Annotated in this window: 66 protein-coding genes, 4 tRNA genes and 2 pseudogenes (1 of these 72 cut by a window edge); 18 read left to right on the forward strand and 54 right to left on the reverse strand. The window is 63.8% G+C overall.

Translation table 11 applies throughout. The features are described 5' to 3' along the window. Both DW178_RS00005 and argS read left to right on the forward strand, forming a co-directional pair. The coding region (locus DW178_RS00005) for an amino acid kinase family protein (RefSeq protein ID WP_502695365.1) at positions 1-387 on the forward strand (387 nt) is incomplete at its 5' end. 416 nt (positions 388-803) lie between these two features. Continuing rightward, positions 804-2,516: an arginine--tRNA ligase gene (gene argS, locus DW178_RS00010; RefSeq protein ID WP_118349149.1), complete on the forward strand. Its 1,713-nt coding sequence runs from the start codon at positions 804-806 to the stop codon at positions 2,514-2,516. A 174-nt stretch (positions 2,517-2,690) separates the two neighbouring features. On the opposite strand, the gene DW178_RS00015 is transcribed toward argS, so the two are convergent. Continuing rightward, complete coding sequence (locus tag DW178_RS00015; protein ID WP_118349150.1) at positions 2,691-4,748, reverse strand: cation:proton antiporter; 2,058 nt, start codon at positions 4,746-4,748, stop codon at positions 2,691-2,693. A 762-nt stretch (positions 4,749-5,510) separates the two neighbouring features. Between DW178_RS00015 and DW178_RS00020 the strand changes: the two genes are divergently transcribed. The 3 genes from DW178_RS00020 (at position 5,511) to DW178_RS00030 (ending at position 5,815) form a co-directional block, all read left to right on the forward strand. After that, positions 5,511-5,587 (forward strand) — tRNA-His (locus tag DW178_RS00020). 32 nt (positions 5,588-5,619) lie between these two features. Beyond that, positions 5,620-5,695: transfer RNA gene (locus DW178_RS00025), tRNA-Lys, on the forward strand. Positions 5,696-5,739: 44 nt separating this feature from the next. Continuing rightward, positions 5,740-5,815 (forward strand) — tRNA-Lys (locus DW178_RS00030). Between the two features lie 105 nt (positions 5,816-5,920). Here DW178_RS00030 and DW178_RS00035 read toward each other — a convergent pair. From DW178_RS00035 to DW178_RS00260, 52 genes and pseudogenes are all read right to left on the reverse strand, one after another. Beyond that, positions 5,921-6,232: a hypothetical protein gene (locus DW178_RS00035; RefSeq protein ID WP_117637894.1), complete on the reverse strand. Its 312-nt coding sequence runs from the start codon at positions 6,230-6,232 to the stop codon at positions 5,921-5,923. 3 nt (positions 6,233-6,235) lie between these two features. Then, on the reverse strand, positions 6,236-7,048 hold the full coding sequence (locus DW178_RS00040) for an N-acetylmuramoyl-L-alanine amidase (RefSeq protein WP_118349151.1): 813 nt from the start codon (positions 7,046-7,048) through the stop codon (positions 6,236-6,238). A 3-nt stretch (positions 7,049-7,051) separates the two neighbouring features. Continuing rightward, entirely contained in the window at positions 7,052-7,357 is a 306-nt protein-coding gene (locus DW178_RS00045) for a hypothetical protein (protein ID WP_117637892.1), read from the reverse strand. Between the two features lie 13 nt (positions 7,358-7,370). Continuing rightward, entirely contained in the window at positions 7,371-7,784 is a 414-nt protein-coding gene (locus DW178_RS00050) for a hypothetical protein (RefSeq protein ID WP_117765361.1), read from the reverse strand. Between the two features lie 86 nt (positions 7,785-7,870). Then, positions 7,871-8,116, reverse strand: a complete 246-nt coding sequence (locus DW178_RS00055; protein WP_117637890.1) for a hypothetical protein — start codon at positions 8,114-8,116, stop codon at positions 7,871-7,873. A gap of 18 nt (positions 8,117-8,134) precedes the next feature. Next, on the reverse strand, positions 8,135-9,316 hold the full coding sequence (locus DW178_RS00060; protein ID WP_118349305.1) for an RNA-directed DNA polymerase: 1,182 nt from the start codon (positions 9,314-9,316) through the stop codon (positions 8,135-8,137). Positions 9,317-9,508: 192 nt separating this feature from the next. After that, positions 9,509-9,649: pseudogene (locus tag DW178_RS11625) on the reverse strand (DUF6273 domain-containing protein); the annotation flags it as partial. Positions 9,650-9,680: 31 nt separating this feature from the next. Continuing rightward, a complete protein-coding gene (locus DW178_RS00065; protein ID WP_199669199.1) occupies positions 9,681-10,151 on the reverse strand; it encodes a hypothetical protein in 471 nt (156 codons plus the stop codon). 104 nt (positions 10,152-10,255) lie between these two features. Next, positions 10,256-11,164, reverse strand: coding sequence for a DUF6273 domain-containing protein (locus tag DW178_RS00070; protein WP_118349152.1), 909 nt, complete (start codon positions 11,162-11,164; stop codon positions 10,256-10,258). 12 nt (positions 11,165-11,176) lie between these two features. After that, entirely contained in the window at positions 11,177-12,079 is a 903-nt protein-coding gene (locus DW178_RS00075; protein WP_118349153.1) for a BppU family phage baseplate upper protein, read from the reverse strand. Between the two features lie 3 nt (positions 12,080-12,082). Next, a complete protein-coding gene (locus DW178_RS00080; protein WP_117637887.1) occupies positions 12,083-12,403 on the reverse strand; it encodes a hypothetical protein in 321 nt (106 codons plus the stop codon). 21 nt (positions 12,404-12,424) lie between these two features. After that, positions 12,425-14,977, reverse strand: coding sequence for a phage tail spike protein (locus tag DW178_RS00085; RefSeq protein ID WP_118349154.1), 2,553 nt, complete (start codon positions 14,975-14,977; stop codon positions 12,425-12,427). Beyond that, positions 14,977-15,690 (reverse strand): distal tail protein Dit, encoded by a 714-nt coding sequence (locus DW178_RS00090; protein WP_118349155.1) that lies wholly within the window; start codon positions 15,688-15,690, stop codon positions 14,977-14,979. Before DW178_RS00090 ends, DW178_RS00085 begins: the two co-directional genes overlap by 1 nt. Continuing rightward, the gene (locus DW178_RS00095; RefSeq protein ID WP_118349156.1) at positions 15,687-18,158 is read right to left on the reverse strand and encodes a phage tail tape measure protein; all 2,472 of its coding nucleotides are present in this window, start codon (positions 18,156-18,158) and stop codon (positions 15,687-15,689) included. The genes DW178_RS00090 and DW178_RS00095 overlap by 4 nt, the downstream gene beginning before the upstream one ends. Before the next feature lie 2 nt (positions 18,159-18,160). Further along, positions 18,161-18,787 (reverse strand): Gp15 family bacteriophage protein, encoded by a 627-nt coding sequence (locus DW178_RS11200; protein ID WP_158573935.1) that lies wholly within the window; start codon positions 18,785-18,787, stop codon positions 18,161-18,163. Between the two features lie 29 nt (positions 18,788-18,816). Then, positions 18,817-19,320 carry a hypothetical protein gene (locus DW178_RS11205; protein WP_158573936.1) on the reverse strand — a complete coding sequence of 168 codons (504 nt, stop codon included), beginning with the start codon at positions 19,318-19,320 and terminating at the stop codon, positions 18,817-18,819. A 108-nt stretch (positions 19,321-19,428) separates the two neighbouring features. Beyond that, positions 19,429-20,145, reverse strand: a complete 717-nt coding sequence (locus DW178_RS00105; protein ID WP_117637882.1) for a phage tail tube protein — start codon at positions 20,143-20,145, stop codon at positions 19,429-19,431. Between the two features lie 2 nt (positions 20,146-20,147). Then, the gene (locus DW178_RS00110) at positions 20,148-20,546 is read right to left on the reverse strand and encodes a phage tail terminator protein (protein ID WP_117637881.1); all 399 of its coding nucleotides are present in this window, start codon (positions 20,544-20,546) and stop codon (positions 20,148-20,150) included. A 1-nt stretch (position 20,547) separates the two neighbouring features. Continuing rightward, positions 20,548-20,898: a minor capsid protein gene (locus tag DW178_RS00115; protein WP_118349157.1), complete on the reverse strand. Its 351-nt coding sequence runs from the start codon at positions 20,896-20,898 to the stop codon at positions 20,548-20,550. Positions 20,899-20,900: 2 nt separating this feature from the next. After that, a complete protein-coding gene (locus tag DW178_RS00120) occupies positions 20,901-21,194 on the reverse strand; it encodes a putative minor capsid protein (protein ID WP_147336073.1) in 294 nt (97 codons plus the stop codon). Positions 21,195-21,226: 32 nt separating this feature from the next. Beyond that, positions 21,227-21,586: a hypothetical protein gene (locus DW178_RS00125; protein ID WP_117637878.1), complete on the reverse strand. Its 360-nt coding sequence runs from the start codon at positions 21,584-21,586 to the stop codon at positions 21,227-21,229. Then, positions 21,576-21,731 (reverse strand): hypothetical protein, encoded by a 156-nt coding sequence (locus DW178_RS11210; RefSeq protein WP_158573937.1) that lies wholly within the window; start codon positions 21,729-21,731, stop codon positions 21,576-21,578. The genes DW178_RS00125 and DW178_RS11210 overlap by 11 nt, the downstream gene beginning before the upstream one ends. Before the next feature lie 14 nt (positions 21,732-21,745). Beyond that, on the reverse strand, positions 21,746-22,627 hold the full coding sequence (locus DW178_RS00130) for a hypothetical protein (protein ID WP_117637877.1): 882 nt from the start codon (positions 22,625-22,627) through the stop codon (positions 21,746-21,748). Positions 22,628-22,630: 3 nt separating this feature from the next. Continuing rightward, positions 22,631-23,188, reverse strand: a complete 558-nt coding sequence (locus DW178_RS00135) for a phage scaffolding protein (RefSeq protein WP_158573938.1) — start codon at positions 23,186-23,188, stop codon at positions 22,631-22,633. Between the two features lie 201 nt (positions 23,189-23,389). Next, positions 23,390-23,554, reverse strand: a complete 165-nt coding sequence (locus DW178_RS11215; RefSeq protein WP_158573939.1) for a hypothetical protein — start codon at positions 23,552-23,554, stop codon at positions 23,390-23,392. Continuing rightward, entirely contained in the window at positions 23,527-25,248 is a 1,722-nt protein-coding gene (locus tag DW178_RS00140) for a phage minor capsid protein (protein WP_118349159.1), read from the reverse strand. The genes DW178_RS11215 and DW178_RS00140 overlap by 28 nt, the downstream gene beginning before the upstream one ends. Next, positions 25,248-26,762 carry a phage portal protein gene (locus DW178_RS00145; RefSeq protein WP_117765329.1) on the reverse strand — a complete coding sequence of 505 codons (1,515 nt, stop codon included), beginning with the start codon at positions 26,760-26,762 and terminating at the stop codon, positions 25,248-25,250. Before DW178_RS00145 ends, DW178_RS00140 begins: the two co-directional genes overlap by 1 nt. Next, positions 26,762-28,045, reverse strand: coding sequence for a PBSX family phage terminase large subunit (locus DW178_RS00150; RefSeq protein ID WP_118349160.1), 1,284 nt, complete (start codon positions 28,043-28,045; stop codon positions 26,762-26,764). The genes DW178_RS00145 and DW178_RS00150 overlap by 1 nt, the downstream gene beginning before the upstream one ends. Next, positions 28,029-28,460, reverse strand: a complete 432-nt coding sequence (locus DW178_RS00155; protein ID WP_117765325.1) for a hypothetical protein — start codon at positions 28,458-28,460, stop codon at positions 28,029-28,031. The genes DW178_RS00150 and DW178_RS00155 overlap by 17 nt, the downstream gene beginning before the upstream one ends. A gap of 112 nt (positions 28,461-28,572) precedes the next feature. Continuing rightward, positions 28,573-28,707, reverse strand: coding sequence for a hypothetical protein (locus tag DW178_RS11475; RefSeq protein ID WP_264297873.1), 135 nt, complete (start codon positions 28,705-28,707; stop codon positions 28,573-28,575). Next, a complete protein-coding gene (locus DW178_RS00160; protein WP_118349161.1) occupies positions 28,704-28,925 on the reverse strand; it encodes a hypothetical protein in 222 nt (73 codons plus the stop codon). The genes DW178_RS11475 and DW178_RS00160 overlap by 4 nt, the downstream gene beginning before the upstream one ends. Beyond that, positions 28,922-29,107 (reverse strand): hypothetical protein, encoded by a 186-nt coding sequence (locus tag DW178_RS00165; RefSeq protein ID WP_117637868.1) that lies wholly within the window; start codon positions 29,105-29,107, stop codon positions 28,922-28,924. Before DW178_RS00165 ends, DW178_RS00160 begins: the two co-directional genes overlap by 4 nt. 2 nt (positions 29,108-29,109) lie before the next feature. Then, positions 29,110-29,616: a hypothetical protein gene (locus tag DW178_RS00170; protein ID WP_118349162.1), complete on the reverse strand. Its 507-nt coding sequence runs from the start codon at positions 29,614-29,616 to the stop codon at positions 29,110-29,112. Between the two features lie 2 nt (positions 29,617-29,618). Further along, a complete protein-coding gene (locus tag DW178_RS00175; RefSeq protein WP_117637866.1) occupies positions 29,619-29,810 on the reverse strand; it encodes a hypothetical protein in 192 nt (63 codons plus the stop codon). Continuing rightward, on the reverse strand, positions 29,807-30,016 hold the full coding sequence (locus tag DW178_RS00180; protein ID WP_118349163.1) for a DUF3110 domain-containing protein: 210 nt from the start codon (positions 30,014-30,016) through the stop codon (positions 29,807-29,809). Before DW178_RS00180 ends, DW178_RS00175 begins: the two co-directional genes overlap by 4 nt. An 11-nt stretch (positions 30,017-30,027) precedes the next feature. After that, positions 30,028-30,276, reverse strand: coding sequence for a hypothetical protein (locus tag DW178_RS00185; protein WP_147363780.1), 249 nt, complete (start codon positions 30,274-30,276; stop codon positions 30,028-30,030). After that, a complete protein-coding gene (locus DW178_RS00190) occupies positions 30,273-30,668 on the reverse strand; it encodes a hypothetical protein (protein WP_118349165.1) in 396 nt (131 codons plus the stop codon). Before DW178_RS00190 ends, DW178_RS00185 begins: the two co-directional genes overlap by 4 nt. Further along, entirely contained in the window at positions 30,655-31,383 is a 729-nt protein-coding gene (locus DW178_RS00195) for an ATP-binding protein (protein WP_118349166.1), read from the reverse strand. Before DW178_RS00195 ends, DW178_RS00190 begins: the two co-directional genes overlap by 14 nt. Next, positions 31,367-32,068, reverse strand: a complete 702-nt coding sequence (locus DW178_RS00200) for a conserved phage C-terminal domain-containing protein (protein WP_117637862.1) — start codon at positions 32,066-32,068, stop codon at positions 31,367-31,369. Before DW178_RS00200 ends, DW178_RS00195 begins: the two co-directional genes overlap by 17 nt. 19 nt (positions 32,069-32,087) lie before the next feature. Continuing rightward, positions 32,088-32,660: a single-stranded DNA-binding protein gene (locus DW178_RS00205; RefSeq protein WP_118349167.1), complete on the reverse strand. Its 573-nt coding sequence runs from the start codon at positions 32,658-32,660 to the stop codon at positions 32,088-32,090. Then, the gene (locus tag DW178_RS00210) at positions 32,657-33,010 is read right to left on the reverse strand and encodes a hypothetical protein (RefSeq protein ID WP_117637860.1); all 354 of its coding nucleotides are present in this window, start codon (positions 33,008-33,010) and stop codon (positions 32,657-32,659) included. Before DW178_RS00210 ends, DW178_RS00205 begins: the two co-directional genes overlap by 4 nt. Continuing rightward, positions 33,011-33,583: an ERF family protein gene (locus DW178_RS00215; RefSeq protein WP_199410671.1), complete on the reverse strand. Its 573-nt coding sequence runs from the start codon at positions 33,581-33,583 to the stop codon at positions 33,011-33,013. Between the two features lies 1 nt (position 33,584). Continuing rightward, complete coding sequence (locus tag DW178_RS00220) at positions 33,585-34,595, reverse strand: DUF1351 domain-containing protein (protein WP_117637859.1); 1,011 nt, start codon at positions 34,593-34,595, stop codon at positions 33,585-33,587. Next, entirely contained in the window at positions 34,596-35,879 is a 1,284-nt protein-coding gene (locus DW178_RS00225; RefSeq protein ID WP_118349168.1) for a ParB/RepB/Spo0J family partition protein, read from the reverse strand. It abuts the gene before it with no gap. Further along, complete coding sequence (locus DW178_RS00230) at positions 35,867-36,163, reverse strand: hypothetical protein (protein WP_117765307.1); 297 nt, start codon at positions 36,161-36,163, stop codon at positions 35,867-35,869. The genes DW178_RS00225 and DW178_RS00230 overlap by 13 nt, the downstream gene beginning before the upstream one ends. Positions 36,164-36,205: 42 nt before the next feature. Next, positions 36,206-36,763, reverse strand: a complete 558-nt coding sequence (locus tag DW178_RS00235; RefSeq protein ID WP_117765305.1) for a hypothetical protein — start codon at positions 36,761-36,763, stop codon at positions 36,206-36,208. Further along, positions 36,760-37,125 carry a RusA family crossover junction endodeoxyribonuclease gene (locus tag DW178_RS11220; RefSeq protein WP_158551309.1) on the reverse strand — a complete coding sequence of 122 codons (366 nt, stop codon included), beginning with the start codon at positions 37,123-37,125 and terminating at the stop codon, positions 36,760-36,762. The genes DW178_RS00235 and DW178_RS11220 overlap by 4 nt, the downstream gene beginning before the upstream one ends. Beyond that, complete coding sequence (locus DW178_RS11225) at positions 37,122-37,520, reverse strand: hypothetical protein (RefSeq protein WP_158551308.1); 399 nt, start codon at positions 37,518-37,520, stop codon at positions 37,122-37,124. The genes DW178_RS11220 and DW178_RS11225 overlap by 4 nt, the downstream gene beginning before the upstream one ends. Next, a complete protein-coding gene (locus DW178_RS00245) occupies positions 37,508-37,708 on the reverse strand; it encodes a hypothetical protein (protein ID WP_117637854.1) in 201 nt (66 codons plus the stop codon). The genes DW178_RS11225 and DW178_RS00245 overlap by 13 nt, the downstream gene beginning before the upstream one ends. 88 nt (positions 37,709-37,796) lie before the next feature. Continuing rightward, positions 37,797-38,042, reverse strand: a complete 246-nt coding sequence (locus DW178_RS00250; protein ID WP_118349169.1) for a hypothetical protein — start codon at positions 38,040-38,042, stop codon at positions 37,797-37,799. Positions 38,043-38,045: 3 nt separating this feature from the next. After that, positions 38,046-38,384, reverse strand: coding sequence for a hypothetical protein (locus DW178_RS00255; protein ID WP_118349170.1), 339 nt, complete (start codon positions 38,382-38,384; stop codon positions 38,046-38,048). Positions 38,385-38,412: 28 nt separating this feature from the next. Continuing rightward, positions 38,413-38,610, reverse strand: a complete 198-nt coding sequence (locus tag DW178_RS00260; RefSeq protein ID WP_117637851.1) for a helix-turn-helix domain-containing protein — start codon at positions 38,608-38,610, stop codon at positions 38,413-38,415. 101 nt (positions 38,611-38,711) lie between these two features. Between DW178_RS00260 and DW178_RS11630 the strand changes: the two are divergent. The 6 genes and pseudogenes from DW178_RS11630 to sstT all read left to right on the forward strand — a co-directional run. Next, a pseudogene (locus DW178_RS11630) lies at positions 38,712-38,873 on the forward strand (helix-turn-helix domain-containing protein); the annotation flags it as partial. 36 nt (positions 38,874-38,909) lie between these two features. Beyond that, a complete protein-coding gene (locus DW178_RS00265; protein WP_286168397.1) occupies positions 38,910-39,392 on the forward strand; it encodes a LexA family protein in 483 nt (160 codons plus the stop codon). Positions 39,393-39,394: 2 nt separating this feature from the next. Continuing rightward, a complete protein-coding gene (locus tag DW178_RS00270) occupies positions 39,395-40,861 on the forward strand; it encodes a recombinase family protein (protein ID WP_118349172.1) in 1,467 nt (488 codons plus the stop codon). A 144-nt stretch (positions 40,862-41,005) separates the two neighbouring features. Then, positions 41,006-42,535 carry an NYN domain-containing protein gene (locus tag DW178_RS00275; RefSeq protein WP_199669200.1) on the forward strand — a complete coding sequence of 510 codons (1,530 nt, stop codon included), beginning with the start codon at positions 41,006-41,008 and terminating at the stop codon, positions 42,533-42,535. A gap of 154 nt (positions 42,536-42,689) precedes the next feature. Next, positions 42,690-42,775, forward strand: a tRNA-Leu gene (locus DW178_RS00280). 101 nt (positions 42,776-42,876) lie between these two features. Continuing rightward, entirely contained in the window at positions 42,877-44,115 is a 1,239-nt protein-coding gene (gene sstT / locus DW178_RS00285) for a serine/threonine transporter SstT (protein ID WP_042433947.1), read from the forward strand. 311 nt (positions 44,116-44,426) lie between these two features. Here sstT and DW178_RS00290 read toward each other — a convergent pair whose 3' ends face one another. Continuing rightward, entirely contained in the window at positions 44,427-44,789 is a 363-nt protein-coding gene (locus tag DW178_RS00290) for a hypothetical protein (RefSeq protein ID WP_114620725.1), read from the reverse strand. Positions 44,790-45,042: 253 nt separating this feature from the next. Here DW178_RS00290 and tig point away from each other — a divergent pair, with 253 nt between their 5' ends. From tig to DW178_RS00325, 7 genes are all read left to right on the forward strand, one after another. Beyond that, positions 45,043-46,425: a trigger factor gene (gene tig, locus DW178_RS00295; RefSeq protein ID WP_052297823.1), complete on the forward strand. Its 1,383-nt coding sequence runs from the start codon at positions 45,043-45,045 to the stop codon at positions 46,423-46,425. 182 nt (positions 46,426-46,607) lie between these two features. Beyond that, the gene (locus DW178_RS00300) at positions 46,608-47,228 is read left to right on the forward strand and encodes an ATP-dependent Clp protease proteolytic subunit (RefSeq protein WP_042433952.1); all 621 of its coding nucleotides are present in this window, start codon (positions 46,608-46,610) and stop codon (positions 47,226-47,228) included. A 14-nt stretch (positions 47,229-47,242) separates the two neighbouring features. Then, on the forward strand, positions 47,243-48,595 hold the full coding sequence (gene clpX / locus DW178_RS00305) for an ATP-dependent Clp protease ATP-binding subunit ClpX (protein WP_118349174.1): 1,353 nt from the start codon (positions 47,243-47,245) through the stop codon (positions 48,593-48,595). 1 nt (position 48,596) lies between these two features. Continuing rightward, the gene (locus DW178_RS00310; protein WP_118349175.1) at positions 48,597-51,272 is read left to right on the forward strand and encodes a valine--tRNA ligase; all 2,676 of its coding nucleotides are present in this window, start codon (positions 48,597-48,599) and stop codon (positions 51,270-51,272) included. Between the two features lie 123 nt (positions 51,273-51,395). After that, positions 51,396-51,743 carry a 50S ribosomal protein L19 gene (rplS, locus tag DW178_RS00315; protein ID WP_042433961.1) on the forward strand — a complete coding sequence of 116 codons (348 nt, stop codon included), beginning with the start codon at positions 51,396-51,398 and terminating at the stop codon, positions 51,741-51,743. Positions 51,744-52,142: 399 nt separating this feature from the next. Beyond that, positions 52,143-52,922, forward strand: a complete 780-nt coding sequence (rnhB, locus tag DW178_RS00320; RefSeq protein WP_118349176.1) for a ribonuclease HII — start codon at positions 52,143-52,145, stop codon at positions 52,920-52,922. Between the two features lie 160 nt (positions 52,923-53,082). Then, a protein-coding gene (locus DW178_RS00325) for a YraN family protein (RefSeq protein WP_286168402.1) crosses the window boundary here: on the forward strand, positions 53,083-53,329 show its 5' portion. The gene runs 311 nt beyond the window's last position; the window shows 247 of its 558 coding nt (coding positions 1-247); it begins with the start codon at positions 53,083-53,085; its stop codon lies beyond the right edge, outside the window.

Consider the following 53,329-nt stretch of genomic DNA (forward strand, 5'->3'; position numbering starts at 1 on the left):
ATCGTCGTGTCCACCGGTGGCGGCGGCGTGCCGGTCTTCGAGACCGACAAGGGTTACGAGGGTGTCCCCGCCGTCATCGACAAGGACCGTTCCTCCGCTAAGCTGGCCGCCGACTTCGGCGCCGACATGCTGGTCATCCTGACCGCCGTCGAGAAGGTCTGCATCAACTTCAACAAGCCCGACCAGGAAGAGCTGTCCACGATGACCGTGGCCGAGGCCCGCGAGTACATCGCCCAGGGCCAGTTCGCCCCCGGCTCCATGCTGCCCAAGGTCGAGGCCTGCATCGAGTACGTCGAGGCCTTCCCGAAGGGCAAGGCTCTCATCACCTCCCTCGAGTGCGCCGCTGCTGGCCTCGAGGGCAAGACAGGCACCGTCATCACTGCTTAATTTGATGACTGGCATTGTTTGCTGATCCTTCCCGTAGTCATGTCTAATTGAGCACGGTGCAGCAAACACGGGGAATGAACGATGGTGATTCTGAATAGCGTACAACTTGTGTTCTGAGCTCATCCTCGATTGTTCTCGGTCCTATGGTTTCGTTCGTTTGCTCATCGCGAATGGAAACTCAGACAATCGCTTACTCGCGACAGTGCGTGCGCATGCCCTGTCGCATCTCCTAAAGCCTTTGCCTTTGTTCAAGATTTGATCTTTGGGCAAGGCCTGAAAGCTCCCTCGCATATGCGGGGGAGCTTTTGGTTTTCGGTTTACCGTGTTGCCTGGCGACTGCATATCGGATTGTTGGGACAAGCATGGTAAGATGCAGAACTATGTATTCGGTGCTAGCTTAAGGAAGTTTTATCAACATGCAAATTCGCGAAGAACTGGAAAACCTCATTGCGGCTTCCATTGCCGCTGCTTGTGACGACGCAACGCTGGAGCTGGCCGAGCGTCCTGCTCCGGCACTTGAGCGTCCTCGCGACCTATCCAATGGCGATTGGGCTTCGACCGTTGCCATGCGTACGGCAAAGCTGGCCCACAAAAATCCGCGCGAGATTGCGCAGATCATCGTCGATCATCTGCCCGAAAACAACATGATTGCTTCTGTCGAGATCGCAGGTCCTGGTTTTATCAACATTAAGTTGACGCCTTCCGCGTTCCAGTCTGTTGCTGCTCGTGTGCGTGCGGAGCGTTTCGACTTCGGCAAGGGTACGTTGCCTGAAGGCACTCCTCATAACGTTAACCTTGAGTATGTGTCTGCCAATCCTACGGGTCCGATGCATGTCGGTCATGGCCGCTGGGCAACGCTTGGCGATGCCATTGCGCGCGTGATGCGTCATGCCGGTTATCAGGTATCCGAGGAGTATTACATCAACGACCACGGCGTTCAGATGGATGTCTTCGGTAATTCGGTTTCCGTTCGCTATATGCAGTTGCTTGGTCATGATGTCGAGATGCCTGAGAAGTGCTATGGCGGCGGCTATGTGAAGGATATCGCCCAGGACATCATCGACCGTGATGGAAACAAGTGGGAGAGCGTTAGCGACCAGGAACGCATGGAGGCGTTCCGTGAAATCGCCTATCAGGAGATGCTCGATCTTGCTCGCGAAACCCTCACCGGTTTTGGTACCACGTTCGATACTTGGTTTAGCGAGCGCAGCCTCTACGAGACCGACGAAAACGGCACGTCGCCCGTTTCCCGCTCTCTTGAGATTATGAACGAGAAGGGTTACCTGTACGACAAGGATGGCGCCACTTGGTTCCGTTCCACTGATTTCGGCGATGACAAGGACCGTGTTCTGCTCAAGGAAAACGGCGAATACACGTACTTCATGTCTGATGTGGCCTACCACTACAACAAGATGCAGCGTGGGTTCGATCACCTGATCGACCTGTGGGGCGCCGATCACCACGGTTATATCCGCCGCTGCGAGGCAATGCTTGCCGCTTGGGGTTATCCGGGTGCGCTTGAGGTTGTGCTGGGACAGCTGGTCAACCTGTTCCGCGATGGCGAAGCTGTGCGTATGTCCAAGCGTACGGGCGAGATGGTCACTTTCGCCGAGCTTATCGATGAAGTTGGCGTGGATGCTACGCGCTTCCTGATGCTCTCGCGTTCCTCCGATCAGCCTATCGACTTTGATATCGAGGTTGCCAAGAAGAAGGACAACTCCAACCCGGTGTACTACGTGCAGTATGCTCATGCGCGTATTTGCTCTGTCTTGCGCAAAGCAGCTGGCGAAGGTGCCGAGTCGCTGTCCGCTGATGAGCTGGCTGCAAAGGTCATCCCCGCAGATGTCGACCTCAGCGTGCTCACGCACGAGTCCGAGATCGCCCTTATGCGCAAGATGGATGACTTTGGCGAGCTTGTGGCCCTGGCAGCACGCGACCGTGCCCCGTTCCGCTTGACGCATTATGCGCAGGAGCTTGCTGGCTTGTTCCATCAGTTCTATACCAATTGTCATATCGTCGGCGAAGATCCCGCCATTCAAAGCGCCCGTTTGGCTCTTGCCGATGCAACGCGTACAGTATTGGCTTTGACGCTCGATCTTATCGGTGTATCCGCTCCCGAGCGCATGTAGGCTTTCATTGAGTTCAACTGCTCAGTAAAATGGCCGCCCTTTTGGGCGGTCATTTTGTTATAGTTTCAGTCTACCCTCTGCACCCTTAGCGCAAGAGGCGGTAAACCACGACTTATAGGACAAATTGTGTGTCCAGTTTTGGTAGTTGACGCAGGTCAACTACCAAATTTCATTCTAGACGTTGTCTTCCAGATCCATTTGCATAAGATTGACGTTCTCTCGCAAACGCTTTGCCGCCACGCGGGAAAGCTCTCCATCGTCGTAGCGGGTTTGGATCTGTTCGAGCTCGATTTCCAAGCCAAGTCGCTCGACATCAGCGCTTTTGTCTTGCGTTGTCGTGAATGTGGTAATGGAGGGGGCGGCAGCGCGCAGCGTTCTCAACAGGCGCTGATATTCGATGAGCAGCTTCGAGATGTCCTCAGCATTGGCGGGGGAGTTTCCAGCCAGTTCTTCATGAAGCTTGTCTACCACATGCTCGTAGCATTTGATTTGCAGAGCTCGCGTTGCTTGCGTGGTCTCGCTCAGCTCGGCTCCAGGGACCTTATGGACGATTTCCTGCAAGCTGCGTCGGCCGAACGTTCTCCATCGTATGAAATGTTGTCGAAGGTTGGCTCGTACGGAGTGTTGATGCATGATCAGCTCCTCCATGCGCGCAAGGCGCATAAGGTACTGATATCCAGCGAAACGATCTACCTCGTCGGCATCTATAAGGTTTCGTGCGAATTCGCGTTCCCACGCCAGCGTGCGCAGGCGCAGCTTCATGTTGGGCTCATCTTCTATGCCGTTAAGCTCTTTGATCCTTTTGATGCGGTCGTTGTACTGGCGAACGACGATTTGAGTTGCTGCGCGGTTTTCAGGCGTTTGACGTGCGGAAAGCTCCTCGATCACGACGCGGAGGATATCAAGGTTCGCTTGAACATCGCGTTCGAGTTGTTCGGTGTTGTCGCGTTTCTTTTGGGGGGCCAAGACCGGAACCACGAAAGTAGCGAGCAGAAGCGTGACCACGATAACGCCGCAGGCCAGGAACAGGATAAGCTGACGTTGCGCGATTGCTTGCGGAAGGGTCAGGATCACCGCTAGCGTTACGGTACCCTTCGGACCGCCAAGCGTCATGATGGCGGCAGAATGCACGTCATGAGCCAGCGACTTGCGCGGCTCGGGTGCGATGTTCTTTTCTTTCGCGGCTTTCTCGTTGCGCTTTGCGACATGTCGATGGTGCACGCGCTCCATCAGCAGCACCCATACGAAGCGAACGGCGATGAGGATGAAGCTGATGGTCAGCACATATATGAGCAGCGTCCAGTTCGAGATGGCCACGTTGCTCCAGGTGGTTTGCATGGCGCGCGGTAGCTGCGTTCCCAGCAACACGAACACGATGCCGTTTAGCGTGAAGGAGATGACGCGCCATACGCTGGTGGAGACGATGTTCAGACGAGAGACCGAGGGTCCGGCGGTGCGGGGTGAGATGACGTTGACCAGGCCGGCGGCTACTACTGCCAGGATGCCGCTACCGCCGAGCTGATCGGCGGTCAGAAACACGATGAACGGAGTGAACACCTCGAACAGAACATGGAACGTGGTGTTCTCAAGGCCCCAGGATCGCACGAGACGAACGATACCGTTGCCGATGACGCCGAGTATCAAGCCGAACGCGATGCCACCCACAAACTCCAGCAGAAACTCGCCAATGGCGTGAGCAGGGGAGAAGGCACCGGTCATAGCCGCGGCTATGGCGAATTGGAAGGCTACGATACCCGAGGCATCGTTGATAAGCGATTCGCCCTTAAGGAGCGCCTTGCATCGTGGGCTGATGTCGGCGTCTTTCGATGCAGCGGACACGGCGATGGGGTCTGTCGGGCCAAGCGCCGCGCCCAGCGCAAACGCCGCGGCAAGCGAAATGGAGGGGATCATGGCGTTCACGAAAAAGCCCACGGCAACGATGATCGCCAGGACCAAGCCGATTGCCAGCGACAAGATAGAGCGTCTGTTGCGCCACAATTCCGTTTTCTTGGCTTCTTTCGCCTCATGGAACAGCAGCGGGGCGATGAACAAGACTAAGAATAGCTCCGATTCGTCGAACAGCAGATCGATTTGCCGTCCTGCGACCACGGCGATGGCAAGGCCTAGGCCGATTTGGATAAGTGGTGATGACACTTTAGGTACAAGCTGGTCAATCACCGACGATGCCAGAACAGCGGCGAGCATAAGCAATATAAGCAGGAATGTCTCCATATGGGTATCTCCAAGTATTCAACGGGAATGACCACATTCTAACCCGAGTGGTAGCTTCTATTTGGTTAACGGCATGTGACCGTAGTGCATTTGCACAAAAATTTGCGTGTCGTCATATCGCCTTTGCCGCTATGTTCTATAAGCCCCTGCCGTTGAAGGCGAACGCGAGATGGTGGTTTCGCCATGTGCGCTCGCCGTGTTATGCGGTGTTTTAGATGAGTTGATGCAAAGCCCGGGTAAATGGCTCGATGGTTAATCGGGAAAGGTGGCTGAGGCTCCTAACATCATTGCCTTATATGGAGGATATAACGTGCCGCATATAGCGGATGCGAAGCATGCATTGCGAGGCGTCGCGGCGATGTATGCCTGGCGCGGCTTTCGTTCATGGCAACGCTGCGATCTGATTTGATGCAAGATAACCGGCCCCTTTACGCGAACGCCTCCTATCGCGTCGGAGGGCATTCGGCATTTGCCCTTGGAAGGGAACTCCTGAAACTTGGTCGCGGATGCCGATTCTGGGCAATGGCGGAAGCGAAGCGCCCGGACGAGCTCGCGCGAATCCAGTGGGCTTCAGCCTTCGTCTCCAGAATAGGCTGCCCCCGCTCAGCTGATGCATAATCGGTTGAGTTCGATAGCGGAAGCGAAGCTCTCGGATGAACTTACAAATTAAGCCTAGGCGGTTTCAAAAACCTTTTCGAAAAAAGTTTCGAAAAGGGGGTTGCGCAGATTTTTGAAGTGCGTATAATACTTACTCGCGCCTTGGTGGGTGTGGCCTAGTTGGTTAGGGCGCCAGATTGTGGCTCTGGAGGTCGAGGGTTCGAATCCCTTCACCCACCCCATCGCGCAGCTGTTTGACATAGTGTGTTTACTTGGACCGTTAGCTTAGTTGGTAGAGCAGGGGACTCTTAATCCCAAGGTCCGGGGTTCGAGTCCCCGACGGTCCACCATTGTAAACATGCTTGTTAAACGAACTTTCACATATCATTTTCTTGGACTGTTAGCTTAGTTGGTAGAGCAGGGGACTCTTAATCCCAAGGTCCGGGGTTCGAGTCCCCGACAGTCCACCAACTGTTCAGTAGGCGAACACATACGCGTGTTCGTCGTTAGGCGGGCGTTCGTATTGCTCGTCAGATAGAAAGAAGCCGCTCCATACGGGGCGGCTTCTTTGCGTTCTAGGCCTGCGGCATGATCTCCTGCTCGCCGTCCTCGTCCATGTACGGCATGAGGAACACGCCGCCCTGCTCGGTGGTAAGCAGCAGGTACTCGCGGTTGTGCTCGTCGCACACGATTTCCTGGCCGATGCCCTCGGGCAGGTCGTATATGGGGCCGTCCGTGCGGGCTTGCCTCACGGTCACGTCTTGCGCCCCCATGGCCTGCGACGCGCAGCTGGCGGCGGCCAGGACGATGAACAGCAGGACGACCGCCGCGAGGATGGGGCCGCACCCGCCGTTGCGCTCCTCGTCTGCGGGGCTCGGGTACGGCATGGCCTATCCCACCTTCACCAGATAGTCGTCGGCCTCTGGCTTGCCCGTGGCCTTGCCCACGGCGATGTAGCGCGTTGCGCCGCTGTAGCCCGTGTATCGGCCCCACACGTAGCCGTCGGCGATCTTGTACCAGTTATCCAGCGTCACGGTCTCGCCGCTGGAATAGTGCGCCACCTCGGTGCCGCCCAGGCCGGGGGCGTCGCGCACGCGCAGGTAGTCCACAGTGCAGCGGTAGGTGCCGCCGAAGTTCTCGGCCGTTTCCTGCTGCGCAGGCTGCGGCTGCGGGACGGCTGCGGGGGCGCTTCCAGCAGTGATGCCGAAGCATTCCAGGTAGATGCGCGCCAGCTCGTCCAGGTTGCCGTTGAACTTCTCGCGGTCGCCGTCGTTGTCGATGAAGCCGTTCTCGCACAGGCGGTAGTTGATGCCGCGCGCGGCGGCTCGGTTCGGGTTCGCGAGGTCGGAACGGCGTACCAGCTTCTCGGAGCGCCCGGGCATGAACGCCGACAGCTTGTCGGCGAGGGCCTTGTCGTAATCGTCGGGCTCGAAGCCGGACTTGATGATGACGTGGGCACCGTGCGCTGTCGCGATTCCGCTGGCGTCCATGTGCAGCTCCACCACTGGCGCGTCGGTGCTCAGGCGGCTAAGCCCGCCGTCGGCGTACCAGTTGCGGGACGTATCGCCCAGCTCGACCTCGGAACCGCCCAGTTCCTTGATTCGCTGGCCCAGGGCGCGAACGCGCTCGGCCTCGGTGCAGCCGCCTGCGCAGCAGCCGGGGTCGCCAGCGCCGTGGCCGCAGATGATGAACAGTTTAGCCATTGCCTACTCCTTCCCGCCTACGGTCACGCCCAGCAGGGCGTCGAGCCACTTGGATGTGATGCCTACCGACTTGAACAGCGTGTAGGCCGCCTGCACGCCGCCTACCACGGCGAAGGCGCACGTGACCCATGCGCCCGGGTCTGCGGGCACGCCGCCCACGAAGCCGGTCACGACGCCCGCCAGGAGCGAGCAGCCCAGCGCCAGGATGCGCGCGGCCTTGCCGGTCATGGCCTCGGTCTTGATCAGCTGCACCGCGAACGGCACGGCGAAAGACAGCACGATGGCTGCGATTGCTTGCATTTCTGTCATTTCGGATTCCTTTCTATCGAGCCGATTCCTTGTAGAGCAGGTCAACGCGGTCGGCGATGTGGTCGACCTTCGCCGCCATGCCCTGGCTGCGCGCCTGGCTGTTCGCCAGGTCGGCGTGCAGCACCTCATTGGAGGTCACGACGGACTCCATGAGCGCCTTCATAGCCTCCATCAGCGCGTTGCTGCGCTCCATCTGCGCGGCGATGCGGCCCTCCATCTGGCTGCGCTCGCGGTCGCGCTGCGCCCGCTCGTTCACCTCGTCTTGCTTTCTCTCTTCGCGCTTGAGGTCGATGTTCGCCTTGCGCTCGTTCTGGGCCTTGAACTCTTCGAGGAACTGCTTGCCGAAGTACAGGACCACTAGAACGAGCAGTGCGCCGAAAAGCGACCCGGGGCCGTACGGCGCGAAGATTTCCAGCACGTCGGTCATTCGTTTTCTCACCTCCTCGAATCGCTGCCGCGATTGTCCGCGAGGTGTCGCCGGGCAAAAGAAAAGCGCCCCCGAAGGGGCGCTCGCTACTCCTGCGGCGCTTCCGGCTGGTCGGGCTCCATGGCTTCCAGCTCGTTGATGCGGTCGCGCCACGTCTGGCGCTGCGAGATGATCTCGGCCACCTCCTTGGCAGCTGCGGCGATGGCCGAGAGCAGGTCGGTGATGGACGATGCGGAGAAGATGCGCTCCACCGCCTTCATGACCTTGTAGTCGCTCTGCTCAAGCTGCTGTTTGTAGCCGTTGATCTCCCCGGCGATTTCCTGTTCCGTCATGGGTCGCTCCTTCCGTTGCTAGGGTAGGGGCATGTTCCCATCCGTGTCGCCTCCAGGTTTGGATTGCATTGAGCAACCCCCCCCCGCGGGATTTCCGAACAGGCTGCGGTACAGCGCGTCCATGGCCCGCACGCTGCGGTGCGCGTCCAGCCGCTTCATGCCTCCGCGCCAGCTCTGGTAGCTCTGCTCCACCTGCTCGGGGGTCATGATGCCATCGGCGACCATGCGGGCCATCTTCTTGAGCTTGCGGCGCTCCCGCGTTATGGAGTCTCGGCACGGCTTCACGACTATGTGGCCCGTCTCCGTGTAGAAGATGCGCTTCTTCAGCCACGTGAACCCGCGCGTGAGCTTCACCACGCGCGTCTTGCGCGGGTTCAGCTCGATGCCCAGCTCGGCGCATTTGCCCTCTATCAGCAGCAGGCACGCCTGCAAGTAGTCCTTGGACTCGTGTATCAGGTAGAAGTCGTCCATGTAGCGCCCGTAAGACTCGGGGCGCAGCATCTCGGTCACATAGTGGTCGATGCAGTTGGGGTGGGCCACGGCGCATATCTGGTTCGGCTCGCTGCCCAGCCCCAGGCCCACATCGCCCTGCGCGTCTATCAGGCGGTGCTCCAAGGCGACCACGCGCGGATCTAGCAGCGCGGAGGCCACCTGGTCTTTGACGGGTTGGTGCGCTATGCGCGCGAAGTAGTCGGAGAAGTCGCCCAGGAGGATGTAGCCCTCGCGGCCGTGCCGCCTCCAGTGGTCGGCCAGGTGGCGCTTGAGCAGCTTCAGGGCGTAGTCGGTGCCGCGCCCCTTGATGTTCGCGGAGTTCGCGGCTATGAGGGTGGGCACGATCGCGGGCACGAGCGCGTTCTGCGACAGCGACTTCTGCACAACGCGCTCGGGGAAGTGTACGGCGCTGATATGGCGCAGCTTTCCTCGCTCCCATAGGTCGAACCGTATGAAGCCCCGGCATATGTCGCGGCCCTCCAAAAGGTCGCGGCGGGACAGGACGGCGTTGCGCAGGTAGCTTTTCATGTATCGCTGCGTGGATGCCTTCCACATGACGCCCCGCGCGGCCTGCTTTGAAGCCTTGCACAGGCTGTTGAGGTCGGCCACGGTATCAAGCGTGCACTCCTTGACGCGCTCGGCCTTGGCCTGCGCGCGCTTCTCCTCGCGGCGCTTGCGGCGCGCCGCCCGCCTTTGCTCGGAGTTCACAGGAGGCACCCCGCGCGGCTTGCAATGTGGCTCTGGCAGCCGCTTGAGGTATGGCCATGAAACGCGGCGAAGCCACGGAGCGCCGCGCCATGCAAGCAGCGTCCGGCCACCCTCGCGGGGTGCGTATTTACGGGCGCATGCCCGACGGTCGCGCCTTCCTTCCTCTTCGCGCTCTGCTTTCGGCTCTGGGGCCTACTCGGTCTGGCAATAAGGGAATCCGGGGCGGGGGCGAACCCAGACGTTCGTCGCCGAGTTGTAGTTGGCATTGCCGTTGTTGTTGACATAGCACACGTTGGACGCGGAGCCCGACGCAACGGAACGCAGCCACCAATTGTACCGATAAACAAGGCGCGACCGCCGTCCATTATAGCGAACGCAGGCGCTCTAGCTCGGCCTCGGCCTCGGCTATGCGCTCCTCGGTGGACTTCTTGCCGGTGACGCGCACGTTCTTGCGCGCGCCCTTTAGCAGCTTGATCTCCTCCTCGACCATGGCCGCCAGCTCCTCGAAGCGGTTGGCGTTCACGGGCAGGCCGATATCCATGAGGCACTGCATGTCCAGCATAAGCTGCTCGCAGTCCGCTATGGCCAGCGTCAGGTAGCGTTTCCTCTCCAGCGCGTTGAACGAGCTGTTGGGATAGAAGCAGTCGGCGCGGTTGACGTTGTACACGATGCTGCGCGCCGTCTCCACGGTCGGCACCGCGTTCAGCAGCCTGTAGGCCTTGGGCACTACTGAGGAGGACGCCATCAGCTTATTAACCTCCACGCGGATGGCGATGGCCTGTGTGAAGAACTTGTACTCGGACACCTCGCGGTTGCGCTGGTAGACGCCGCTCACGTGCACCTCCTGGGGAAACTGGCGAAAAAAACGGCCCGCTTCGCGGGCAGGAGGCGACCGCGCAAGGCGGTCGCCTAAAAGCAGAGTATAGAGCACTCGGCTGGCTAGCCGACGAGGAAGCCGGGGCGGGGGCGAACCCAGACGCCCGTCGCCGAGTAGCAGGCGGCAGCGGCGTTGCCGTTGACACAGCACACGCCGGACGCGGAGCCCGACGCAACGGAACGCAGCCACCAACTGCACCGATTTCCGTTGACTCGGTGCGCCGTGTCTCGGAACAGGTCAAACTGGCAGTCGAAGCCCACGCTGTAGCCATTCGTCCCCCACACGGGGCAGCCGTACACCTCCATCTCCGACAGCGAGAACACCTTGCCGATATCCTGCCAGCTCCACGAGTTGGAGTCGTTGAGCGCGCCGCTGGCGCTGTACCGCTCCTCAAGCAGCACGCGCTGGGTAAGCAGGTACTTGGTCAGCCCCTCGGGCAGGCACGCCTCGAAGGCCGTCTCCCACGCCTTGAGGTTGCTGTTGAGGTAGGGGCATTTCCGGTCGGCGGTGCCCTGGTTCGTGTTGGTGGTGTTCCACATCAGGAAGCTGTCGTTGGCAACGCCGGTCACGGTCTTGGCCACGGCGATGGGCGCGGAGGCCACGAAGGCGATGTGGTGGCCTTTGGAGCTGTCGCCGCAGCAGTAGTACGGGTCGAAGTGCGCCAGGAGGAAGCGCACGGACTGCTGGGCCGCCACGCCCGACGCGCTTACCAGCGGCACGTCGATGTAGTCTCCCACGCGCAGGCCCGCGAAGTTGCCGTTGGCGGCTCGCTTGTGCAGCGCGTCGTACACGCTGCCGCTGCCGATCTCTCCCGCCAGGATGGTGGCGATGTTCTGCCCGCCGTACTTGCCGATTTGGCCCTGGCGGTTGTACTCGGCGTTGTTGAGCGCCGTCTGCGCGTTGCTGCGCGCGGTATCGTCGATGACCTCGTAGCCGATGCCGCCCACCGACAGGGTTTTCGCTTGTGCCATTTCGTTGCCTTTCTACTTGAGGTTGAGGGTTGTGCCGGACGCCGTGCAGGTGCTCCCGAACGTGATGGTGCTGCCAGATGCACTGGCCTTGGAGGCGGGGCAGTACACGGTGCCGTCGTCGTAGATGAACGCGTCCGTGGCGTCGGCCAGCTTGCCGTACAGGTCGGCTATCTGCTGCTTCTGCTTGGCCATGTCCGAGCTGCCCGCGCTGCCCTGCGCCACGCTGTTGGCTATCTGCAGGGCGATGTTTGCCGCCGCGTCGGCGTTCGAGGCCGCGCCGTTTGCCGCAGCCGTGGCGGCTTGCGAGGCCGTCTTCAGCTGCGACGCCTCGGTCACGCGGTCGCTTTCCGCCGTGGCTCGCTTCTTCTCGGCCTCTGCGCGCTTGGTTTCGGCGGTCTGGCGTGCCTTCTCGTTCGTGGCGCGCTGGTTTTCCGCGCTCGCGCGGGAGGCCTCGGCCTTCTGCATCTGCGCGTTCAGCGCGCTCACGTCGGCTAGCTGCCCTTCGAGGTTCGCGATGATCGCCTCCACCGCATCGACGTACGGGCCGGATATCTCGCCCGACGCGCTCGCCGAGGGCAGCACGTTCACCAGGACGTTCTCGGTGGTGGCGTCCAGCCCTGCCGCGTTCCGCACGCGCACGTAGCACACCTTGAGCAGCCCGGCCACGCCGAAGACGGCGGGGTCGACCGTCACGGTGGCCACGTTGTCGCTGATGCCAGTGAACTGCTGCTCCACGTAGGTGTGGTCGGGCTTCGCAGCCATGAGGTGCACCTTGCAGCCCGTCAGGGCCGCCTTCTTGTCGCCGTCGTAGATGGCGGCCTTCAGGACCTCGGCGCTGTCGCCCTGGTGCACGGTGATGACGGGCGGCGCTATGTTGGTCTTCTTGAGGTTGAGCGTAAGCTCGTGCGTTGCCATGCCTCATTCCTTTCCTTCGGCCGCAAGTGTCCGCGATATGTCGCCGGGCTGCGCTCTGTGGACCCCGCATATCTCCTCGTCGGTGAGCGCCGAGAAGTCCACGGCGTTAGCCTCGCCGCCTTCCGCGTCCATGACGGCCACGGGGCTGGACACAAGCGTGAAGCCGCCCTTGCCGTCGAACTCGAACACGTCTTCCGATTCCACGATGGCCCGCGCCGTGGCCGGGTCGCTGATGCACTCGAACACCGGAAGCGCCTCGGGCGGCTTCGGCGCGCCGTCGAGCGCCTGCGGCGCTTCGGGCTGCTGCACAAGGTGGTAGAACATTCCGTTTCCTCTCTCGCTGGTCTAGTTTCCCGTGATGCTGCTCATGCCGGTGATGATTCCGTTCACCACGTTGATGGTGCCCCACGTCCAGTTGTTGCCGTTGTTGGTGATGCACCCGATGAACTGCGTGGAGCCCGTGTACCCGTAGGTGCCGCCGCTGCTCGGACTGGTTCCTATGGCGAACTTCGGGGCGAGTATCCTGGCGGTGCCCGACGACCCAATGTCTGCGCGGCTGCTATCCAGGTACACGTAGTTGTTGGAGTTCTCCTGCAGCTTCACGTACGCCGAGCCGCCCGCGTTGCTGTTGCCGCTCCTCATGTACAGCTGCTCGTCGGGGTGGCTCATGTAGCCCGCGTAGTAGGGGGTCGTCAGCCACGTCTGGCGGTAGTAGCGGTTGACTGCCAGGAAGCCGTAGCCGCAGGTGGATATGCCCACGCCGTCGGTCGAGCTCGCCGTGGGGCTGTCCTTCGCGTGGACGGCCTCGATGGTGCAGTACTCGGTCGAGCCGTTCACGAACGACGCTCCCGGGTGGTTGTTCGTCGTCGTGCCGGTGGTGATGTAGTTGGTTGACGACGTGCCGACCATGTTGCAGCGGAACATGGAGGTGCTGCCCACCAGCACGGTGCCCGCGATGATGGAGCCGTTCTTGTCGTATATCTGGAAGCCGTTGGTGGCGTTGATATAGACCCTGTTGCCGTTGCTGTCGGTCATGAAGATGGAGCCGTCGCGCAGGTAGAAGGCCCCGCTGTCGAGGTCCCAGTACGAGTTCCCGCCTTTGATGCGGCCCGTGGTCAGCTCGTCGGCGGTCACGCCGTCGCCGGTTATGGCCGTGCGCCACTTCCACGCGCCGCTGGAGTACTTGGAGTTGGCCACGCCGATGATTCCGCCGCCTATCTTGACGCACTTGGTGGCGCTCTCGGGCTTTTTGTCGTACACCAGGATGCCTTGGCCGGGCTCCTCGTACACCCAGCCACCCGTGGTGTTCACCTCGCTGTTGAGCATGTCAACGATCTTCTTGCGGATATCCGTCGGCAGCTGGTCGAGCTGTTTCTGCAGCCCATCCACCTCGCCCTCGGCGCTCGTCAGCCGTTCGTCCAACTTGCCCGTGACGCCTTCCAGGTACTCCTTGTTGGCCTCGTCTATCTGCTTGAGCACGCTCTCGCTTTGCTCTATCGACGTGTCGGTGTACAGGCGCAGCACCTCGTCCAGGGTCAGGTTGCCGTCGTCGGAGTACTTCTTCAGCGCCTCCTCCAGCGTGGTGTCCCCGTTGTCGGCGTACTCCTTGAGGGCCTTGTCCAGCTCGTCCCTTATCTGGTCGGTGTAGTCCTGGGCGGCGCCGCCGACCTCCTTGGCGTACGCCTTCTGGCGCTCCTCGGCGGCCGCCAGGCTCTCGCCCCATTTGCCGGTCGATGCCTTGTTCGAGGCGTTCACGGCCTCGGTCACGGTCGCCCGGATGGTCGAGGCGGTGGACTTGGCGGCCGACTTCTGCGCGGCCATCAGCTCGGCGACCGTCTGGTAGTTGCCGAACGTGTAGGTGACCTCGCCGGGGCGCAGCTGGTCCTCCACCACCTTGGTGATGCGCGTGCGCACGCGCAGCGGCGGGTCGTACACCTTGTCCACCACGGTCACCAGGTCGCCCTCGTCCGCGCCCTCGAAGCCCTCGCCGGCGCGCGCAAGCGCCACGGCGTCCACAGTGTAGGACACGGTGGGCACGCACGACTTCGCCAGCTGCGCCTCGGTGAGCTTCTTCAGCTCGGCGGCGTCCTCGCAGTCGGAGAACTCCACGTCGCCGAACACGTGCGCCTTGCCGCCCTTGCCATCGGGCCGTCCCCAGCGCGCCAGCGCGTCGGCCGACCCCACCCAGTTCTGCCCGCCGTTCACGCCGCCGAAGGTCAGCTTGCGATCGTAGCCGCCCGTCAGGTTGCCGTCCTCGTCGGCGGTCTGCAGGGACTTGCCGTAGCCGTACAGGGCGGTACACACGTTGCCCTCGTCCACGCTGCGCTTGACGCTCACGAGGTCCTTGGCGTAGGTGAAACGCTTGCCGTTGTCCTCGCCGACCTGCTTGGCCATGCACACGCGGCGTGCGGTCACCTTGGTGCCGCTCACCTGGATTTCGAACGACAGCTCGCCGCCCCAGGTGTCCGCCACGTCGTGGATGGCCGCCCATGCGTTGGTGTGGTAGAAGTTCGTGCCGGCCTGCCCGAGGTCGGCCACGGTTCCGACCTGCCAGCGCGAGGAGGACAGCGCCGAGGCCAGCGCGGCGTAGGCGCTCACGTCGTAGGGGCGCTTGTCCTCCAGGTAGTCGCCCAGGAGCTCGATTTGCGCCGAGGTCGGGCAGTAGTACGTGTAGAGGATGCCCGCGCTTGCGCGCTCCTCCTCCACGCCGTCCACGATGTTCTCGTGCCAGCGGCCCTTGAGGTCGCGCCACACCAGGCGGTCGCCCTTGTCCAGGCGCGCCAGCGTTGTGATGCTCAGGGCGTTCTCGCCGTTGACCTCGCGCGTGTCCTCGCACTCGAACAGCGTCTTGATGGGTCCCTTGTACGCCTCCCAGCGGTCGCATGCCCACAGAATCATCAGCCCACGTACCTTTCCGTCCACTGTACCGTCGCGGTGCCGCTGGACAGCTTGAGGCTGTTGGCCCCCGGCTCCAGCGGGAAGAAGTCACTCTCGAAGGTCACGGGCGCGGGGCTGCCGTCCACCGTGGCCTGCGGGGCGGCCATGTCGATGACCACCGCGCTCGATGCCGTCACCGCCTTGTCGATCTGCACGAACTCGCCCGTGCCCATGTTCGTCAGCCGCAGCGCCGACGTGCTGCCGCCGGGCCTGACGGTCACGGTGGGGTAGGTGCGGAACGTCCCGCCCACCTGCACGCCCGAGATGCCCGACACGGTTGCGCGCCCCTCGGCCCCGTAGGCCACGGGGTCGTATGCCGTGAACGTCAGCGTGGCCTCGCCGGTGTGCCACAACGTGTCGAGCGCGCCCGGCGAGGTCAGCACGGCCATGTAGCGCAGGCCCAGGTGCCTCTCGTCGTCCAGCCACAGCTCGGCCTCCTTGAGACACAGCAGGCGCGAGGCCATGAGGCGGCGAAGGGCTGCCATATCGTCGGCGGGGCGTGCCCTCCAGGCCGCCGCCACGTCTATCGTCAGGGGTTTCAGCTCTGCGCGCATGAAGCGCGAGCCGGGCTGCCCGGGCACGTCGCGCGTGGCGATTTCGTACTCGGGCAGCAGCGAGCGGGTCACGAGCCGGGTGTCGAACCACGGCGCGAAGTCGAAGCCGTTGTATATCATGCGAAGCACTCCTGCCGTTTGATTTCCTTGGCTATCTGGCGGGAGATTTTCTCGATGTCGGCCTCCTCCCGCACGGTCGCGTACAGGTTGATTGTCACGTTCGTGTCGCCATGGGCCGCGCCGCCCTTGCCGTCGAGCAGCTTGGCGATGCCCTCGGCCAGCGGGCGCGCGCCGCGCTCGTTGAACGGCACCACGCCCTCGGGGCCCGCCTCGCCGACGCCGATGACGCTGGGGCCGTTGAACACGCCGCCCTTCGCGTACCAGTTGATTCCGAAGTGCGGAACGCTCGGCGGGTCGATGCTGAACCCGCCCGAGATGGACAGGTGCGGCAGCTTCAGGTGGGGCAGAGACCACGAGAAGTTGAAGAACCCCTTGATGGAGTCGATTACGTTTCGCACGGTGTCGCGGGCGCTGTTTATCGGCGTCTCGATGGCGCTCTTTATGGAGTTCCATATGCCGGCCACGGTGTCGCGGGCGGCGTTGAACACGCTGGAGATGGTGTCGCGGATGCTGTTGACGATGCCGGATATGGTCGAGCTGATGCCGTTCCACACGTTCGACGCCGTGGTGCTCACGGCACCCCAAACGGAGTCCCACACGGCCTGTATCGCCGACAGCACCGCCGATATGGTGGAGCTGATGGCGTCGATGGCCGCGCCTATCGCCGAGGTGATGGCATCCCACACGCTGGAAGCGGTTGAGCTGACGGCACCCCACACCGTGTCCCACACGCCCTGGATTACCTCAAGGGCCGCGCTTATCACGTCGCTCACGTATTGGATGTACGTGCCGACCGCGCCGCATATGAGATCCCACGCCGCCGTGATCACGCCGCCGAAGTTCTCCCAGACGAAGTTCCAGGGTATGAGCAGCGTCTCGATGGCTAGGTTGAGTATTTCCGCGAGCAGCATCACGGCCACCTGCACAACGTTGCAGATGCCGTCCCACACGCCCGCGAGCGTCGCGCCCAGCCCGGAGAAGAACGCGCCTATCGACTCGGCGACCCCGCCGGCAACGCCGACGGCCACCTGGAACGCGGCGCACACGGCATCCCACACGGCGGTCACGGCGTCGCGGAACTCCTCGCAGTTGTTCCACAGCAGCACCACTGCGGCGATGATGGCCGCTATTGCCGCTATCACGGGGTGCGCGGCTATAAGCCCCAGCGCGGCAGTGCCCGCCTTGCCTACGGCGGAGAAGGCGGCACCGATTTGCGGCACCACGCTGATGATGGTGCCGACGGTGGACAGCACCGGCCCGATGGCCGCCACTATGGCCGCTATGGCCAGCACGGCCGTCTGGCCGCCCTCGCCGATGCCGGCGAACCACTCGGAGAACGACTTGACGACGCCCGCCACGTTGGTGGCGATGTTGAGCAGCGGCTCGCCAAGCGGCTCGATGGAGCCCTGCAGCTCGCGCATGGCCTCCTGCGATTTCACGGCGAAGCTGTCGGAGGCGGCCTCCTGGGCCTGCTGCGCAGCGCCCGCCACGTCGCCGAAGCTGTCCTGCACGCCCGCCAGGGACTCGATCATGCCCATGGCATTGTCCTCGCCCAGCGAGGACCACAGGGTGGAGGCCAGCGCGGCCTTGTCGTACTCGTTTGGCATCTGCGTGAGGTCGCCCAGCACCGCCTGCAGCATGTCCTCGGCGGTGGCGCTGCCGTTCTTGAAGTTCTCGAAGACCTCCTGCGTGCCCTCGCTGAACGAGCCGATGGATTCCTCCATGCGGCCGTCGGACAGCGCCGTCAGGAACTCGTTGAGGTAGTCGCCCACCTTGTCCAGGTTGTACGCGCCGTTGGACGTGCCCGCTTCTAGCAGCGAGAAGTACTCGCTGGCGCTCATTCCCGCCTCGCCCCATCGCACGGAGTATTCGCTCAGGTTGTCGCCCAGTTCGTCGGTGTAGTTCAGGCCGCGCTGCATGCCCGCCGTCAGCAGGTCGCTGGCCTCGGTGGCGGACAGCCCGAAGCCCTCCATGAGGGCGTTGGTGCCGCGTATGGACTCGTTCACGTCTGCGCCGAAGGTGTCCGACAGCATGAGTGCGTTGGTGGTGACGGTCTGCAGGTCCTCGTCGGACACGTCGCGAAGGGTGGACTTGCATTGGATCAGCGCATCGTTGACCTCGTCCAGGGACTGGCCCCAGCCACCCTCGTATATGCGCTTGCCTATGCCGCTGAAACGCTCGGCCTCCTCGCCGGACACGCCGAACGCGGCGGCTATGCGGGCGTTGGCCTGCTCGTAGTCGCTGGCCACGCCGAATACGGCCTTGCCGGCGGCCACCACGGGCGCGGTCAGCGTCACCGTGGCGGCCGTGCCGGCCTTCTTGAACGAGGACGACAGCTTCGCGGCCTTCTCGTCGCCCTCGGTTATGTTCTTCCAGGAGATGCCCTGGAGGTCGCGCTCCAGGGTCTTGATGTTCTTGGATACGTCAACGGTGTCGAGCACCGCTTTGATGATGACGTTGCCGTCCATGCTCACCTCGTCGCTCTCTTGAGCGCGGCGAACACATCGCGCATCGCCGCGTCGCTTCCTTCCTCAGAGCCGTGTGAGCTGCGGCCTTTGCCGAGTTCGAACGCCTTGTGGGCGGCGTTCCAGGCCTCGACCTCCTGCCTGTTGTATTTGGTTGGCTTCGGCTTGGTCGCCGGGTTGCGGTAGTGGATGGCCGCGCCGAGCGGCGTGTCCTGCGGGCAGCCGCCCACGAGTGCCACGAACTCGGCGAAGCTGATGCGACCGCGCACCTCGTCCCACTCGATGCCGTAGGCCTGGCGGAAGCTGGTGCGTATGCGCGCCGCGTCCTCCTCCAAGTCCCACAGCGGGGTCTCGTGCGGGCGGTCGCCGCTCAGGTCGAGTCCGCACATGTCCCATACCGCCGCGTCGCGCATCCGCACGAACTCGGCGGCGTCGTAGTCGCATGCGCACCACGCATCCGTCCAGTCCACGAAGAACAGCGCCAGGAACTCGTCCCGGCGCTGGTCGTCGGACTTGCCCTCGTCGGTCAGCACCTCGATGACGCGGATGATCGTGAGCGCGTCGTCGCGCACCAGCACCTCCTCGCCGTTCCACGGGTAGCGCGTGGCGCTCGTGCCATCGGGCAGCCGCACCCGCTCGGCCGTGAGCGCGGCTGGCAGCATTACTTGCCGCCCTTCTTCTTGCGCTTGGCCTTGGCGCGGCGCTGGGCGCGGTTGAGCGCCTGGACCTGATCGGCGCGCTCGCTGTATGCAAGGCCGCACGCCATCAGCTGCTCGCTGGTCGCGTGGCGCGCCAACATGTTGAGGAACGTGGCGAAGACCTCGCCCAGGATGCGGATGTTCTCCTCGGGCGCGATGGGGCCCTCGTCGCCGCCCATCCACGCGAGCAGCTGCTCCCAGCCCTCGGTGCCGATGAACGCCGAGATGGTGCGCTTCATGAGGCGGGCCTGCGCGGCGTTGGCCTCGGCCGCCTTCTCGGGGGTGTCGGCCTCGCGGGCCATCTGCTCGTTGGCCTGCGCGCGGTCGATGGCGTTGCCGACCTTGGCCAGGTACTCCTCGATGTGCTTGTCGTCGAACCACACGCGGAAGCGCGGCGTGTCTGGGTTCTCCTCGGGGTCCTCGAAGAACACGTCCTCGTACGCGCGGATGTTTTTCAGAAGTTCCATTTGTTGCCCCTTTCGTGAGCGGTGAGCGTCGGGCATAGAAAAGGGGCGCGGGCCGCTCACTAGCCCGCGCCCCCATGTCCAGGAGGTTATGTCTGGTGTCGCCTGCGGCTACTTCGCCGCCACGGTGACCTTCACCTGCGTGCAGATGCTCGGCTTGGACGCGCAGCGCACGGTGATGACCGCCTCGCCTGCGGCCACGCCCGTCACGTTGCCGTCGCTGTCGACGGTGGCCACGTCGGTGTTGCCCGATGCGAAGAAGCACTTGGCGTTCGCCTCGGCGGGCGTGACGGTCGGCGCGAGCTTCATGGACTTGCCCACGGCCGGGCCGGTCGGCGCGGTGCAGGTGACGCCCGTGGGCTGCTTGAGCTTGTTGGCGGGGATGTAGCGCATAGCGCCAGCGCCCGAGATTGTGCAGGAGAACGCGCCGGGGTCGGACGCCGCGCCCTGCTGCGAGCCGACGGTCAGGCCCAGGTAGGTGCAGTCGCCCTCCACCACGTCGCCGTTGGGGTCGGTGTGGCGGAAGTGGCCCGTGCGGCCCTCGCCGGTCTCAAGCGCCAGGCTGGCAACGAAGTCCTGCGCGGGGTCGCCGTAGCAGCGGTCGCCTGTGACCTCGTACTGCGGCTGCACGCTCTTCACCTTGTCGGTGGGAGTGCCGTAGCCGTCGTAGTAGTCCTTGGTCTCGGTGGTCTCGTTGGTGGTCGGCTTCACCTCGGTGATGCCGCGCGAGAAGATGGCCCACGTGGGGCTGGCCGCGTCTGGCGTGGTGTCGATCTCCAGCGCGCTCATGTAGTTGGGCGCGAAGCCCAGGTCTTGGTTCTTTGCCATCGTTATCCCTTCTCTATGGTTATGGTCGCTTTGATTCGGAACTCCCACAGGTACGGCCCGCCCTCGGGCGGCGTTATCTCCTGCGGCTCGGTGTACAGCGACGCGCTCGTGAAGCCGTAGGAGCCTGTGGGCGAGGACAGGTCGGCCCCGTCCAGCGCGTCGGCCAGGTCGTAGGCGTCGCCCATGGCCTTGGCCTCGGAGGTGTCCTTCACGATGACCTGCAGCACGTATCCCACGCGGCGGGTGCCGTCCATGTGGCGCACCACGTCGGTGGTGGGCATGGGCCGCAGCACCACCGCGTCGTCGTGGCCGCGCGAGGCGGCCAGGCGGGTGAGGAGCACCGGGCCGTAGCCCAGGGCCTCTATGGCGGCCTTCGCCGCCTCCATCACGTCCGGGGCCATGTCACGCCCCCTCGGTCAGGAGGTCGACGGCCAGGCGCTCCCAGTCCTCGCCGTGCGCTTCCTTCGCGGCCTTCGGCCAGTCGGCCTTGGCCCTCGGGTTCTTGCCGTGCTTGATGGAGCTGTCGGGCAGGTCGCGCACGTAGGCGGCGTAGTCGGCGTCCCATATGACGAGACCCTGCCTGAAGTCGGAGGCGGCCTGCATGGAGTTGTGCATGCGCTTGGTGTCCTCTGGCGTGAACGCGTTCATGTCCTCGGCCACGCTCATGGCGAACTTCACCTGCTTGGCCTCCAGCTCCTTCGCGCTGAAACGCTTCATGAGCTTGGTCAGGTCGACCGTAACTGCTGCGGGCATGGCTACCTCACCTCCAGTTCCCAGTGGTGGGGACGGGTGCCGAACGCGCGGCGGGGCGTGCACCTCGCCACGTTCATCCACTCGCCCCCGTCGATGCTCACGCGGCTGCCCACTGGTACGTCGAACATGCCGGGGCTGTCCGCGCCGTCCGCTATCACGAGGCCCTGCGCGCCGTCGCCCAGGGCGTACTCGCGCACGAGCCACGCCGAGACGGGCTCGAAGCGCACGCGGCGCACCTCGACGGGCTGCTCGAACTCGCCGCCGTAGCCGCCCTCCCTGGGCACCTTGACGGACATGGTGGAGGGCCGCGCCGAGCGCGGCACCCGCATCATCTGGTACCCCCGATGCCCGCGTAGAGCAGCGGCGTTCCAAGCAGCTCGCGGCGGACGGCGGCCTCCATGTCGCTGCGGTAGGTGCTGGCCCCTTCGGTACCGGGGTTCCACGAGAACGAGCCGACGGTGAAGCCGCCGCCCTCCATGATGCCGCCCGAGCATCCGTACGCGGCGTCGACCTCGCAGGCCGCCATGACCGCGCGCGCCCACTCCTCGGAGCCGTCCGGCTCGTTGGGGAAGATCAGGTCGCGCACGGCTGCCGTGGCGTGGGGGAGCGCCGCCTTGAACTCCTCGGCGGACAGCTCCCCGCGCCCGGCTGCCAGGTAGTCCTCGTGGGTCGGGGCTCTAGTTTCCATCGTCCTCGGCCGCCTCGGGCTTTTTCGCCTTGCCCTTGGCGGGCTGCTCGTCTGCGGCCTTCGCCTCGGGCTTTTCCGTCTTGCCCTTGGCGGGCTTGGCCTTCTTCGGGGCCTCCTTCTCGAAGGACAGTCCAACGGTGCGCATGTCGCGCCTCCTTCCTACGCTGCCTTCATGCCTGCGGTGATGTAGTGCGCCAGGTTCTCGCGCACGCCGCACACGCCGTACTTGCGGTACTTGAACAGGTGGCCGAAGCCCTGCTGGTTGTCTTCGGCGTCGATGACCTTGCCGTGCGCGAAGTTCCAGCGCAGCACCACGGCGTCCTTGTGGACGATAAGGAAGTTCATGTCCACCGCGCCGGTGCCCTTCTTGTAGTGGCCGATCTCCTCGTCCTTGGTGGTGCCGTCCAGGAGGTCGATGGCGCTGTAGAAGCGGGACTGCGGCACCTTCACGATGGAGGAGAAGCCGTCCAGCGCCTCGCGGGACTTGGTGGTGTCCAGGTCCTTCACCATACCCAGCAGGGTGGGGGTGATGAACAGCACGCGGCCCTCTTCCGGCACCTCTTTCTCGTCCATGTCGCACATGGCGGCGTTCAGGCCCTTGAGCATGTCCGCGCCGTCGGCGTAGGTCTTCTGCTCCTTGGTGATGCCGGTGCCTGCGCACAGCGTGGAGAACACGAACGCGTCTCCCTCGGGCACCACCTTGGTGCGGTTGAAGTGCGCGGCGGCGTTGCCGAACGCCAGATTGAAGGACTGGGCGTCCACTTTCTGGTCGATTTCCAGGATGGTGCCGCGGTCGTAGTTGGCGCTGATGGGCTTCCAAGTCAGGGACGCGCCACTGTTCTGCGGCAGTCGCCCGTTGGCCTGCACGTCGCCCAGGCCGCCCATGGAGTAGACGGGATAGTAGAACTCGCCCAGCTGCTCCATCTGCGCGATGTTGCCCTGCGGCGCGGCGCTCTCAAGCACTGCGGTCAGGGATTCCTTGCGGTACGCCTCCATGAGCACGTTCTCGTAGCCCTTGGGCAGTTCGATGCTGTTTGGCATGATTTACTCCTTTGAAGATTCGTCGGTGAGTCCGAAAGCTGCGCGGAAGTCGGCCAGGCCGTCGGAGCCTGCGCCGCCCTTGGGGTCGCCGCCCGCGCTCTCGCGGGGCTGGTCGGTGAACATGTAGGCGTTATCCTTCTTCAGGGCCTCGAAGTCGATGCCCGTGAGGTTGCCCTGCTCGTCCAGCTTCGCGTCGGCGATGTTCGGGATGATCGCGCGCGCCGCCTTGGCGTTGCGCACCCCCATCTGCGCCAGCTTGGTGTCGATGGCGAAGTCGCGGCGCATGTCGGCCTCGCGCTTCTCGGCGTCGGCCTTGTACGCCTCGTTGTCGGCCTTGGCCTTGTCGAGCGCGGCCTGCAGCTCGTCGGCGTTGCCCGCCTTGGCGGTGAACTCTTCGATCTGCTTGTCGCGCTGCTCCAGCTCGGCCTTGAGGGCCTTCACCTGCTCCTGGTACTCGTCGGTCTCGCGCTTGTACTTCGCGTAGGACACGACCTCCTTCTGGGGCTCGGTCTGCTGGCCTTCGCCGCCCTCGTTTCCCTGGGGCTTGTTGTCTTCAGCCATCGCTTGCTCCTTCCGTGTTTGGTTGTCGCGCTTCCCTGCGCGCTTGGATGGCCCACCGTTGTCGCCGTGGTCGCGTGCGGGGCATGTTGTCGCCGCCCCATCGCGTGCCTGCATCTTCCCCGAGGTGTCGCCAGGCAAAAGAAAAGGCCGCCCGTTCGTGGGCGGCCTTGATGCCGTGCGTCTACTCGGTTGTCGCTTGGTCTACTTCATCAGCCCCGCGTCGCGCAGAACCTTGCGGGACTTGGCAAAAAGCTCCTCGCGCTCTTCTTTGGTCAGCTTTTCGGCGGCTTTCGACTCGGAGGCGCTGTCATCTATGACGAGCACCCAGTCCTCTGGCGTCACTTCTTTTTTGTCAGCCTGAACCATTTCGCTTCCTCGTTTCGCTCGTAGAGCATTTCGGTGGCAAGCTGGTCGATAACATCGCCGCCCGCGTTCGGGCACTCTCTTTTCGCCAGCTCTCGCAGCTCCTCGTACGCTTGTACGACGCTGCGGTCGTTCACCTTGATTTCGTAGATTGTACCATCGTGGCACGCCACCACCGAGCTGCGCACCCAGTCGTTTTCCGCCACCGTTCGAATGTCGGTCCACGACGGCGGCGAGCTCATGGGGTGGTTGTGGATCAGCACCACGCCGCCCTTGGTGCGCCTGCACGCCTCCACCTGCTTGGCGGTCAGGCCGCACGCCTGGCTCTTCAGGCCGTGCCCGAAGGTATCGGTGACGCGCTCGCCCTTCTTCCACGACACGACGGACATACGTTCGTAGCCCGTGCCGTCGCGGTCGCGCAGGATGCGGCGGCTCTCGGCGTACACGGCCTCGCTTGCGCGCTTCGGGATGGGAAGGGACGCCACCTTGTCGTGGTAGGCCCTGCCGTTCACGGCGCGGCGGCTCACGTCTGCGGCGGTGCCCGCGCCCTTGCCCGGCATGAACTTCTCGCGCACCCAGGTCTTGTCCGTGGCAAGCGGGTAGATGCGCTCCTTCGATTCCACGGCGGCCTCGCGCGTGCGCTCGCGGGACAGGTAGGGATGGGCGGCTATGTGCTCGCGCTGGCGCTTCTGCAGCTTGCCCAGGCGCAGGCGCTCCTTGGTGTTGTCGAGCCCGGCGGCCTCCAGGGCCGTTGCCTCGCGCTTGGCGGCGCGTATGCCGCGCTCGAGCTCGCGCTGCTTCTGCTCTGCCTGGTATCGCTCCTCGCGCTTCTCGTCGCCGCCATCGGGATCGCGCTCGTACCGCAGCTGCTGGCCCTCCACGTAGATGCCGAAGTCGTGCTTGCAGTTCGCGCCGCACAGGCCATCGACAGAGCCGTAGCCCGTCTCGCGGTAGAACGGCGGGTACTTCTTGGACTTGCCCGACAGGCTGAACACGCGGCCCTGCCACTTGGCGTGGCTCTCGCGCGCCCCGCCGTGCGAGGAGGTCTGCACGAGGTCGTGCCCGGTCTCTTCAAGCAGTTCCAGCGTGTTGCGGCTGCCGGCCTGCACCGCCTGCGTGCGAATGTGGCGGCGCATGGCCACGTCGGGCTGCGCCCACGCCCCGCTCTTGTAGTCCACGACGGACACGCCGCGCCGCGCCAGCTTCAGCACGGCCTCGCGGGTGGCCTGCTCGTAGCCCGCCATGCCCGAGTTCACCCGAGCCACGGCCTGCGCCACGACTTCGAGGTAGGTGCGCTGCGCATTGGCGGGCATCTTCAGGTTGTCGCGGCTCACGACGTCCTGCACTCCCGCCGCCGTGGCCCGCGCTGAGTTGTGCAGCCTCCACTGCATCGTCTTGGACAGCGCGCCCATGGCCGTGCCCAGCGTGGCCAGGTCGGCCTCGGCGCTCTTGGCCACGGCCTCGGCCGCAGCCTTGGCAGCCTCGCGCGCGGCTCTGCGGCCCTCCTCGTTCATGGCCTTCTGCACGTCCTTGGCGGCAAGCGCCGCCTTGCGGGCGGCCTGCGAGTAGGCGCTGTCGCCCTCGAAGTCGATGGAGCCTATGAGCGCGGCGTAGATGCACACCAGGCGCAGGGTGTATTCGTCCATGGCCCCCTGCGCTGCGTCGGTGAAGTGCTCTATGTAGTCCGGCCCCAGCATCAGGCGAGCCCGTCGCCCAGCATGTCGAACGCGCCGCCCTGCTGCTCGGGCACGTTGGCCTTGGCCTCGTTGCTGGTCTCGCCGTAGAAGCGGCGGCGGTACTCCCACGGGGCCATGATGCCCGCGCCGACCTCGCTCATGGCCATCTCGCGCGCGCTCTGCGTGTCGCTGATGATGGAGTCGTCGAAGTCCACGGTGACGTCGCCGTAGGGCACGGCCTCGCCCTTGATGCTGCGGCACGCGTCGGCCATGCCGTTCACGAGGCGCACGATGGACTTGCGCAGGGCGTTCTCGTGCCGGTGGATGGATCGCATCAGCTGCGAGTTGTCGGCCGCCACCTCCTTGGCGGTCTTCAGACCCGTGTGCGACTCCCAGGAGAAGTAGCCGTTGCCGAAGCCGCACGCCACCGACAGCAGGCGCAGGCCCGTGTTGATGGCGCTGGCGTTCTCGTCGGCCTTGAGGTCGCTCTGAACGGTCTGAATCTTGGCCGACCCCTCGTCGCCGGGGTTCATGCTGAAGATGGTGTCGTCGGCCTCGCCGAAGGCGTAGTAGGTCTTCGTGAGGCTGCCGTCCGGCCCCTTGTCGGTCTTGGACTCTATGAGGGTCTTGTCCACGAACGTGCGCGGGCGGCCCACGCGAATGTGGTCGAGCAGGGAGGTGGCGGCCTCGTCGACCACCTTCATGGCCCCCACGGCGTTGCAGTACACGCTCGCGCCCATCGCGCAGTAGTCGTAGAAGCGGTTCGACACGGCGGGGCGCACCAGCGCGAAAAGCGGGCGGGTGCAGCGCGTGTCCATGTCGGCGCTGATGCCCTCGACCGTCACCTGCTTGTGCGTGCGGGTGTCGAACAGCTGCGTGAGGATGTGGTAGGTGCCGCCCTTGAGCACGTGGGCCTGGCACTGGTCGTAGTCGCGCCCGGCGACCTCCACGCGGCCCACGAACGCGCACTGCGTACAGTCGTCGGCGCTCCACGTGAGCGGGACTATCTGCGTGGCGTCGTAGCGCACGATGCGCAGCTCGGCGTCGGGCGTGTAGGCGCTGTCGGTCACGCCCCGCGGCTCGATGACCCACGCGCCCGTGCCCATGGCGAACGCGCGGGCTATGAAGTCGGCGTTGTCCATGGCGAACGATGTGGGCGCGTCGCCGTCCTCTGTCGGTTGCGGCGCGGCCTGGCCGTCCTCGTGCCCCTCGTCGCCGACGCCGCCCGTCGCCGTGGGGTTGGCGAAGTAGCGCGCCATCCAGGCGCGGCGCTCGTCGCTCGTGCTGGAGATGATCGTGCTCTCGTTCATGAGCAGACTGGCCCACTCGTCGGCCACGAGCGCCGCCGGGTGCAGGCTGGCGCGCTCGCGCTTGTACACGCGGAAGCCGCGCCGCTCGCTGTAGTGGTACCAGCCGTTGTTCGCCGCGAACCAGCCGAACCAGACGCCCACCATGCCCTGCATGCGGGTGTCCGGCTGGTATCCCATGCGGCGCAGCCACGCCTCGGCGTAGCCCGTGTTGCCTCGCTTCTCCATCAGAGGTTGCTCCTTATCCACAGTCCTGCGGCGTAGCCCGCCGCGTCTATCGCGTCGTCGTTCACCTTCGGCAGTGTCTCGGTTATGTCGCCCTGCCCGTTCGACACGTACTCGAACTCGGGGAACTCCTTGGCGGCGAGCGGGCAGCGGTCGGGGTCGATGACTATGCGCGTAAGGTTCTGCATCCACCTGATGCGGCTCTTGGGCGCGTTCAGGCCCTGCTTGAACGACTTCTGCGCGCCGATGCCCTGCTCCTGGTAGTAGAGGATCATGCCGCGCGCCGCGCTGTCGCACCACACGTCGGCGGCGGGGTCCTCGGCCGCCTGCAGCTTGGCCGCCACCAGCTCGGCGGTCTTGACGTCGATGGCCTCGGTTCCCTGGCGGCTCTCCTCGTCCAGCAGGTACAGCACGCGCTCGTTCTCGTCGTAGCCCGCCTCCATGAACACCCAGGGGTGCACGCTGCCCGCGTCCACGCCGAACGAGCGCAGGGCGATGGACGCGCGCTCCTCCGCGGTGATGGGGCGTATGTCCAGCAGCTCGTCGGGGAACACCTCGGAGCCTGTGCCGATGACCTCGCCGAGCCATTGCCAGCGGTAGGAGTCGGGGGTCTTGCGGCGGCTGCGCTCGGCCTCCGCCAGCGCCGCGGCGCTTATCCACTCGGGGTGCTCGTCTATGACGTCCAGGTACGTGGTGTGGCATATGAAGCGCCCGTCCTCGCCCGGGTGGGCCTCCAGGTCGCGCGCCTCCTTGTTCACCCAGTTGCGAGCCGAGCGGGGAGGGTTGTAGCTGTAGAACACCCAGAACATGTCGCCGCCGCGCAGGAACGTGGCCAGCACGCTGCGCACCTCGTCCATGCCGTCGAACTCGTCTACCTCCTCGAACCACACCATGGCGCAGTAGCCGGTGCGGAACTTCGCTGACTTCAGCTTCTTCGGCTTGTCGCATCCCACAAAGCGTATGACTTGCCCGGTGGGGCGGTACGTCACCTCCATGGGGGACAGGCCGAAGTCGAACAGGTGCGCCACGCCCAGCACGTCGCACGCCCAACCTATCTGCTCGTACACGGACGTGCGCAGCGTGTTGCCGACCTTGCGCAGCACGACGGCGTTGGCCTCCGGGTTGAGCATGATCAGCAGCACGATGGCGATGGATATGAACGACGACTTGGTGGAGTTGCGCCCGCCCTTGAACCAGTAGTGCGTGAACTCGTGCGCCTTGATGGAGCGCCACACGCCGGCGAACACGGAGGCCACGACGTCCGAGAGCCTAACCGAGGTCGTCAACGATAGTCACCCCCGCCTCCGCCATGGCGGCCTTCGCGCCGTCCACGCCGAACATGTCGTTGAGCAGCTTCACGCTCTCGGTTATGGCCAGGCGCGCGTCGCCGTTGATGCTGCCCTCGGCCGCCTGGCGGCGGAAGATGGGCAGCGCGCCGTCCAGCACCTCGAACAGCGGGGCGGCCGCGTCCTGCAGCTCCCAGCGGCAGTCCTTGGCGGCCGCGTCGCGGATTTCCTGGATTCTGTGCGCGATTCGTGGGTCGCGCATCAGCTTGGAGGCGGCGCAGCTTATCGAGTTGTAGTTCATGCGCTTGCAGTCGTAGGCCGCGCGGTACGCGTCCTGCTGCTTGGCGCGGGGCTTGGCCATCTCGCGGGCGAACGCTTCCTGCTTCGCCGTGAGCGGCTTGTCCTTCTTGGGCACCTGCGGCCTCCTTCCCTTATCTCTCGGCCCATATGGTCGCAAGCGTGTCGCCGGGCACGGAAAAGGCCGCCCCGAAGGACGGCCCTCTGCCTGTTTCCGTATTCGGTTGCCCCTATCCGCACGCCGCCACGGCCATGGCCATGAGCCCGAGCGCCAGCGCCCTTATGGCGTAGATGGCCGCCGCGTCTATGGCGATTGCCGCCGCTATGAACAGCAGGCACCCCCAGTTGCATCCCGGGCGGTTCATCGCTCCTCCCACTCGACGGTGCCGTCGTCGTACTCGGCCTTGAGCCATTCCAGGTAGTCGGCCTCCTCGCAGAAGCTGGCCAGCAGCCGCTTGCTGGTAGTGCAGCTGCTCATGCGGCTCGTCTCATACACGGCGATGAAGAAGGGCCACGAGTGGAACTCCGTCTCCGTGTGGATGGCCCGCTCGGGCGTGCCGAAAAGGTGCTCCCAGTTCGTCATCGCGCCCCCTCCTTCGCGCTCGGCCCGACCTTGCGGTAGGTGAAGTCCTCGAACAGGTGGCCGCACCAGCGGCAGCGGTCGCCGCCCTTGGGCAGGTGGTGCCAGATCTCGCGCATGCCGCACTTCGGGCAGCGCACCTCGATGCTGGGTCGGCGCTTCGGCTTCTCGGTCTGCTGCTCCATGGCTACTCCACCGCCATCCGCATGGCCGGCTTCATGGCCTCGCGCAGGCTCTTGGCCAGCTCCTCGGCCGTTACCTCGGCCTTCACCTCCACGTTCACGTCGGGCATCGCGAAGCCGCGCGCCTCTTCGGCCTTGAGGCAAGGCATGGCGGCGTCCTGGGCCGCGCCCTTGAGCGTCGGTGACGCTGTCGCCCTCGGCTCGCAGCGCCCCAGCCACAACTCGCACTCGTCCAGCTTCGTGAGCGCCAGGGCGCGCTCGCGGCTCGCCTCGTAGGCCGTCTCGATGCCCTTGCGCAGGTTCCGCACGGCCGTCTCTTCGGTCCCGGCGTCCAGCTTTTCGCGCAGTCGGGCGTTCTCGAACCTCAGGTTGCGAGCCTCGCGACGCGGCACTGCTACCGTATGGCTTTGCTGCTCGCCCCAGCAGTCCTCGCACAGCGGCGCGTCTACGCCCATGTTGTCCTGCCCCAGGGCGTCGATATCGCGCCCGCAGGTATCGCAGATGATTCCCATCGCTATTCCCTTCCTTCCGGCTTCACCGCGCCTGCGAGGAACCACGCCCGCAGGCTCTCGGCGCACTCCGGGCACAAGGCCCTTGCCTTGCCGTCGATTCGCGCGCTGTTCCTCAGCACCATCTTGGCGTAACCCGCCAGGGTCGCCGGCACCTCCTTGCCGCAGCGTTCGCATGCGCACATGTACAGCCTCATGCCTGTTCGCCTCCCTTCGGCAGAGCGTCGGCGATTCGGTCCCAGTCGGTGGCCGGCTTCTCGCTGGAGTACTCGTAGGCCCCCACGCACGGCACCGGCAGCACCGCCATGCCGTCGTGCTCGCCTGCGTACTCGTCTGCGTCCGATCTGCTCTCGAACGCCAGCACCACGTCGCTCTCCGTGGCCACCGCGTAGATCTTCTTCATCGTTTCGTCTCCTATTCGAACTCGAAGCACTCGCATGCCTCGCTTGTCTCGTCTACCGCCTCCACGTCGGGGCCGCCGCCCGTCATGGCGTCGCGGGCGCACACGGCCTCGCCGCCAGCGCCCTGCACGCGGCCGCAGAAGCGGCACTCCCGGCACGTGCGGCCCTCCCACGGGTCGGGCCGGTTCCACGGTGCCCTGGGGTCGGACTCGAAGCACCCGGGCGGGAGGTTCCACCCGCTTGAAGGCTCGTACCCGCTCACATGCACCGCCTGCCCCTCGGCAGCCGACCCCAGCCGTCCATGGCCAGGGCATCCGCGTACTTGGTCGGTTCCGGCAGCAGCAGGTACTCCCAGTGCCCCGAGCCCGGCGGGGCGGGGCGGTTGAACCTCTGCTCGGCCCTGACCCAGCGGAAGTGCAGCCGGTTGGCGTGCGCCAGCCCGTGGCAGCCGCTGCCGTTGCCGCTGCCGCACAGCATCACCGTGGGCTTGGGAACCTCGCGCCCGTCGCGGAACAGCTTGCCCGCCCCGCGCCTCACGATGTGGTGGCGGTTGAGCGGCCACGGCGCGCCGCACACGGCGCACCTGGGCGTCTCGATGCTCGGCCCCTCCATGAGGGGGCGCAGGATCTCGGGCAGCGTGTCAACGTTTGCCATTCGATAGCCTCCTGTCCTTGCCTTGCAGCTCGTACTTGTCGCACATCTCCGACAGGCGGCTCACGATGGCCACCGCCGTCTCCTCGTCGCCGTTCTTGGCCAGGCGGCGTATGAGGTCGCCCTTGCCGTACTGCGTGGTCACGACCACGGGCCTCATGTTCTCGTACCTGTCGTTCACGACGCGGAACACCTGCCCCAGCGTCCAGTCGGTGGGGGACTCCTTGCCCAGGTCGTCCAGCACCAGGCACCCCACGCTGGAGAGCCTGGACAGCACGCCGTCCTCGGTGCCGTCGCCGCCGTAGGTGCCCTTGATGGCGGCCAGCACGCCCAGCATGTCGGTCACCCTCACGCTGGTGCCGCCGTCCACCAGGAGCCGCGCCACGGCGCTCGCCAGGTGGGTCTTGCCGGTTCCCACGGGGCCGCAGATGTACGCCCCGCGCCCTTGCTCAACCTTCGCGGCAATGCCCTCGGCCATGGGGGAGGCGGCCGTCATGAAGCGGGGCTTGATTCCGGCCCGCTCGTAGGCCCGGCGGCGTTTGGCCGCGGCCTCCTCGGCCTTGGCCCTGGCCTCAAGGCGCGAACGCTCGTCGCGCTCCGCCACGGCACCCGGGCAGCCGCACGGCTTCCAGCCGCAGAAGGTGCGGCGGCCAGCCAGCACCACGTAGCGGACCTCCAGCTGCGCCCCGCAGTGGGGGCACTCAGTCGTACTCGGCATAGCCGTCGGCCTCCTTCCGGGTCCTCGGGCCGCGGTTCACGTAGTCCTCGAACTTCGGCGAGAACAGCGTGGAGGGCCGCAGGTACTTGGCCATCTTCGGGTCGCCCGCCCACTCGGCTGCCATCGTGTCGATGACGGCCAGGAAGTCGGGGAGGCGGTAGCCCTCGGCCCAGCGGGCGTGTATCAGCCTGCGGGTCTTGGCGCTGCTTGAGCGGTAGCGGGTGCCGGCTGCCTCGTTGAGCGCATGCACGATTTCGTCAAAGGGGATTAAGGGGTTATCTATATACTCAACCTCAACCTCAACCTCTGCATTGCCGCAACTCGATGCGCCTGCATGTGCATCCGCATCTGCTTGCGCATGTGCGACTGCATCTGTATCCGCATATGCTCCCGCATGTGCTTGCGCATCGGCTTGCGCCCGTGCCGCCGCATCGTCCACCGCGTCTTCCTTCCCCGGCCTGTTGCCCCAGCGGGCGTTGGCCGCCTTCCTTGCGCGCTCGCTCTTCTCGTCGCCCATGTCGAGCCTGCCCTTGAGCACCAGGAAGGTAGGCAGCCACGCGGGGCTGCCCTGCGGCTCCTTGCCCGTGAACCGGTACTCGACGATGGCGTAGATGAACGGCGCGCGCTGCTTCTCGGGCATGGCCTGCGCGGCCGCCCAGAAGTCGTCGTGTATAACCATGCCCATAGTGTCGCCGTCGTCTTCCCTAAAACGGGATATCCTCGTCGTACAGATCGGGCATGGCCTGCTGCTGCGGCATGGCCTGCTGCTGCGGCGCGGGCTGCTGTGGCGCGTACGCCTGCTGAGTGGCCGGCTGCGGCGCGTAGGCGGGCTGCTGCGGCGCAGGTGCCGGGGCGGGGCGTCCCTGGCCGTACGTGCGGGCCTGCGGCGCTTGCGGGGCCGCCTGGGGCGCGTACTGCTGCGGCGCGTAGCCCTGCTGCTGTTGCTGGCCGCTCATGAACTCCAGCTCGTCCACCACGACCTCCAGCGCGCTGCGCTTCTGGCCGGTCTGCTGGTCGTTCCAGCTGCGGTAGCGCAGCTTGCCCTCGACGGCCACCTTGCTGCCCTTGGCGAGGTACTGCGCCAGCTTCTCGCCGCGGGTGCCGAACAGCGTGCAGTCCACGAAGTTCGGGTAGTCCTCCCACTGCCCGGTCTGCTGGTTCTTGCGGCGGTCGTTGACGGCCACGCCCATGGACAGCACGGACATGCCGCCAGACGTGGAGCGCAGCACGGGGTCGCGGGTCAGGTTGCCGGATATGCACACGCGGTTGATGCTCATAGATACCCTCCTTGGGTTACGTCCCCGCTGTTCCAGATGCGGGTGATCTGCGCGTCTACCATGCGGATACGCAGCTTGATTACGTTGATGGCCTCCTGCGAGGCCTTGTAGATGGCCTCGGAGCAGTCGCGGCGGCGCTTGGCCTCCGCTATCTGCTCCTGGCCCCGGCACACGTCGCCGATGATGGTGACGGGCGTGCCCTTCTGGCGCTCGTTCAGGATGGCGATGCGCAGGGCCTTGCGGTACTCGGCCTCGTTCTCGGCGTACTGGCAGCCCGACTCCTTGCAGGTCTTCAGCTCGGCCTCCAGCCTGTCGGTCAGCTCGTCCAGCTCCTCGGTGAGCGCCTGCATCTACTCCACCTGCCAGTCGGGGCGCGGGCAGCACGGGCTGTTGGCCACGAACTCCATGTACTGCGGCATGCTGGCGAACTGGTAGCGCGCCCCGCAGCTGCGGCAGTGGGCCGTGAAGGGGCCGTCTGCGGGCGGCTGCTTCTCCTCGGGCGCGGGCTGCTCCTCCATGGCGTCGGGATCGCTCTGCCCGTCGATGGCGAACGCGCCGCACAGCGCGTACTTGCGGGCGTAGCTCGACGCCATGCCGGTCACCTGGGCGTCGTCCGAGCCCTTCTTGTGCTCGTCCTCGCGGGCGTAGGCGCTCACCTGCAGTAGGCCCTCGCCGCCCTCGGCGGGGAACACGCACGCCGTGGACTTCACGTAGTAGCGGTCGCCTATCTGCACCAGCTCGTCGGTCATGAAGAACGCCAGGCCCTCCTTGGCGCACGGCTCCTTCAGCGCGGCCACTATGTCCTCGTAGCTGCGGTAGCTGAACTTGCCGAAAGCGTTGTACTTGGCCTTGGGCACCACCACGGCGCGCTGCACGCGGGCAACGGCCGCCATGAGGTCGATGGACTGCTGTTCCTGGGTCATGCTAGTAGCCTCCGTTCATCCGCTCGTAAACCTGGCCCACCGTGCCGTGCATGATGGTGCCCACGACGCCCTGCGCCTTGAGGGCCGCCGCGACGCCCTGCATCTGCTCGCGCGTGGCGCACGGCACCACGACCGTCCACGGGTCGCCCGCCATGGCCACGGGTGCCGGTGCGGGCGGCGCTGGCGGCACCGGGGCGGGCATGGGCGCGGGCTGCGGCTCGGGCATCTGCTCAAGCGGCTGCGGGAACTCTGCGGGCTGGCATTCCGCGGGCTCGGGCACCGCTTCGGGTTCGGGTTCGGGCTCTTCCACGGGTTCCGGCTCCATGGCCGCCTTCAGCTCGGCGATGCGCCGGCGCTCCTCCTCGGCCTTGTGCGCCGCCGTTATGGCCGCGCCCAGGTCCAGGGTGGCGAACAGCTCGCGCTCGGCCTCGTCGTAGAACGGCTCGCCCTGGAACTGCGCCTTGAGGGTTTCCCAGTCCTGGGCCAGGCGCTCCACCTTGGCCTCCAGGGCCTTGAATGCCTTCACCTCGCCGAAGGTCTTGTTGGTCCACTGCTTCTCGTGGAAACGCTCATAGGGCACGACGGGGGCCAGCAGCCCGGCGAACTCCTCGTAGTGCTCCCGCAGCTTGGCGTACGCGCGCAGCTGGCGCTCCTCCTCGGCCTCGTCCAGCTGTGCCTTGATGCCGTCGGCTGCCTGCTTCGCGATGCCCGCCACGGCCTTGCACCTGTCCTCGAACGCGGCCAGGGGCTTCGTGTACTCGCGGCTCACGGCCTTGCGGCGCTCGTCTATCTCCTTGGCGATGCCGTTGAGGTAGGCGCGGTCGCGCTTGGCGGCCTTCACGTTCTCGTCCTTGCCCATGTCGTAGGTCGCGCCCTCGTAGTCGGCCACCAGCCTGCGCACGTGCGCCTCCAGGGCGTCGAAGTTGGCCTCGATCACGGCGGGGGAGTACGCCACGGTCAGCTCTGACGCCTCCTCGGGCTCGATGATCTCGGCCTCAACTGCTTCGCTCATTTACTCCTCGCTTCCCAGGCGCGCCATGCACGCCTCGTAGGTTTCCGTCTCGGCCGCGTTCGGCTCGTAGCCGTCGGCCTTCATGGCCTCGTAGATGATGGTCACGTTCTCGACCGTCTCTCGGTTGAAGTACACGGAGCTGCCGCCTTCCATGAGGCTCCAGGCCGTCCAGCCGCTCATGTTCCACGCTGCCCGCCAGCCCATGGCCAGGGCCAGCTCGGTGGGCGTGCGGTCGATGGGTCGGCCCAGCAGCTCCTCGAACGATTCCACGGCCTCGGCCTCCATGACGAACGCGGTCAGCGCCAGAGCCGTGCGGCGCATCGACTTGAGGTCGCCCGCGTGGGCGGCAAGCCACTCGCGGCGGGCCTTCGCGCCGTCCTCGTAGGCGGCCTGGAAGTCGGCCTTGCGCTGGGCTGCGGCCTGTGCGGCCTCGTCGGCCCCCTCGGCCACCGGCGCCAGCAGGGTCACGCCGAACGACGTCTCCTCGGCCAGAAGCCCCGCGCCCGCGTTGTCGGCCACGTAGGCGTCCAGCGCCGCCAGGTCGGGGCGGTAGTCGGAAAACGTGCGGCATGCGGCGAAGCCCTCGGGGCATTCGTCGACGAACTCGACGCCCGCGTCGGCAAGCACCGCCACCACCTCGGCGCGGTTGCGCCTCTGCTCGGCCTCGGCCTTCAGGCCCGCGTACACGCGCTGCCATTCGGACTGCTTGCAGTCGCGCAGCTCGGCCACGGCCTCGTCGTCGCCCTCGAACTCGGCGATGGCCGCCAGGCGGTCGAGCGTCATGTCGTAGGCGGCGTCCTGCACCCTGCGGGCGGCGCGGCGCGCCTTGGCCACGGTGCCCGCGTCGGTGCGGGCGGCCACGGCCACCTCCTCGTCGGGAATGTCGAGCGCCAGCATGGTCTGCACGCCGCGCGACTTCTCCTCGGCGGTCAGCTCCAGCTTGGCGTCGGTCTCCACCATGGCCTTGGCGGCCTCCACGCGCGCCAGCTCGGCGTCGTCCAGGTCGTCGTAGACCTCGGCGAGGAAACGCTCGGTGCCGATGGCCCTCATGGCGCGCACGCGGCACTCGCCGTCGATGATCCAGTAGATGCCGCCCTCCTTGTACAGGATGGGCTTCATGACGGGCTGGCCGGGGTTGAGGCGGTTGACCTTGAACTGCGCGGCCAGGCCCGCGATGTGCTCGGCGCTCTCCCTGGTGGTGAAGTCGCGCGGGTTCATCGGCTCGCCGTCGGCGCGCTCGTAGGGGTACACGTCGCAGATCGCGACCTCCTCTAGCGATTGCATGCGCGGGCCTCCTCGTCTACGACCACGCGGCACTCCATGCCCACCAGGCGGGCGCGGCACGCCACGCGGGCCACCTCGCCCATGAGCGCGATGCGCTTGGTGGGCACGGGGCCGTTCTTGATTTGCGCGGCCATGCAGGCGGCCCCCATGTTGAACGCCTGGCGCATGGCGGCGTCGAAGCCGCCGTCGCCCGGCTCGGGCACGGGGACGGCGCGCTCGATGCGCTTCAGGATGCTGTCCACCGTCTTGTCCGCGACGGTCTTGCTGATGATTTCTGTGAGCATTTGGGTCTCCTAACTGGGAAAACTAAAAGTGATAAAAACTTTTCAGGATTTCGGAACTTTTTTCTCTATGCGCTCCTTGCGCTTCTGCGCCGCCTTGACCCTGCGGTACAGGTAGCGGCACAGCCACCGCTCCATGGCCTCGTCGTGCGCCTCTGCTGCCTTGTCGGCGGCGTAGCGGCTCATGCCCGAGGTGTCCGGGGCCTGCGGCATGGGGTCGGCGCGGCTCTCTCGGCCGCACTCGGTGCGCTCGTAGGTGCGGCGCTCCTCTGCGGTCAGCCTCGGCAGCAGCTCGGCTATGCGGGCCTCTATGGCCTCAAGCTGCTGCTGGCGTCTGCACGGTTCGCAGATGCCGTCCTTGCCGAGGGTCGCCCTGCGGCACCCGCACGACGGGCACAGCTCCAGGCGGTGGCGGTAGCAGCGCAGGGACACGTGGCCGCCGCTGGCGTTGATCACGCGCCGCGCGTTATCCAACTGGTTCTTGGACAGCCGCAGCTCGCGGCGAATCTCGCGGGCGGGCACCTTTCCCGCCAGCTCGGCTATGCGGTCGAGGTCGGCCTTGCGCCACGCCCTGTGTGGCCTGCCCTTGTCTCGGCGGGTCACTCGTCGCTCACCTCCACGACCACGCGGGGGCGCGCCCTGTCGGTGAGCACCCTGTCGGGGCACTGCTCCACGTACTTGCGGGAGTCGTCCTTGATTACGCCCGCCGCCACCAGGCCGTCGAGCACGAACTTGCGCGCGAAGCCCACGTTGTCGGCGTCGCGGCGCATGTCGGGCTCGTAGAACGTGGTGCGCACGGTCACCCGGCGCTCGAAGCGCGGCGCGCGCTGCTGCATGGCCGCCGCCCTCACGCGCGCCGTCTCGCGCTTCTTCATGGCCGCCGCCTTGTAGCGGTTGGCGCGCTCGGCGCTGATGTAGTCGTTCAGGCTCGGCATTCGGCCCTCGACCGTGACGGTGCACCTCATTGCGCGCCCCTGTCGTAGATGCCCTGCGCCTCGGTTAGCGTGGAGGCGGCGAAAACGGCTGGGCCCACGATGGCCTCCCACGTGCCCACCAGGTCCACGGAGTCCACCGGCGTGCGGCGGAAGCTCACGGCGGCCAGCATGGAGGGGCGCTGCAGCACCATGTAGCGGGACAGCACGCTCCACAGGTTGTGGTCGCGCTTGAACTCGCTGGCCTCGCTCACGGTCATGCCGTTCTGGCACGCCAGGGTGTACACGTTGTCGCGCTGGATGACGTGGCCCTCCAGCATCAGGCGGTAGCAGATGCGGCGCAGCTTCGCCCATGTATCGGGGTTCGAGGCAACCCAGCCGCACGCCTTGGCCACGAGGGCCTGGGCCTTGGCGTCTACCTCGGCCATACTGTTGCCTCCAGCGCCCATGTGGCGGCGATGCACGCGCAGACGAACAGGGCGGCGAAAACGGCCTGCAGCCTCTCGCGGCGCTGCTCGGGTGTTACACTGGTCTCGGTTCGGAAGTGAACCGTTGCGGTGCGCGTCTTTCGCTTGCCGGCTGCGACGCGCACCCTCTTTCCCTTGATCTTTTCCATTCCTGGAACTTCCTCTCGTTCTCTGGGTCCTTGTAGAACTCGCGCATCATGGCGGCGCACTCGTCGCACATGGCGCGCTGTATCGGGGTCATTCGCCCGCGCGGCCCGGCAGAAGCAGCGGGGCGTCCTCGTAGGCGACCTCACCGGTGTCCCTATCCACGAACATCACCTCCTGGTCGTCGTACACGTGGATGTTGAGCATCTGCCCCGTGAACTCCACCAGCTTGGGGATGAAGTCACGGAACTTCGGGTCCAGCTCAAACTGCAGCACGCACTTGCCGCTCTTCACGTTGAGGGCGGTGAACCCCCCCCGTACGGTCACCTCGTTCAGCATGGCCTACTCCTTCTCGTCGTACGCGGTGTCGCGTGCGATGGTCTTAAAGTCGGTGCTCCAGCCCTTGCCGTTCACGCTGAACTGCACGGAGCTGTAGACGTTGAACTGCACGCCGCCGAGCTCGAACCAGGTCGTGCTCGCCTCCAGAAGCTCGATGCCGCTCGTCTGGAAGCCCCACATGGCCGCGATGCGGCGCTTGAGGCTGACGTGCGTCTCCTCCATGCAGCCGTTCTCGGCCAGCTCGAAGTTGACGGCCACGCGCTTGCGGTCGTCGATGAGGTGGTCGAGCGTTTTGCCGATGATCTCGGCGACGAACTCGGGCTGGTGGCTCTTGGTGGTCATGGTGTGTCCCCTTTTCTGATAGGTAAATCTAATTACAGTTTGAAGCGAAAAAAATTTCTTCGGGTTTGTAGCCCAAGAAGTCGGCGGCCTTTTTAGCCGTCTCGATGCGCATACGGTCTGGGTGGTCTTCATAAACATCGTATGTAGGTCCTGAAATGCCCAGATGTTCAGCCATTGCCTTCTTGGTTACGCCCTTGCTCATGCGCGCCTGCTTGAGTGACTTCATACTCCCTCCTTTCTGTCCATAACTGTAATTAATCTTCAGAACACGGTCAAGATTAATTTTGGTAAAATTGAAAATAAATTTAAGTCCTGGAAGGAGTTAAGATGCCGATATCCGACAACATAAAGAAGTTACGGCAGATTTTCGACGTTACCCAGGATGAACTGGGTGAGATTGCAGGTGTGACAGGTAACGCCGTTTCGCAGTGGGAAAATGGCCGCTCCGAACCCCGTATGGGAGCTATTGAGCGCATGGCGGCCTGCTATCAGATTAGTAAGTCACACCTTATAGAAGACGGCGGAATGGATCAGATTGACCCCGTGACCAAAAAGCCCAAGGGCAGCCCCTATATGCCCGCCGGTGCCATGCCCGTGGTGGCCAGCAGCGCCACCGTGCCGCTGCTCGCGCTCGGGCGCGTGCACGCCGGCGCGCTCGCCGACGAGGAGGAGATAGCGCACCGCGTTGAGGTGCCCGCCTCGGTGTGCGCCGGGCATCCGCGCGCGTTCGCCCTGGAGGTCGAGGGCGACTGCATGAACCGCGTCATACCCGAGGGCAGCCACGTGCTGGTCGACCCCGACCGCCAGCCCGCCAACGGGTCCATCGCCGTGGTGGAGACCGAGGACTACCGCGCGGTCATGCGCCGCTGGTACAAGGGCAGCACCAAGCTGATGCTGTCGGCGGATAGCTTCGAGGACTACGAGGACATGATTTTCGGCATGGACGACGGCCCCGTGCGCGTGATCGGCACGGTGGTGTGGTTCCAGGCCGCCGACGAGATGGAGTAGCCGTGGGCGGGCGCGCGGCGATATACGCCCGCTTCTCGAGCCACAACCAGCGCGGCGAGTCCATAGAGATACAGGTGGAGAAGTCCCGCGCCTACTGCGCCGAGAACGACCTGCGCGTGGTGGCCACGTACTGTGACTTCGCGCAGACGGGCACCAACACCGACCGCGCCGAGTTCCAGCGCATGATGGCCGACGCCAAGCGAGGGCTGTTCGATTTCGTGGTCATATATAAAGTTACCCGAATCATGCGCAACCGCGACGAGATGGCCATGGCGCGCATCATGCTGCGCCGCTGCCGCGTCGAGATACTGTACGCGGGCGAGGACATTTCGGACGGCTCGGCGGGCGTGCTGCAGCTGGGCATGCTGGAGGTGCTGGCGGAGTACGAGAGCGCGCTCGACGGCGAGCGCATACGCGACGGCATACAGAAGAACGCCGAGCGGTGCATGGCCAATGGCTGCGTGCGCTACGGCTGGGACATAGTGGACGGGCGCTACGTGGTCAACGAGGAGGAGGCCGCCGCCATCCGCCTGGGCGTGCGCATGGTCTTGTCGGGCAAGTCGGTGGCCGACGTGGTGCGCGCCTGGGAGCCGTACCGCACCAAGCGCGGCGGCAAGTGGCGCTTCCAGACGGTGCGCCGCATACTGATGCGGCGGGAGAACGGCGGGGAGTACCGCTACGCGGGCGTGGTCGTGCCCGGCGGCATGCCCGCCATCGTTCCCATGGATGACGAGGAGAGGGTGATACGGATGCTTGAGGACTCGCACAGGCCCCGCGCCAAGACCGAAGCGTGGGACTTCCCGCTCACGGGCAAGCTCTACGACGGGCGAGACGGCGGGCTGATGACCGGCACCAGCGGAACGGGCAAGTCGGGCAGGCCCTATCACTACTACCGCTGCCGCAGCTGCGGGCGCACCGTGCGCCGCGATGTCGTGGAGAAGCGCGTGGCCGACGCCGTGCGCGAGGCCCTGGGCAGCGCCGACAGCCGCGAGCGCATCGCTCGCATGCTGGCCGACGCCGAGGAGGAGCGCGCCGACGAGAAGCCCTTGAGCGAGACCATAAAGGGCGAGCTGGCCAAGATCGAGACGGCGTTCTCTAACATATGGACGGCCATCGAGTCGGGCATCGCGCCGCCGGGCGGCAAGGAGCGCATAGACGCGCTGAAGCAGCGGCAGGCGCTCCTCAAGGACGAGCTGCGCACGGCCGAGGCCCTTGAGGCCGCCCGCCTTGACTACGACCGCGCGCTGTTCTGGCTTGAGGGCATGGCCGCCGCCGAGGTGGACGACGCGCAGCTCCTGCGCACGTTCGTGGCGCGCGTGGTGCTGGGCGGCCCCGACGATGACGACGGCCTGCGCGTGGCGTTCACGTTTGACGATTCTGCTGGCTTGGGCGATAATCCGTCGCTGCCTGGCGCTATAGGTCCAGGTGGCGAGGTGTTCGACCGAATGAACGCCAGCTCCACCATGTGAATCCCAGCCTCGCATATGCGAGGCTTTTTCTTTTTCGCACATTGTGCTTATGGTTGCCTGCAATCAGCTTGCACTTGCGGCGCTGTCGTACAATGTGCACGACATATCTTGCCCACGGGAGCAGATTCCCTAAAAGGAGACATATTGGATTCCAAATCATCTGAGAAACGATTTGCGCTCATCATCGATGCCGATAACGTTTCTGCAAAGTACATCAAGCCGATCACCGATGAACTGTCAAAATACGGCACCATCACCTACAAGCGTATCTATGGCGACTGGACGAGCACGTTGCATGCGAAATGGAAAGATTCGCTGCTTGAGAACTCGATCACGCCTATTCAGCAGTTCAGTTACACCACGGGTAAAAACGCCACCGATTCTGCCATGATCATCGATGCTATGGACATCATGTACACCGGATCGGTCGAGGGGTTTTGCATCGTCTCCAGCGATAGCGATTTCACGCGTCTTGCAAGCCGCATCCGCGAAAGCGGCCTCACCGTCATCGGTATGGGGGAGAAGAAGACGCCCGTTCCGTTTCGCAAGGCGTGCGATATCTTCACCACGCTTGAGCTGCTCGTGGGCGAAGGCGGCAAAGCGTCCCGGCGCGGCCATCGGGGGCAGGCGGCTTCGAATGCGGGGCAGGGCAGCGGGCCGAGCATCGAGCAGGTCGAGCGTGCTGTGGCCGATATCGTTACGGATAACCAGAATAACGGTAAGGCTACGGGCCTTGGAGAGGTTGGGAGCCGTCTTCTCAAGCGCTATCCCGATTTCGATGTGCGCAGCTATGGCACTAATCAGCTTACGAAGCTGCTCGGCGAGTTCTCCAGCGTTCAGATCACCAAGGATGGCAATAGCGTGATGGTGGAGTTGACGGAAAGCTCCACGGCTCCCGCCGACGATCGAACTGGCCACGATGGGCGAACGGGGACGGCGGTTCCCGCAGATTCCGAAAACCGAGCTGATGACAATGCCGCCGAACCGCAGGATGGTGCATCCGAAGCGCAGGAGAGCGACAAGCCACGTCGATCCCGCAGGTCCCGATCCCGCAGGTCCCGTTCGAAAGCCGGCAGCACTGGCGATAGGGCGCAATCCTTCGATGGCGAATCGGATAAGGCCGAGCCTGTCCTGGAGGATAAGGTCGAAATCGAAGAGGCTCTCTCGTCTGAGGAAGCCGTTGCGACGGGCCGTCACCCCCATGACCGAGCCGATGATGCTTCCCATGATGGGGCGGCTTCGGTTGATGCGGCTGCCGTCGGAACCTTCGATGGGGCGCAGGCTGATGCCACATCGGCGGACCACTCCGAAGCCGGTCGTGCATTCGATGCCGCCGACGAAGCGTCTGTTGCGCAGGAGGATGGGGAAGAGCGTGCTGCCCAGCCTGAGGCTCGGGACTCCAGACCGGCTCGCAAGCGTCGCAAGCCTTCTCGTGCTCAACGGTCCGAGAAGATGCACGGGCAGACCCCCGAACAGCTCATCTTCGATGCTGTGCGCGATGCGGGCGTCGACGGGGTCGGCATCGCCGATTTGTCCAAGCTTGTGCGCAGCACGTTCAAGTCGTTCAAGGTTCGCGACCACGGGTTCGGTCAAATGCGGCAGTACATCGCTTCTCTTGCCGATATCAAGGTTGAGAAGCGGGGCAGCGATTATTTCGCCGTGCTGGAAGAATAGGCTTGCGTCTTACGTAGTGCGCTGCATTGTTCGGCGCATCATGTGTTTCCACCCGGTTAAATCCGCCGTTTAGAGCGATAACCGGTCATTCGACCCTGTCGCCCGCTGCAGGTTTTGCTATGATTGCAAGGCGCAATTTTGCGTAGATGGGCGTGCGGGCGTGGCGGAATTGGCAGACGCGCCAGATTTAGGTTCTGGTGGGCAACCCCCGTGAAGGTTCAAGTCCTTTCGCCCGCACCATTTGAGGGGAGTATGCACGCATGCATGTTCCCCTCAGCTGCTTTATGCTGAAGCTTGCTTTCCCTGTTGCGGGGCAAGGCGGGCGGGAAGGAACGAATGGTATGGAAACATTGAAGGCGATCGGGCGGAAGTGGAATGACATCAGCCTGATCAAGCGTATTCTCGTCGGTTTGGTCATCGGCGCTGTTTTGGGCGTGTTTTGGCCGGGTAACGACGTGCTCGAGATGTTCGGCACGTTGTTCGTCTCCGCACTGAAGGGCGTGGCGCCCATCCTGGTATTCTTCTTGGTCATCAGCGCGCTTGCAAACGCCAAGGGCGCCGGTGCCATGAAGGTGGTCGTGATCTTGTATCTGGCTGCTACGTTCATCGCGGCGTTCGTCGCCGTTTTGATGAGCTCCCTGTTCCCCGTGGAGCTTACCTTGGCCGCGGCTCAGGACACCTCTGCGGCTCCTTCCGATATCGGGTCGGTGTTCTCCAAGCTTTTGCTGTCCATCGCCTCCAACCCCGTTGATGCTCTGACCAACGCGAATTACCTGGGCATCCTTGCGTGGGCTGTGCTGCTCGGCATTGCCTTGCGTCATGCCAAGGACGGCGTGAAGGAGGTCTTCGCCTCTATCTCCGACGCGGTTTCGCAGGTCGTGCGTTGGATCATTTCCCTGGCCCCGTTCGGCATCATGGGCCTGGTGTACACCTCGGTCAGCACCAACGGCCTTGAGATCTTCACCGAGTACGGTCAGCTTCTGTTGGTGCTCCTTGCCGCCATGGCCGTGGTCGCCTTCGTGACCAATCCTCTTTTGGCGTTCGCGTGCTTCCGCAAGAACCCCTATCCGCTGGTGTGGCGTTGCACGAAGGACTCCGGCGTTACGGCGTTTTTCACCCGCAGCTCCGCGGCTAACATCCCTGTGAACATGGAGCTGTGCAAGAAGCTGGGCCTGAACAAGGACAACTACTCCGTGTCCATTCCCTTGGGCGCAACTATCAACATGGGCGGTGCCGCTGTGACCATCTCTCTGATGGCTATGATGGCTGCGCACACCATGGGCGTTGAGGTCGGTTTCGGCACCGCTGTCATCCTGGGCGCGCTTTCCGCTGTGTCCGCTTGCGGCGCTTCCGGCGTCGCCGGCGGCAGCCTGCTGCTCATCCCGCTTGCCTGCAGCCTGTTCGGCATCGGCAACGATGTGGCCATGCAGGTCGTCGGCATCGGCTTTGTGATCGGTGTCATCCAGGACTCCGTGGAGACGGCTATCAACTCCTCCACCGACGTGCTGTTCGCGGCTTCCGCCGAGTACATGCAGTGGCGTCGCGAGGGCCGCGATTTCAAGCCCGGCGCGGATGCGTAGGGTCTAAGCGGTAAGCTGAATATCCCGACACTTTGAAAGGGGCGCATGTCGCGCCCCTTTCTTGCGTTTTGCGTGTTGGCGTTCGGGGTCTGCTTAGGAGGGTTTTGGGGTGGGCATGGCCGCTGGATGTCGTTGACGGATATCAAAAACCACCAAGGGCGGAACGGTTGCGACAAGCATGGGCAAACCGGGGGCACGCTGAGTGTGGCATCGCCATTGACGCTCGATGGCATTTTGAGGGGTATACGCGGTGGCAACGAAAAAGGGCGCCTCAGCGCCCTTGAATCGTTTATGGAAGAGGGGATTGCGTGCTATCCCACAAACCTGCCCAACAAAAAGCCGATGATCACACATGCAGCAGCGAAGCAAGCTGAAAGACCCACAAGTCGGGTGTCATGATGCTTGTCTCGGTTGCGCTCTTCCTGCTCCTTGCGTTTTGCGGGGAAGTAGGAGTAGCCGTCGGTGGTGATGGCTACCACAGTGCCTCGACGATCGTCCGGACGTTTGGCAAGCGCGCCTCGTTCGATCAATTCGCGCTGCAGATCATCGTCGGGACGCAACGGGAATGCGCAGCGATAGACCAGCTCGCCGTCGACGGTGCAGGTTGCGCGTTCGTAATCAAGCAAGCGGCCAAGTTCCCGCTCTTGCAGGATGTTCAATTCGATGGAAGCCATGATGATTTCCTCTGGTGCGTTGAGTGTGCGTTTTCAGACATAGTTATGATACCCTGAACAGGTTCGTTTTGGTAGGCAAATGTGGCAAGCGGCGCGGTGGTTTTCCCGCGTCCCATTGCGCGGTCGATGCTTGCGTTTCCGTGGTTCGTTCGTGAACGCGGGACCTCAGCTTTATCGAGCGGGTGGAATGTGCCATAATAACAGGTCGGTGCGCTATAGCACCTATGAGCAAGTAACGATGGAGGATAGCTACGTGGAAACTAAAGTTGAGGCTCTTGAGGGCAACCGCGCGAAGGTGACCATCACCCTCGATGCCAAGGACGTCGACGCCCGTATCAAGAATACGTATAAGGAATTCGCTAACAAGTACAACTTCCCCGGGTTCCGCAAGGGCAAGGCCCCGCGTCCCATTATCGATAACGCTCTGGGCAAGGACGCCGTCCGCGCTTCCGTCGCCGACGAAGTGGTGAACGGCCTTTCCCCCATCGCCATCGACGAAAAGGGCCTGTTCCCGATTAGCAAGCCCGAGTTCGCTGAGGAGCCCGGCCTGGTCGAGGACGGCAAGGAGTACTCCTACACCTTCACCATCGAGTGCAAGCCCGAGGTCGAGCTGGACAGCTACGAGCCCGTCGAGATCGAGCTTCCCGGCGAAGAGGCCACCGATGAGGAGATTGAGGACCAGATCGAGCACTTCCGCGAGCATTACTTCACGTTCAAGGATGCCCCGGCCAACACCAAGGTCAAGGTCGACTCCGAGCTGACCATCGCCATGAAGTCCACCGACGACAAGGGCGAGGCCATCGAGAGCCTGTCCACCGAGGAGCGCCCCTACACCATGGGCGCCGGCCTTCTGCCCGAGGAGTTCGAGGAGAAGCTGGTGGGCCTGAAGAAGGGCCAGACCGCAGAGTTCGACCTGGACATGCCGGCCAACCCGCCCGTTCTGCTGCGCGCCCTCAAGGACAAGACCGAGAAGATCCACTTCGACGTCGAGGTCAAAGCCGTCCGCAAGAAGATCCTCCCCGAGGTCACCGATGAGTGGGTCAAGGAGACCCTGGGCTTCGAGAACGTCGAGGAGCTGCGCACGCGCCTGGCTGAGAGCCTGACCGCTCAGAAGAAGTCTATGCTGCCGGGCCTGAAGGAGCGCGCTTGCCTGAACAAGCTCATCGAGCGCATGGACGTCGAGGTTCCCGCCGCCATGGCCGAGGCTGCTGAGGCCAACCTGCTGCAGGAGCTGTTCCAGCAGCTGCAGGCTTCCGGCATGTCCTTCGACGCCTATCTGCAGCAGATGGGCCTGAAGGCTGAGAACTTCAAGGATGACATCAAGCTGCAGGCCGCTGACAATGTCAAGCAGGACCTGGCTCTGGACGCTTGGGCCCGTCATTTCGACATGCAGGTCTCCGATGCCGACGTCACCATGGAATTCGTGAAGTCCGGCGTTGAGGATCCGGCCGCTCTGGAAGAGGATTGGCGCAAGAACGGCCAGCTGCACATGGTTCGCGAGGGCGTGCTGCGCACGAAGGCCGTCACGGACCTGATGGACAAGGCAGTTGTCACCGAGGTTCAGCCGAAGGCCGCCGACGAGAAGCCGGCTAAGAAGACCGCCAAGAAGGCTGCCAAGGCCGACGACGCCGAATAGCACAAGCTGTCAGCCATTTTCAGCCCGCCCAGGAGGTGCGCGCGTGATCGTGCGCACGCCTGGGCGGGCTGTGGTTACTCCATGAATGCGTCATAGCGCTTGCGCGCGCGGCCATGTTGCCGCACTATAGCTATCAAACCTTTTGGCCGCTGCGGCGGCTTTTCAAGAGAAGCGAGGCTTACATGAGTTTCAACCCACATTCTGCTCTGATCCCCTACGTTGTGGAGCAGTCGCCGCGTGGCGAGCGCAGCTACGATATCTATTCCCGCTTGCTCAACGAGCGCATCATCTTCTTGGGCGAGCAGATCGATGACCAGGTCGCCAATTCCGTGGTCGCGCAGCTGCTTCATCTGGAGTCGGCCGATCCTGAAAAGGACATCAGCCTCTACATCAACTCCCCGGGCGGCAGCGTGACCGCTGGTCTGGGCATCCTTGATACCATGAACTTCATCAAGTGCGATGTTTCCACCATCTGCTTGGGCGAGTGCGCTTCCATGGCAGCCGTGCTGCTGTCTAACGGCGCAAAGGGAAAGCGTCTGTGCCTGCCCAATTCTATGGTGCTCATCCATCAGCCTTCCGGCGGTGCGCAGGGTCAGCAGACCGAGATCGCCATCGTGGCAGACTTCATGCTGAAAACCCGTCAGCGCCTGAACAAGATCCTGGCCGATAACACCGGCCAGTCTCTGGATACCATCCAGCGCGACACTGAACGCGACAATTACATGACCGCCGAGCAGGCACTCGAGTACGGCCTTGTCGACCGTATCGTCACGTCCCGTGCGGCAATGGCCAAATCTGAATAGGAACGATAATCTCGATGAACGATAGACACGACGATCAATACGCGGGCAAGGACCCCAAGGACATCGTGTGCGCATTCTGCGGCAAGCATCCGCATCAGGTTGCGGCCATGATCTCGGGCCCGAACGGCATCTATATCTGCGATGAGTGCATCTCCGTATGCGCCGACGCCATGATGCGCGACCTGGGTTTGCAGGTACCCGCCATGGGTGATGCCGGTAACGACAGGGTTGTAGAGGCCCATATGGAGCAAGATGCAGCGCCTAGCCCCGAGCTTGTGCTCTCGCAGCTTCCTACGCCCCACGAGCTGTATGCAGAGCTGTCCGAGCATGTGGTGGGGCAGGAGGCCGCGAAGCGGGCTTTGTCCGTTGCGGTGTATAACCATTACAAGCGCATCAGCCTTGGCGAGCAGGCCAAGGAAGGCGATGTCGAGCTTGCGAAATCGAACATCATGTTGCTGGGGCCCACGGGCTCAGGTAAAACGCTGCTTGCCCAAACCCTCGCCCGTACGCTGCAGGTTCCGTTTGCCATCGCGGATGCGACCACGCTCACCGAAGCCGGCTATGTCGGCGAGGACGTCGAGAACATCCTGCTCAAGCTCATCACGGCTGCTGATTTCAATATCGAGCGAGCCGAGATCGGCATCATCTACATCGACGAGATCGACAAGGTGGCCCGTAAGGCCGAGAACCTTTCCATCACGCGCGATGTGTCGGGCGAAGGCGTTCAGCAGGCGCTGCTCAAGATCGTCGAGGGAACCGAGGCGTCCGTGCCGCCGCAGGGCGGCCGTAAGCATCCTCAGCAGGAGCTTATCCATATCGACACCACCAACATCTTGTTCATCCTGGGCGGTGCGTTCGTGGGCTTGGCGGACATCATCGCCGAGCGAGTCGGCAAGTCGGGTTTGGGCTTCAATGCCGATATGCCCGAGTCCAAAAAGCACGCTGATGCCGCGCTGCTGGCACAGGTTCTGCCCGAGGATTTGAACAAGTTCGGCATGATCCCCGAATTCGTCGGCCGCATCCCGGTCGTCACTAGCTTGTCCGAGCTTTCCGAGGACGATCTGGTGCGCATTCTGACCGAGCCGAAGAACGCGTTGGTCAAGCAGTACAAGCGCATGTTCGAATTCGAGGAATCCGAGCTGACGTTTACCGACGAGTCCCTCCGCGCCATCGCGTGCGAGGCTTTGGAGCATGGCACGGGCGCGCGCGGCCTGCGCAGCATTTGCGAACGCGTGCTGCAAAACGTTATGTATGACCTGCCGGAGCACGATGGTGCTTCGACGGTGGTGGTTCGCGCCACCGATATCACAGGGGAGACCACCCCGGTGATCGCTTCTATTCCCGAACAACCGGAGATGAGCGTCTAACATGGAAGAAATGCCGAAAACCTACGATACCGCCGCCGTTGAGCAGCGCATGCTGGACAAGTGGCTTGAGGGCGACTATTACCGTCGCAGCGCCGGCGTCGGCGATTGCACGGTGACCATCCCGCCGCCCAACGTCACGGGCAAGCTGCATATGGGCCACGCTATGGATGACACCATCCAGGACACGTTCGTTCGCTTCAATCGCATGCGCGGTCGTTCCACGCGTTGGATCCTGGGAACGGACCACGCTGGCATCGCCACGCAGACCAAGGTGGACAAGAAGCTTGCCGCCGAGGGCATCTCGCGTCGCGAGATCGGCCGTGACAAGTTTATCGATGCGTGCTGGGACTGGACCAACGAGTACGGCGGATTCATCGTCGAGCAGGTCAAGCGTATGGGTTGCTCCGTTGATTTCTCCGACCCGCACTTCACTATGGACGACGATTACGCCAAGGGCGTGCGCAAGGTGTTCTGCGACTGGTATCACGACAACCTGATTTATCGCGGCAAGCGTATCGTGAACTGGTGCCCGCATTGCACCACGGCCATCGCCGATGACGAGGCGGAGTACAAAGAGGAAGACGGCCACCTGTGGCATTTGCGCTACCCGTTGGTCGAGCCTATCGACGGCCAGGACTACATCGTGGTCGCAACCACCCGTCCGGAAACCATGCTGGGCGACACAGGCGTTGCCGTATCTCCGAAAGACCATGACAAGGATAAGTTCGTGGGCGCGAAGGTCATGCTGCCCATCATGGATCGCGAGATCCCGATCTTCTCCGATTTCTACGTCGACGCGGGTTTCGGCTCCGGTTTCGTGAAGGTCACTCCCGCCCATGATCCCAACGACTTTGCCATGGGCGAGCGCCACGGGTTGGAGAAGATCAACATCTTCGACGAGACGGCGCACGTCGTGGAGGGCTACGGCCAGTTCACCGGCATGAGCCGCGAGGAGTGCCGTGAGGCAGTTGTGGCGTGGTTCGAGGAGCATGGCCTGCTTGATCATGTCGAGGACCATCATCATTCGGTCATGCATTGCTACCGTTGCGACTCCGCGTTGGAGCCGTGGCTGTCCGAGCAGTGGTTCGTGGCCGTCGACAAGCTGAAGGGCCCGGCAACCGAGGCCGTCACCTCCGGCAAGATCAAGTTCCATCCCGAGCGCTGGACGCAGTCCTACCTTACCTGGATGGAGAACCTTAAGGACTGGTGCATCTCCCGCCAGCTGTGGTGGGGCCATCGTATCCCCGTGTTCTACTGCGAGGATTGCGGTTGGGAAGATGCGCTGATGGAAGATACCGATGTGTGCCCGAAGTGCGGCGGGCATCACGTGCGCCAGGACGAGGACGTTTTGGACACCTGGTTCTCCAGCCAGCTTTGGACCTTCGCCACGCAGGGTTGGCCCGACAACACCGAGTTGCTGAAGGGGCATCATCCCACGGCTGCTTTGTTCACCGCACGCGATATCATCGCGCTGTGGGTTGCGCGCATGATCATGGCCTCTACCTACTTCCTGGACGAGATCCCGTTCCATGACGTGGTCATCTACGCCACCATCCTGGCCAAGGACGGCACCCGCATGTCCAAGTCCAAGGGCAACGGCGTCAACCCCATGGACCTTATCGAGAAGTACGGCGCCGACGCCATGCGCTTCAATCTGCTCACGCTCGTCACCAACAACCAGGACGTGCGCTTCGATGCCAACATCGACAAGAAGACCCGCGAGCTCATCGACAGCCCGCGTACCGAGCAGGCGCGTTCGTTCGTCACGAAGATCTGGAACGCCAGCCGCTTCGTGCTCGGTAACCTGGAAGGCTTCACTCCTGGCGAACCCGTGGCGCGCACTCAGGCGGATGCGTGGATTTTCAGCCGCTTGGCCCGCCTGTCCAAGGTTGTCACGGAGGGGATTTCCGCATACCAGTTCGGCGAGGTTGCGCGCGAGCTGCACAACTTCTTCTGGAACGAGTTCTGCGATTGGTACATCGAGTTTTCGAAGGCCAGCCTGCGCGCCGAGGGCGAGGAGCGCCTGCAGACGCAGCGCAATCTGGTGTTCGTGCTGGACAACGCGCTTCGTCTGCTGCATCCGGCCATGCCGTTCGTGACCGAGGCCATCTGGGAGCATCTTCCCAAGGTTGAAGGTGAGAAGCCGGCGCTTATGGTCGCGGCGTGGCCCGAGCCTGAGACGCTTGCGTCTTGGATCGACCCCGAGGCCGAGCGCGCGGTCGGCATGCTGTGCGGCGTCGTGGGCGCCGTGCGCTCCACGCGTGCCCGCTACGGCATCAGCCCCAAGCAGGAGCTTGCGGTCGTGGTGAACGCTCAGCCCGAGAACGTAACTGTGCTCGAGGAACTTTCCTCGCAGATCTCCGTCATGGCATGTGTGTCCGAGCTCGCGGTCGCCGCAGGCGCGTCCAAGCCCGCTGAGAGCGCGGCCGTGGTGGTCGAGGGCGCCGAGGTGTACAGCGTGCTCACTGGCATGGTCGATTTCGATGCCGAGCGCAGCCGTCTTGCCAAGGAGCAGAAGAAGCTGGCCGGCGATGCTGCCAAGTTCTCTAAGAAGCTGTCCAATCCGGGCTTCTTGGCGAAGGCCGCTCCCGAGATCGTGGAGAAGGACCGCGCCAAGCTCGCCGAGATCGAGGACCAGTTGGCCCGTGTCGAGGCTCAGCTGGCCGAGCTTGGGTAGTTGTGAAGGAATTCGCAGCTAGCGGACCAAATAACTTGCACGATAAGGGCAATGGCGGTATACTGTCCAATCGTGTCTTGTGACAAGTAAAGGTTTTACTGAACATATAAGAAGGAACAGGCAATGGATATCATTCGCGCAATCGAGCAGCAGCAGATCAAGTCCGATCTCCCCGAATTCCACGTTGGCGACAACGTCAAGGTTCACTACCGCATCACCGAGGGTAACCGTGAGCGTATCCAGGTGTTCCAGGGCGACGTGATCCGTCGTCACGGTCATGGCGTTCGCGAGACGTTCACCGTCCGTAAGATCAGCTTCTCCATCGGCGTTGAGCGTACCTTCCCGGTGCATTCCCCGAAGATCGACAAGATCGAGGTCACCCGTAAGGGCGATGTCCGTCGCGCCAAGCTGTACTACCTCCGCGACAAGGTGGGCAAGGCCGCCAAGATCAAGGAGAAGTCCTTCCGCTAAGCCGATATTCGGCATATGCGACTTCAAGAACCCCTCATCCGAATGGAGGAGGGGTTCTTTTTGATTCGGAACACGTCTACATTTACTTGCTATCGGATTTGGCTCTATCGGCTGGAACGAAAAGGTCCGAGAGATTATCGTTCCATTTTTGTGTGGCGGCTGCGGTGGCTCGAGCGAAGTCAGATGGCTTCGAGAGGCTATCGTCTACGAAGTTGTTTAGGCTTGCGTTGAATGTAGATCGTGCAAATCCTAACGCCGAGTGCGGTAGGGCCAGCTTTTTCGTGTGGCTTGCGGTGAATGCGAATCGTGCGATTCCAGACGTGATTTCGAGATAGGCTGCTTCCAAACCAGGGGTATTCGCGGCCATACGGTACTGTACGCCATGCAGGAGGGGAAACCATGGGTCCAACGGTTGCAGAAATCAAATCGAAGCTACAAGCTGCCGATGCTGCTGAGTTTGCTGTTCTTGAGCGTTCGTTGGTTGCGGATACACGCAAGGGGGTTCGTGCGGCGGTCGAATCGGCTCGAAGGCGACTTGCCGTCGAGGCTCAGGAAGCTGCGCGCCTGGAAGGGATGTATGTCTTCCAAAACGATATCGCCCATGGGGGCTTGGTGGTCGGCCTTGATGAGGTTGGGCGCGGTCCGTTGGCGGGTCCGTTGGCAGTGGGCGCAGTGGTGCTGCCGGATCGGCCGCATATCCCAGGTCTCAATGATTCCAAGCAGGTGAAACCGGAATCGCGCGAGGTCATTGCTGGTCGCATTAAGGAGATTGCGCTTGCCTGGACCGTCCAATACGTTTCACCCGAGGATATCGACGCCAATGGGATGACGGCTTCGTTGTTGCATGCGTTTCGGGCTGCCCTTGCGGAAGTGGAGTCAGCGGGCGTGAAGCCCGACACGGTGCTGCTCGATGGCAATCCATTGCATATGGACCCGCGAGAGGTGAACGTGGTGAAAGGCGACGGGAAATGCGCATCCATCGCTGCGGCGTCCATTGTGGCGAAGGTCGAGCGAGATGCGCTTATGTGCGAGTATGCCCGGCAGTACCCCGAGTATGATTTCTCGTCTAACAAAGGATATGCCAGCGCCGCGCATATCCAGGCTATCAAGGACTATGGGCTTTGTCCGATTCACCGGGCTTCCTTTTGCCATGCGTTCATGCAGGAAAGCTTGTTTTGATCGGTGTCTGCGCAGTGCCTAGGAATTGCGTGCCTATCGCCTGATTTGGCGTGATTCGATGCGGCTCTGCAAGCTTGCGTGGCGTTATCTGCAAGGTTCGCACAAGGGTTGTGCAAGATGGCGTCGTTAAGGTGGGTCATAGCGAGGAAAGGAGCACGCTATGGCCGAATCACGCCATGACGAGAAGCGCAGCGAACAGGACATCGAGCATGCTGGGCAATTTGCAACAAACAAGGGCGAAGAACCTGTTGCGAACAACGGCGAAACCATTGGGCCCATGTCCGCAAACAAGGATGAACCCCCACTGCAGTCTTCTAAAGACGGTAAAGGCGCTGCCAACCAACCCAATATGCATAACAAGCGCCTGGGCCGTTTAGGGGAGGATGTCGCGGCGCGTTACCTGGTGT

Source organism: Eggerthella sp. AM16-19 (assembly GCF_003474385.1).
Classification (GTDB): Bacteria; Actinomycetota; Coriobacteriia; order Coriobacteriales; family Eggerthellaceae; genus Senegalimassilia.

Excerpts from the sequence above, each read along its gene's own strand:
- argS (WP_118349149.1), top strand. The coding sequence starts at position 804 with ATGCAAATTCGCGAAGAACTGGAAAACCTCATTGCGGCTTCCATTGCC.
- DW178_RS00015 (WP_118349150.1), bottom strand. The coding sequence starts at position 4,748 with ATGGAGACATTCCTGCTTATATTGCTTATGCTCGCCGCTGTTCTGGCA.
- DW178_RS00035 (WP_117637894.1), bottom strand. The coding sequence starts at position 6,232 with ATGCCGTACCCGAGCCCCGCAGACGAGGAGCGCAACGGCGGGTGCGGC.
- DW178_RS00040 (WP_118349151.1), bottom strand. The coding sequence starts at position 7,048 with ATGGCTAAACTGTTCATCATCTGCGGCCACGGCGCTGGCGACCCCGGC.
- DW178_RS00045 (WP_117637892.1), bottom strand. The coding sequence starts at position 7,357 with ATGACAGAAATGCAAGCAATCGCAGCCATCGTGCTGTCTTTCGCCGTG.
- DW178_RS00050 (WP_117765361.1), bottom strand. The coding sequence starts at position 7,784 with ATGACCGACGTGCTGGAAATCTTCGCGCCGTACGGCCCCGGGTCGCTT.
- DW178_RS00055 (WP_117637890.1), bottom strand. The coding sequence starts at position 8,116 with ATGACGGAACAGGAAATCGCCGGGGAGATCAACGGCTACAAACAGCAG.
- DW178_RS00070 (WP_118349152.1), bottom strand. The coding sequence starts at position 11,164 with ATGGCACAAGCGAAAACCCTGTCGGTGGGCGGCATCGGCTACGAGGTC.
- DW178_RS00075 (WP_118349153.1), bottom strand. The coding sequence starts at position 12,079 with ATGGCAACGCACGAGCTTACGCTCAACCTCAAGAAGACCAACATAGCG.
- DW178_RS00080 (WP_117637887.1), bottom strand. The coding sequence starts at position 12,403 with ATGTTCTACCACCTTGTGCAGCAGCCCGAAGCGCCGCAGGCGCTCGAC.
- DW178_RS00085 (WP_118349154.1), bottom strand. The coding sequence starts at position 14,977 with ATGATTCTGTGGGCATGCGACCGCTGGGAGGCGTACAAGGGACCCATC.
- DW178_RS00090 (WP_118349155.1), bottom strand. The coding sequence starts at position 15,690 with ATGATATACAACGGCTTCGACTTCGCGCCGTGGTTCGACACCCGGCTC.
- DW178_RS00095 (WP_118349156.1), bottom strand. The coding sequence starts at position 18,158 with ATGGACGGCAACGTCATCATCAAAGCGGTGCTCGACACCGTTGACGTA.
- DW178_RS11205 (WP_158573936.1), bottom strand. The coding sequence starts at position 19,320 with ATGGAACTTCTGAAAAACATCCGCGCGTACGAGGACGTGTTCTTCGAG.
- DW178_RS00105 (WP_117637882.1), bottom strand. The coding sequence starts at position 20,145 with ATGGCAAAGAACCAAGACCTGGGCTTCGCGCCCAACTACATGAGCGCG.
- DW178_RS00110 (WP_117637881.1), bottom strand. The coding sequence starts at position 20,546 with ATGGCCCCGGACGTGATGGAGGCGGCGAAGGCCGCCATAGAGGCCCTG.
- DW178_RS00115 (WP_118349157.1), bottom strand. The coding sequence starts at position 20,898 with ATGCCCGCAGCAGTTACGGTCGACCTGACCAAGCTCATGAAGCGTTTC.
- DW178_RS00120 (WP_147336073.1), bottom strand. The coding sequence starts at position 21,194 with ATGTCCGTCAAGGTGCCCAGGGAGGGCGGCTACGGCGGCGAGTTCGAG.
- DW178_RS00125 (WP_117637878.1), bottom strand. The coding sequence starts at position 21,586 with ATGGAAACTAGAGCCCCGACCCACGAGGACTACCTGGCAGCCGGGCGC.
- DW178_RS11210 (WP_158573937.1), bottom strand. The coding sequence starts at position 21,731 with ATGCGCACCGTTGGACTGTCCTTCGAGAAGGAGGCCCCGAAGAAGGCC.
- DW178_RS00130 (WP_117637877.1), bottom strand. The coding sequence starts at position 22,627 with ATGCCAAACAGCATCGAACTGCCCAAGGGCTACGAGAACGTGCTCATG.
- DW178_RS00135 (WP_158573938.1), bottom strand. The coding sequence starts at position 23,188 with ATGGCTGAAGACAACAAGCCCCAGGGAAACGAGGGCGGCGAAGGCCAG.
- DW178_RS11215 (WP_158573939.1), bottom strand. The coding sequence starts at position 23,554 with ATGGTTCAGGCTGACAAAAAAGAAGTGACGCCAGAGGACTGGGTGCTC.
- DW178_RS00140 (WP_118349159.1), bottom strand. The coding sequence starts at position 25,248 with ATGCTGGGGCCGGACTACATAGAGCACTTCACCGACGCAGCGCAGGGG.
- DW178_RS00145 (WP_117765329.1), bottom strand. The coding sequence starts at position 26,762 with ATGGAGAAGCGAGGCAACACGGGCTACGCCGAGGCGTGGCTGCGCCGC.
- DW178_RS11475 (WP_264297873.1), bottom strand. The coding sequence starts at position 28,707 with ATGAACCGCCCGGGATGCAACTGGGGGTGCCTGCTGTTCATAGCGGCG.
- DW178_RS00160 (WP_118349161.1), bottom strand. The coding sequence starts at position 28,925 with ATGACGAACTGGGAGCACCTTTTCGGCACGCCCGAGCGGGCCATCCAC.
- DW178_RS00165 (WP_117637868.1), bottom strand. The coding sequence starts at position 29,107 with ATGGAGCAGCAGACCGAGAAGCCGAAGCGCCGACCCAGCATCGAGGTG.
- DW178_RS00170 (WP_118349162.1), bottom strand. The coding sequence starts at position 29,616 with ATGGGAATCATCTGCGATACCTGCGGGCGCGATATCGACGCCCTGGGG.
- DW178_RS00175 (WP_117637866.1), bottom strand. The coding sequence starts at position 29,810 with ATGAGGCTGTACATGTGCGCATGCGAACGCTGCGGCAAGGAGGTGCCG.
- DW178_RS00180 (WP_118349163.1), bottom strand. The coding sequence starts at position 30,016 with ATGAAGAAGATCTACGCGGTGGCCACGGAGAGCGACGTGGTGCTGGCG.
- DW178_RS00190 (WP_118349165.1), bottom strand. The coding sequence starts at position 30,668 with ATGGCAAACGTTGACACGCTGCCCGAGATCCTGCGCCCCCTCATGGAG.
- DW178_RS00195 (WP_118349166.1), bottom strand. The coding sequence starts at position 31,383 with ATGCCGAGTACGACTGAGTGCCCCCACTGCGGGGCGCAGCTGGAGGTC.
- DW178_RS00200 (WP_117637862.1), bottom strand. The coding sequence starts at position 32,068 with ATGGGCATGGTTATACACGACGACTTCTGGGCGGCCGCGCAGGCCATG.
- DW178_RS00205 (WP_118349167.1), bottom strand. The coding sequence starts at position 32,660 with ATGAGCATCAACCGCGTGTGCATATCCGGCAACCTGACCCGCGACCCC.
- DW178_RS00210 (WP_117637860.1), bottom strand. The coding sequence starts at position 33,010 with ATGCAGGCGCTCACCGAGGAGCTGGACGAGCTGACCGACAGGCTGGAG.
- DW178_RS00215 (WP_199410671.1), bottom strand. The coding sequence starts at position 33,583 with ATGACCCAGGAACAGCAGTCCATCGACCTCATGGCGGCCGTTGCCCGC.
- DW178_RS00220 (WP_117637859.1), bottom strand. The coding sequence starts at position 34,595 with ATGAGCGAAGCAGTTGAGGCCGAGATCATCGAGCCCGAGGAGGCGTCA.
- DW178_RS00225 (WP_118349168.1), bottom strand. The coding sequence starts at position 35,879 with ATGCAATCGCTAGAGGAGGTCGCGATCTGCGACGTGTACCCCTACGAG.
- DW178_RS00230 (WP_117765307.1), bottom strand. The coding sequence starts at position 36,163 with ATGCTCACAGAAATCATCAGCAAGACCGTCGCGGACAAGACGGTGGAC.
- DW178_RS11220 (WP_158551309.1), bottom strand. The coding sequence starts at position 37,125 with ATGAGGTGCACCGTCACGGTCGAGGGCCGAATGCCGAGCCTGAACGAC.
- DW178_RS11225 (WP_158551308.1), bottom strand. The coding sequence starts at position 37,520 with ATGGCCGAGGTAGACGCCAAGGCCCAGGCCCTCGTGGCCAAGGCGTGC.
- DW178_RS00245 (WP_117637854.1), bottom strand. The coding sequence starts at position 37,708 with ATGGAAAAGATCAAGGGAAAGAGGGTGCGCGTCGCAGCCGGCAAGCGA.
- DW178_RS00250 (WP_118349169.1), bottom strand. The coding sequence starts at position 38,042 with ATGCTGAACGAGGTGACCGTACGGGGGGGGTTCACCGCCCTCAACGTG.
- DW178_RS00255 (WP_118349170.1), bottom strand. The coding sequence starts at position 38,384 with ATGACCACCAAGAGCCACCAGCCCGAGTTCGTCGCCGAGATCATCGGC.
- DW178_RS00260 (WP_117637851.1), bottom strand. The coding sequence starts at position 38,610 with ATGAAGTCACTCAAGCAGGCGCGCATGAGCAAGGGCGTAACCAAGAAG.
- DW178_RS00265 (WP_286168397.1), top strand. The coding sequence starts at position 38,910 with ATGGATCAGATTGACCCCGTGACCAAAAAGCCCAAGGGCAGCCCCTAT.
- sstT (WP_042433947.1), top strand. The coding sequence starts at position 42,877 with ATGGAAACATTGAAGGCGATCGGGCGGAAGTGGAATGACATCAGCCTG.
- DW178_RS00290 (WP_114620725.1), bottom strand. The coding sequence starts at position 44,789 with ATGGCTTCCATCGAATTGAACATCCTGCAAGAGCGGGAACTTGGCCGC.
- DW178_RS00300 (WP_042433952.1), top strand. The coding sequence starts at position 46,608 with ATGAGTTTCAACCCACATTCTGCTCTGATCCCCTACGTTGTGGAGCAG.
- clpX (WP_118349174.1), top strand. The coding sequence starts at position 47,243 with ATGAACGATAGACACGACGATCAATACGCGGGCAAGGACCCCAAGGAC.
- DW178_RS00310 (WP_118349175.1), top strand. The coding sequence starts at position 48,597 with ATGGAAGAAATGCCGAAAACCTACGATACCGCCGCCGTTGAGCAGCGC.
- rplS (WP_042433961.1), top strand. The coding sequence starts at position 51,396 with ATGGATATCATTCGCGCAATCGAGCAGCAGCAGATCAAGTCCGATCTC.
- rnhB (WP_118349176.1), top strand. The coding sequence starts at position 52,143 with ATGGGTCCAACGGTTGCAGAAATCAAATCGAAGCTACAAGCTGCCGAT.